The organism is Corynebacterium meitnerae, from assembly GCF_027570075.1.
Taxonomy (GTDB): domain Bacteria; phylum Actinomycetota; class Actinomycetes; order Mycobacteriales; family Mycobacteriaceae; genus Corynebacterium; species Corynebacterium meitnerae.
The window spans coordinates 57250-114718 of the sequence record NZ_JAKMUS010000003.1; the positions used below are offsets into that span (position 1 = coordinate 57250).

53 protein-coding genes (2 of these 53 running past the window's edge) are annotated in these 57469 nt (G+C 61.2%); 17 read left to right on the top strand and 36 right to left on the bottom strand.

Features of this window, described 5'->3' with window-relative positions; translation table 11 throughout:
* Window positions 1-198 carry the end of a phosphotransferase gene (locus L8U60_RS02870; protein ID WP_269964892.1) on the top strand. The gene continues 885 nt to the left of window position 1, outside the view, so 198 of the gene's 1083 nt are visible here — the last part of the coding sequence; its start codon lies off the left edge, out of view; the stop codon is at window positions 196-198.
* A 92-nt stretch (window positions 199-290) separates the two neighbouring features.
* Entirely contained in the window at window positions 291-1691 is a 1401-nt protein-coding gene (brnQ, locus tag L8U60_RS02875; RefSeq protein WP_269964893.1) for a branched-chain amino acid transport system II carrier protein, read from the top strand.
* 160 nt (window positions 1692-1851) lie between these two features.
* Here brnQ and L8U60_RS02880 read toward each other — a convergent pair whose 3' ends face one another.
* A complete protein-coding gene (locus L8U60_RS02880; protein ID WP_269964894.1) occupies window positions 1852-2940 on the bottom strand; it encodes an HNH endonuclease signature motif containing protein in 1089 nt (362 codons plus the stop codon).
* A 233-nt stretch (window positions 2941-3173) separates the two neighbouring features.
* On the opposite strand from L8U60_RS02880, the gene L8U60_RS02885 reads away from it, so the two are divergent.
* From L8U60_RS02885 to L8U60_RS02910, 6 genes are all read left to right on the top strand, one after another.
* The gene (locus tag L8U60_RS02885) at window positions 3174-4154 is read left to right on the top strand and encodes an LLM class flavin-dependent oxidoreductase (protein WP_269965000.1); all 981 of its coding nucleotides are present in this window, start codon (window positions 3174-3176) and stop codon (window positions 4152-4154) included.
* Between the two features lie 91 nt (window positions 4155-4245).
* Window positions 4246-5028 (top strand): GntR family transcriptional regulator, encoded by a 783-nt coding sequence (locus L8U60_RS02890; protein WP_269964895.1) that lies wholly within the window; start codon window positions 4246-4248, stop codon window positions 5026-5028.
* 39 nt (window positions 5029-5067) lie between these two features.
* On the top strand, window positions 5068-6558 hold the full coding sequence (locus L8U60_RS02895) for an ABC transporter substrate-binding protein (protein WP_269964896.1): 1491 nt from the start codon (window positions 5068-5070) through the stop codon (window positions 6556-6558).
* Window positions 6555-7505, top strand: coding sequence for an ABC transporter permease (locus L8U60_RS02900; protein ID WP_269964897.1), 951 nt, complete (start codon window positions 6555-6557; stop codon window positions 7503-7505). Before L8U60_RS02895 ends, L8U60_RS02900 begins: the two co-directional genes overlap by 4 nt.
* Window positions 7502-8320: an ABC transporter permease gene (locus L8U60_RS02905; RefSeq protein ID WP_269964898.1), complete on the top strand. Its 819-nt coding sequence runs from the start codon at window positions 7502-7504 to the stop codon at window positions 8318-8320. Before L8U60_RS02900 ends, L8U60_RS02905 begins: the two co-directional genes overlap by 4 nt.
* Entirely contained in the window at window positions 8317-9699 is a 1383-nt protein-coding gene (locus L8U60_RS02910; protein WP_269964899.1) for an ATP-binding cassette domain-containing protein, read from the top strand. Before L8U60_RS02905 ends, L8U60_RS02910 begins: the two co-directional genes overlap by 4 nt.
* 6 nt (window positions 9700-9705) lie before the next feature.
* Here L8U60_RS02910 and L8U60_RS02915 read toward each other — a convergent pair whose 3' ends face one another.
* Entirely contained in the window at window positions 9706-10974 is a 1269-nt protein-coding gene (locus tag L8U60_RS02915; RefSeq protein WP_269964900.1) for an acid phosphatase, read from the bottom strand.
* Window positions 10975-11055: 81 nt separating this feature from the next.
* Here L8U60_RS02915 and L8U60_RS02920 point away from each other — a divergent pair, with 81 nt between their 5' ends.
* Entirely contained in the window at window positions 11056-11940 is an 885-nt protein-coding gene (locus L8U60_RS02920) for a ribokinase (protein ID WP_269964901.1), read from the top strand.
* A 7-nt stretch (window positions 11941-11947) separates the two neighbouring features.
* Here L8U60_RS02920 and L8U60_RS02925 read toward each other — a convergent pair whose 3' ends face one another.
* The 3 genes from L8U60_RS02925 to lepA are packed head-to-tail and all read right to left on the bottom strand — an operon-like array spanning window position 11948 to window position 15321.
* The gene (locus tag L8U60_RS02925; RefSeq protein WP_269964902.1) at window positions 11948-12094 is read right to left on the bottom strand and encodes a hypothetical protein; all 147 of its coding nucleotides are present in this window, start codon (window positions 12092-12094) and stop codon (window positions 11948-11950) included.
* Window positions 12095-12105: 11 nt separating this feature from the next.
* Complete coding sequence (locus L8U60_RS02930) at window positions 12106-13392, bottom strand: alpha/beta fold hydrolase (RefSeq protein ID WP_269964903.1); 1287 nt, start codon at window positions 13390-13392, stop codon at window positions 12106-12108.
* 57 nt (window positions 13393-13449) lie between these two features.
* Window positions 13450-15321, bottom strand: a complete 1872-nt coding sequence (gene lepA / locus L8U60_RS02935; RefSeq protein WP_269964904.1) for a translation elongation factor 4 — start codon at window positions 15319-15321, stop codon at window positions 13450-13452.
* Between the two features lie 141 nt (window positions 15322-15462).
* On the opposite strand from lepA, the gene L8U60_RS02940 reads away from it, so the two are divergent.
* The 3 genes from L8U60_RS02940 (at window position 15463) to L8U60_RS02950 (ending at window position 17465) form a co-directional block, all read left to right on the top strand.
* Window positions 15463-15981 (top strand): type II toxin-antitoxin system PemK/MazF family toxin, encoded by a 519-nt coding sequence (locus L8U60_RS02940; RefSeq protein WP_269964905.1) that lies wholly within the window; start codon window positions 15463-15465, stop codon window positions 15979-15981.
* 178 nt (window positions 15982-16159) lie between these two features.
* The gene (rpsT, locus tag L8U60_RS02945) at window positions 16160-16426 is read left to right on the top strand and encodes a 30S ribosomal protein S20 (RefSeq protein ID WP_269964906.1); all 267 of its coding nucleotides are present in this window, start codon (window positions 16160-16162) and stop codon (window positions 16424-16426) included.
* A gap of 103 nt (window positions 16427-16529) precedes the next feature.
* Window positions 16530-17465 carry a CE1 family esterase gene (locus tag L8U60_RS02950; RefSeq protein WP_269964907.1) on the top strand — a complete coding sequence of 312 codons (936 nt, stop codon included), beginning with the start codon at window positions 16530-16532 and terminating at the stop codon, window positions 17463-17465.
* A 5-nt stretch (window positions 17466-17470) separates the two neighbouring features.
* Here L8U60_RS02950 and L8U60_RS02955 read toward each other — a convergent pair whose 3' ends face one another.
* From L8U60_RS02955 to L8U60_RS03050, 20 genes are all read right to left on the bottom strand, one after another.
* Window positions 17471-18118, bottom strand: coding sequence for a LysE family translocator (locus tag L8U60_RS02955; RefSeq protein WP_269964908.1), 648 nt, complete (start codon window positions 18116-18118; stop codon window positions 17471-17473).
* A complete protein-coding gene (locus L8U60_RS02960) occupies window positions 18115-18504 on the bottom strand; it encodes an ankyrin repeat domain-containing protein (protein ID WP_338026466.1) in 390 nt (129 codons plus the stop codon). Before L8U60_RS02960 ends, L8U60_RS02955 begins: the two co-directional genes overlap by 4 nt.
* A gap of 44 nt (window positions 18505-18548) precedes the next feature.
* The gene (gene holA, locus L8U60_RS02965; RefSeq protein WP_269964909.1) at window positions 18549-19493 is read right to left on the bottom strand and encodes a DNA polymerase III subunit delta; all 945 of its coding nucleotides are present in this window, start codon (window positions 19491-19493) and stop codon (window positions 18549-18551) included.
* Complete coding sequence (locus L8U60_RS02970) at window positions 19490-20857, bottom strand: ComEC/Rec2 family competence protein (protein WP_269964910.1); 1368 nt, start codon at window positions 20855-20857, stop codon at window positions 19490-19492. The genes holA and L8U60_RS02970 overlap by 4 nt, the downstream gene beginning before the upstream one ends.
* Window positions 20857-21543 (bottom strand): ComEA family DNA-binding protein, encoded by a 687-nt coding sequence (locus tag L8U60_RS02975; RefSeq protein ID WP_269964911.1) that lies wholly within the window; start codon window positions 21541-21543, stop codon window positions 20857-20859. Before L8U60_RS02975 ends, L8U60_RS02970 begins: the two co-directional genes overlap by 1 nt.
* Window positions 21544-21691: 148 nt before the next feature.
* Entirely contained in the window at window positions 21692-22516 is an 825-nt protein-coding gene (locus L8U60_RS02980; RefSeq protein WP_269964912.1) for a DegV family protein, read from the bottom strand.
* A complete protein-coding gene (locus L8U60_RS02985) occupies window positions 22513-23154 on the bottom strand; it encodes a histidine phosphatase family protein (RefSeq protein WP_269964913.1) in 642 nt (213 codons plus the stop codon). Before L8U60_RS02985 ends, L8U60_RS02980 begins: the two co-directional genes overlap by 4 nt.
* 26 nt (window positions 23155-23180) lie before the next feature.
* Window positions 23181-23660, bottom strand: a complete 480-nt coding sequence (rsfS, locus tag L8U60_RS02990; protein ID WP_269964914.1) for a ribosome silencing factor — start codon at window positions 23658-23660, stop codon at window positions 23181-23183.
* Window positions 23661-23744: 84 nt separating this feature from the next.
* Window positions 23745-24377: a nicotinate-nucleotide adenylyltransferase gene (nadD, locus tag L8U60_RS02995; protein ID WP_269964915.1), complete on the bottom strand. Its 633-nt coding sequence runs from the start codon at window positions 24375-24377 to the stop codon at window positions 23745-23747.
* A 14-nt stretch (window positions 24378-24391) separates the two neighbouring features.
* Complete coding sequence (locus L8U60_RS03000) at window positions 24392-24868, bottom strand: hypothetical protein (RefSeq protein WP_269964916.1); 477 nt, start codon at window positions 24866-24868, stop codon at window positions 24392-24394.
* A 170-nt stretch (window positions 24869-25038) separates the two neighbouring features.
* The gene (locus L8U60_RS03005) at window positions 25039-26331 is read right to left on the bottom strand and encodes a glutamate-5-semialdehyde dehydrogenase (RefSeq protein ID WP_269964917.1); all 1293 of its coding nucleotides are present in this window, start codon (window positions 26329-26331) and stop codon (window positions 25039-25041) included.
* 18 nt (window positions 26332-26349) lie between these two features.
* Complete coding sequence (locus L8U60_RS03010; RefSeq protein WP_269964918.1) at window positions 26350-27270, bottom strand: D-isomer specific 2-hydroxyacid dehydrogenase family protein; 921 nt, start codon at window positions 27268-27270, stop codon at window positions 26350-26352.
* A gap of 3 nt (window positions 27271-27273) precedes the next feature.
* Window positions 27274-28386, bottom strand: coding sequence for a glutamate 5-kinase (gene proB / locus L8U60_RS03015; RefSeq protein WP_269964919.1), 1113 nt, complete (start codon window positions 28384-28386; stop codon window positions 27274-27276).
* Between the two features lie 3 nt (window positions 28387-28389).
* Window positions 28390-29904 carry a GTPase ObgE gene (gene obgE, locus L8U60_RS03020; RefSeq protein ID WP_269964920.1) on the bottom strand — a complete coding sequence of 505 codons (1515 nt, stop codon included), beginning with the start codon at window positions 29902-29904 and terminating at the stop codon, window positions 28390-28392.
* Window positions 29905-30195: 291 nt separating this feature from the next.
* A complete protein-coding gene (rpmA, locus tag L8U60_RS03025) occupies window positions 30196-30540 on the bottom strand; it encodes a 50S ribosomal protein L27 (RefSeq protein ID WP_102723117.1) in 345 nt (114 codons plus the stop codon).
* 29 nt (window positions 30541-30569) lie between these two features.
* On the bottom strand, window positions 30570-30875 hold the full coding sequence (gene rplU / locus L8U60_RS03030) for a 50S ribosomal protein L21 (RefSeq protein WP_269964921.1): 306 nt from the start codon (window positions 30873-30875) through the stop codon (window positions 30570-30572).
* 212 nt (window positions 30876-31087) lie between these two features.
* On the bottom strand, window positions 31088-33808 hold the full coding sequence (locus L8U60_RS03035; protein ID WP_269965002.1) for a translation initiation factor IF-2 N-terminal domain-containing protein: 2721 nt from the start codon (window positions 33806-33808) through the stop codon (window positions 31088-31090).
* Between the two features lie 298 nt (window positions 33809-34106).
* Entirely contained in the window at window positions 34107-35801 is a 1695-nt protein-coding gene (locus L8U60_RS03040; RefSeq protein ID WP_269964922.1) for an alkaline phosphatase D family protein, read from the bottom strand.
* A 192-nt stretch (window positions 35802-35993) separates the two neighbouring features.
* On the bottom strand, window positions 35994-36404 hold the full coding sequence (gene ndk, locus L8U60_RS03045; protein WP_015381795.1) for a nucleoside-diphosphate kinase: 411 nt from the start codon (window positions 36402-36404) through the stop codon (window positions 35994-35996).
* A gap of 20 nt (window positions 36405-36424) precedes the next feature.
* Window positions 36425-36742, bottom strand: a complete 318-nt coding sequence (locus L8U60_RS03050; RefSeq protein WP_269964923.1) for a hypothetical protein — start codon at window positions 36740-36742, stop codon at window positions 36425-36427.
* A gap of 148 nt (window positions 36743-36890) precedes the next feature.
* Here L8U60_RS03050 and L8U60_RS03055 point away from each other — a divergent pair, with 148 nt between their 5' ends.
* From L8U60_RS03055 to L8U60_RS03065, 3 genes are all read left to right on the top strand, one after another.
* Window positions 36891-38405 carry an AMP-binding protein gene (locus L8U60_RS03055; protein WP_269964924.1) on the top strand — a complete coding sequence of 505 codons (1515 nt, stop codon included), beginning with the start codon at window positions 36891-36893 and terminating at the stop codon, window positions 38403-38405.
* 179 nt (window positions 38406-38584) lie between these two features.
* Window positions 38585-39778 (top strand): acyl-CoA dehydrogenase family protein, encoded by a 1194-nt coding sequence (locus L8U60_RS03060; protein ID WP_269964925.1) that lies wholly within the window; start codon window positions 38585-38587, stop codon window positions 39776-39778.
* A gap of 5 nt (window positions 39779-39783) precedes the next feature.
* On the top strand, window positions 39784-40986 hold the full coding sequence (locus tag L8U60_RS03065) for an acyl-CoA dehydrogenase family protein (RefSeq protein WP_269964926.1): 1203 nt from the start codon (window positions 39784-39786) through the stop codon (window positions 40984-40986).
* A 206-nt stretch (window positions 40987-41192) separates the two neighbouring features.
* Here L8U60_RS03065 and L8U60_RS03070 read toward each other — a convergent pair whose 3' ends face one another.
* The 6 genes from L8U60_RS03070 to L8U60_RS03095 form a co-directional block, all read right to left on the bottom strand.
* Complete coding sequence (locus tag L8U60_RS03070) at window positions 41193-43400, bottom strand: 3-hydroxyacyl-CoA dehydrogenase/enoyl-CoA hydratase family protein (protein ID WP_269964927.1); 2208 nt, start codon at window positions 43398-43400, stop codon at window positions 41193-41195.
* Window positions 43401-43402: 2 nt separating this feature from the next.
* On the bottom strand, window positions 43403-44554 hold the full coding sequence (locus L8U60_RS03075; RefSeq protein ID WP_269964928.1) for an acetyl-CoA C-acyltransferase: 1152 nt from the start codon (window positions 44552-44554) through the stop codon (window positions 43403-43405).
* Window positions 44555-44725: 171 nt separating this feature from the next.
* On the bottom strand, window positions 44726-45193 hold the full coding sequence (locus tag L8U60_RS03080) for a DUF4233 domain-containing protein (RefSeq protein WP_269964929.1): 468 nt from the start codon (window positions 45191-45193) through the stop codon (window positions 44726-44728).
* Entirely contained in the window at window positions 45193-46638 is a 1446-nt protein-coding gene (gene folC / locus L8U60_RS03085; RefSeq protein ID WP_269965003.1) for a bifunctional tetrahydrofolate synthase/dihydrofolate synthase, read from the bottom strand. The genes L8U60_RS03080 and folC overlap by 1 nt, the downstream gene beginning before the upstream one ends.
* A 37-nt stretch (window positions 46639-46675) precedes the next feature.
* Window positions 46676-49447 (bottom strand): valine--tRNA ligase, encoded by a 2772-nt coding sequence (locus tag L8U60_RS03090; RefSeq protein WP_269964930.1) that lies wholly within the window; start codon window positions 49445-49447, stop codon window positions 46676-46678.
* Between the two features lie 56 nt (window positions 49448-49503).
* The gene (locus L8U60_RS03095) at window positions 49504-50487 is read right to left on the bottom strand and encodes a malate dehydrogenase (RefSeq protein WP_269964931.1); all 984 of its coding nucleotides are present in this window, start codon (window positions 50485-50487) and stop codon (window positions 49504-49506) included.
* 247 nt (window positions 50488-50734) lie between these two features.
* On the opposite strand from L8U60_RS03095, the gene L8U60_RS03100 reads away from it, so the two are divergent.
* Entirely contained in the window at window positions 50735-51589 is an 855-nt protein-coding gene (locus L8U60_RS03100) for a TetR/AcrR family transcriptional regulator (RefSeq protein WP_269964932.1), read from the top strand.
* A 379-nt stretch (window positions 51590-51968) separates the two neighbouring features.
* Here the strand turns inward: L8U60_RS03100 and L8U60_RS03105 are convergent, their stop codons facing one another.
* Window positions 51969-52835 carry a hypothetical protein gene (locus L8U60_RS03105; protein ID WP_269964933.1) on the bottom strand — a complete coding sequence of 289 codons (867 nt, stop codon included), beginning with the start codon at window positions 52833-52835 and terminating at the stop codon, window positions 51969-51971.
* 113 nt (window positions 52836-52948) lie between these two features.
* Complete coding sequence (gene clpX, locus L8U60_RS03110) at window positions 52949-54220, bottom strand: ATP-dependent Clp protease ATP-binding subunit ClpX (protein WP_269964934.1); 1272 nt, start codon at window positions 54218-54220, stop codon at window positions 52949-52951.
* Window positions 54221-54414: 194 nt separating this feature from the next.
* On the opposite strand from clpX, the gene L8U60_RS03115 reads away from it, so the two are divergent.
* Window positions 54415-54882 carry a hypothetical protein gene (locus tag L8U60_RS03115; RefSeq protein ID WP_269964935.1) on the top strand — a complete coding sequence of 156 codons (468 nt, stop codon included), beginning with the start codon at window positions 54415-54417 and terminating at the stop codon, window positions 54880-54882.
* 75 nt (window positions 54883-54957) lie between these two features.
* Here the strand turns inward: L8U60_RS03115 and L8U60_RS03120 are convergent, their stop codons facing one another.
* The 3 genes from L8U60_RS03120 to tig all read right to left on the bottom strand — a co-directional run.
* Window positions 54958-55578 carry an ATP-dependent Clp protease proteolytic subunit gene (locus tag L8U60_RS03120; protein ID WP_269964936.1) on the bottom strand — a complete coding sequence of 207 codons (621 nt, stop codon included), beginning with the start codon at window positions 55576-55578 and terminating at the stop codon, window positions 54958-54960.
* Between the two features lie 30 nt (window positions 55579-55608).
* Window positions 55609-56190, bottom strand: coding sequence for an ATP-dependent Clp protease proteolytic subunit (locus L8U60_RS03125; protein ID WP_269964937.1), 582 nt, complete (start codon window positions 56188-56190; stop codon window positions 55609-55611).
* Window positions 56191-56404: 214 nt separating this feature from the next.
* Window positions 56405-57469, bottom strand: the 3' portion of a protein-coding gene (gene tig, locus L8U60_RS03130; protein WP_269964938.1) for a trigger factor. Its footprint extends 294 nt past the window's final position; the window shows 1065 of its 1359 coding nt (coding positions 295-1359); its start codon lies beyond the right edge, outside the window; the stop codon is at window positions 56405-56407.

Below are 57469 nucleotides of genomic sequence, written 5' to 3' on the forward strand. Positions count from 1 at the left end.
GGCTATGCGCAAGCAATGGGTGGAAGCGCCGATGCCCAGGCCCTTCTTGCTGGTTACGGCACCGGCGAGGACCCGATCCTCAACGCCTTGATCGCCGATAAAGCCGCCTACGAAGTGGTGTACGAAGCGAATAATCGGCCTGATTGGTTGGAGATCCCCTTGGGGGCGCTGAGGGAGCTCATGGGGGAGCTTTCCTAAATTTTCATTCAATAAGATATTGATCTCACCAAATGAGATGATAGGGTGACACCTACTATTTGTTCGACCCCCGTCATTTCCCTGGAGGAACGATGTCTACAGCGACTCAAGGCACTGGCAAGGGGAACCCGAGGACCGCAATCCTGTTCACAGGTCTCGCACTGTTCTCGATGTTCTTCGGCGCCGGCAACCTCATCTTCCCGCCCATGCTGGCCGTACAGGCCGGCGACAACTTCTGGCCCGCAATCCTGGGCTTCCTGACCACGGGCGCGCTCCTGCCGGTGCTCGCCGTGATCGCCATCGCACTGTCCGGCTCCAACGTCCGCGACCTTGCCCAGCGCGCGGGAACCATCTTCGGCGTGATCTTCCCGATCTTGGCCTACCTGTCCATCGGCGCCTTCTACGCACTGCCGCGTACCGGTGCTGTGTCCTTCGAAGTTGCTATGACCCCGGTCTTCGGCTGGGAAGGCATCGTGCCGGCCGCGATCTTCAACATCGTCTTCTTCGGCATCGCCCTCGCGCTGTCCTGGAACCCGACCACCATCACTGACACCCTGGGCAAGTTCCTCACCCCGACGCTCGTCGTGCTGCTGGTCATCATGATCACCCTGGCAGTGTTCACCCTGACTAACCAGGGCTACACCCCGACGGAAACCTACGCGACCAACGCGTACCCCGCTGGCGTCCTTGAGGGCTACCTCACCATGGACTCCATCGCCGCTCTGGCGTTCTCCATCGTGGTCATTTCCTCCCTGCGCTTCAAGGGCGTTGGCGAAGGCAAGCCGCTGGTTCGCTCCACCATGCTCTCTGGCCTCGGCGCCGGCATCATGCTCGCCCTCATCTACGTTGGCCTGGGCCTCATCGGCCGCTCCATGCCGGGTGCTGACCAGTACGAGTCCGGCGCACCACTGCTTGCCGACGCTGCCCTCAACATGATGGGCAAACCCGGCCAGATCATCTTCGCCCTGATCGTCCTCCTCGCCTGCCTGACCACCGCGATCGGACTGATCACCGCCACCGCGGAGTACTTCTCTGAGCAGTTCGCTGGTTCCTACCACACTTGGGCCGTGATCTTCGCTGTCGCTTCCGCGATCATGGCAACGCAGGGCCTGTCCTTCGTCATGGCTATCGCCGCTCCGGTCATCGTCTTCCTGTACCCGCCGGCTATCGCCCTGATCTTCGTTACCATCGTCGAGCCGCTCTTCCGCAGCCGCACCCGCATGCGTTGGGGCTTCTTCCTGCCTATCTGGGTTGCTGTCGTGTGGTCCGCAATTGGCACCTTCATCTCCCTGGGCTGGGGCGCAGATGCACTGAGCCCGCTGGTGAACTGGTCCCCGATGGAGGCAGAGGGCCTGGGTTGGCTGCTGCCGACCGGTGTCGCCTTCATCATCGGTGTAGTCATTGACCTCATCCGCCCGGCCGCACCGCTGGAGATTGGTACCCAGCGCACGGTCGAGGGTGAAGACCTTGAAACCGCTGAGGCGAAGCTCTAAACGCTGACTCACCACACATCTCGGGCCCCATTTTTGGGGCCCGTTTTTTGTGCGCAGGAATGCCGGACTAATGGGTAAGCAACACAAGCACGTCTAGTCCAGCCTTGTTTAAGGCATGCCAAATAGCCAGCTTTCGCCGGCTTTTCGGTGAGGTGGTGGGCTATCTGCCGTACAGGAGCGTCATCGCTCCGTAGGGGTGGACGGTGTTGGGTACGAGGTATCCGTTCGGTGATCTCCACATTGGTGTGCCTCTGATGTTTTCCACTCGGCCGTGGTGGGGTTTGGTGGGGTCATCGTCGTTGGTGCGGTTGTGGTACCGGCACAACATGGCCAGGTTATCCATGTTTGTCAGCCCACCCTTGGACCATGCTTTGATGTGGTGGACCTCGCAGTTATCTGCCGCGTGCCTGCAGTCCGGCACAGGACACGTCGGCATGGTCGCCCTAGCCAGATCACGCTGTTTCTGGTTAGCGAAGCGTTGCGTGTCGTACAGGTTGACGGGGCCTTCCTGGGGGTGGAACATCGCCACCTCCAACACGTCCCCAAAATTCTGCTGAAGGAATTCCGCACCGGTCATGGTGGTGCCATCGGTGAGCCCCAGGATGACGTCGTCCCCGTCGCCTTTCATAATTGTGATGTGCTCGTCCAGTGGGATCAGCACCAAGGGGCGGGGCACTGCCGGGGCAATGCCGGAAGGAGTGTCATCCTCGGAAGGGCGCAGGCCAAGGATGGCCATGAGCTTCTCGTACATCTGCGGGCCGGCAGGACCATCCCCTAGGTTTTGGCGTGTGGCGAATTCAATAGCTGCCGCGTCTTTTTCCAAGGCCATGATGGTCACCGGGCGCCTCTTCTTGTTCGAGCGGCCATACCGAACTGTTGGTTCCGGTGCTGGTTTGTCCACCTCCGGTACGATGTCCTTGGAACGGCGCTTCAGCGTGTCGTAATTGCCCGGAACAGACAACAGGGCAAGCCGTAAGTCCCACTTCTCTTTCGGGTCGGTGAAAGGTGCTACTCGGGATTCGATGTAGACGAGTTGATCCATCGACTTCTGAGTCGAGCGCGCGATCTTGATCGCGTTGGCTTGCTTACGGGTGAACTTGGTTTTGCCGTAGTAGGCCGTGTGGACTTTTACTAATTCGCGAACACGGGCAGGGCTGCAGCCAGCATCGAGGAGTACCTGGGCATCAAAGTCTGCCAGGGCCTCGATCGGGTTGGTTAAACCCGCCACCAGTGATCCGAATGCGTTCATGCCATGCACGCTAAACCGAAACGCAAGAAAGCGAAAGGATCAGCCAAAACGGCCTGTGGATAACCTAAAACTATCCACAGGCCGCGTGCGGTGAAGTGTGTGGCAGGGCACGTGAAGAGGGCACGTAACCAGCGAGAACAGAGCGGTTCCCACGAAACCCAAAAAAGTTACATGCACTGGAAACGGAATGTCTGCGACGCAAAAACGTTGTAGGGGGTATGGCTTCTACTTTTATGTCTCGCACCCCTTTGTCCATGTTGGATTTCTGCCTTGTCCGCAAAGGCGAATCCCCCGGGCAATCCATGGAGCGCTCTGTGGAGCTGGCTCAGCATGCGGAGCGTCTGGGCTACGACCGGATCTGGTACTCCGAGCACCACAACATGTCCACCATCGCGTCGTCTTCCCCCGCAGTGCTGATCGCCCATATCGGCGCAAAGACGGAGAAGATCAAACTCGGTGCTGGTGGCGTGATGTTGCCCAACCACTCTCCCTACGTCATTGCGGAACAGTTCGGCACGTTGGAAGAGCTCTACCCGGGCCGCATCGACCTTGGGCTCGGCCGCGCCCCGGGCACGGATCAGCAGACGTTGGGCCGGGCACTGCGCCGGGATCCGCGTTCGGCGGAGAATTTCCCCAACGACGTGTTGGAGCTTCAGGCTTACCTCGCCGGTGACCCGATCATTCCGGGCGTAAAAGCAGTTCCGGGTGCTGGGACGAATGTGCCGCTCTACATTTTGGGCTCATCCCTCTTCGGCGCTTCCCTGGCGGCGAAGCTGGGGCTGCCCTACTCATTTGCCTCCCACTTTGCCCCCACGCACTTGAAGGAAGCCACGGCATACTACCGGGCCAACTTCCAGCCTTCGCAGTACTGCGAGGAGCCCTATGTCATCGCTGCGGTGAACGTCACCGCGTCTGATTCCGCGGAAGACGCCCAGCGCCAGACGGAGCTCGTCCACCGCCAGCGCGTGCGCGCGTTCCTTGGCCAGCGGGGTCGGCAGATCTCCGATGAGCAGCTGGACACGATCGTCAACGCCCCACAAGGCCGCCAGATCACCGACATGTTGCGCTACACCGCTCAGGGCGAAGGGCCGGAGGTCGTGGCATACCTTGAGCAGTTCAAGGAGCGGGCGCAGGCCGATGAGCTCATGATCTCTTTCCAGGCACCCACTCATGAGGAAGTTCTGCGTTCTATGGAAATTCTGGCTAATGCCTAGCAACTATCCCCATGTGACCGCACTCCCGTACTTAATAGGAAGGTTCGTGTTACCCTCTCACCGGAACACAACATAAAACAAGCCTTGAGGAGTGCTCGAAATTCCACAGTCACGGTCCCGCCAGCAGCATGTTGAAATTGCGGAATTCCTGCAAGGTTTGATCCAATCCGGCGAACTTGCTCCTGGTGATCAGCTCCCGTCTGAAGCGGAGCTATGCGCACAGTTCGGCTCCTCGCGGGGCCCTGTCCGCCAAGCCGTGGCTACGTTGCGCTCCGAGGGGCTCGTGTCTTCTGGCCGTGGGCGACGGTCGACGGTGTTGGACACGCAGACGTCGAATAGCTTCGAAGCTTTGCTGTCTGCGACGACGTTCATCGAAGAAGAAGGCCACACTGCGGGCAAACAGATTCTTCATGTGGGGCAAGGCGCAGCGTCGGACACTGTCGCTGATGCTTTCGGCATCGAGCACGGAGAGCAGGTCGTTGAAATCAGGAGCATCCGCACCGCCGACGGTGTGCCGGTGATGTTGGAGACACTCTTCTTCCCCATCAGGATCGGCGAAAAACTGTTGAACCTGACGTCAGAGAGTAAACCTGTTCACCAGCAGCTCCTCGACATGGGCGTTGAGGTGGATAATATGGTGCGCAAAGCTCACATCTCTCAGGCCGACACGGATAAAGCTGGGCTGCTCCACATCAGCGAGGGCGCTCCCCTGTTCAACGTTCAGCTGCGCGCCTCCACCTACCAAGGTGAGACCGTGGAGTATGCGGAATATTCGGTGCGCGGTGATGTGATCACGCTCAGCCAATCCCACGTGCGTGGCGGCTCCGTCCCCGTGAAGCTGAGCCTGAACAGCGCACATATTAAGCACTCATAATTGGGTCATGCCCAGCCACAACGGCTAGCCTAAGTGCCCATGAAACTCTTCGGCGCAATGTGCAGCATCCTCAGCGCTGCCCTGTTGGTGGGCTGTTCAGCTGGCAGCACATCCACGAACATCGGCCGAATTGCACCGGGCAGTGTCATCGTCGCAACGACGGGTGCACCCGCATCGCTGGACTTCACCACCACCTCCGGTGCCGCGATTCCGCAGGCGCTCATGGGCAATGTGTACGAAACGCTCGTGCGTATCGACGACTCCGGCCAGCCCCAACCCTTCCTCGCCAACAGCTGGGACGTCAGCCAGGACCGCTTGGAGTACACATTCCACCTCAAAGACGGTGTGACGTTCTCCAACGGCGATGCGTTCACGGCGGAGACCGCCGCTTTTTCCATCCAGTACGTGCAGGACTCCTGGACGAATGGCCTGGCTAAGCAGATGGCGCCGGTGGAGCACGTGGAAGTCCTGGACCCGCTGACGTTGAGGGTGCGGCTGAAGGCGCCGTCGAATAGCTGGCTGTGGTCGATGGGCACGCTGACGGGCGCAATGATGACGCCAAGCGGGATTGAATCGCTCGCCACCGATCCTGTGGGCACGGGCCCGTTCACCGTGAAGCATTTCGCCGTGGGTGAGTCCGTTTCCTTCGACGCGCGTGCGGATTACTGGGATACGCCAGCACGCCAGGATGCTGCGATCCGCTATTTCGCGGATGCGGTGTCGTCCGTCAATGCGCTGCGCGTGGGTGATGTGGACATGGTGTGGGCCCTCCAGGCACCGGAGCTGCTGCGTACGCTGCCGGACGCGTTTGATGTGCAAGTGGGCACCACGAACGGCGAGGTCTTGCTCAGCTTGAACAACAAGCGCGCGCCTTTCGACGACCCCACGGTGCGCCAAGCCGTCGCCTACGCCATCGACCGCCATGCGCTTGACGACGTCGTCTGGTCCGGCCTCGCCACCGACACCGGCGGTGCGCCCGTCCCGCCAACCGATCCGTGGGCGCAGGACAAGGACTACTACCCCTTCGACCCCGATACCGCCCGCGAGTTGCTCGCCGGCCGGGAACCGGAGATCACCCTCACTATCCCATCGCTCCCCTACGCCCAGGACGCCGCGGAGCTCATCTACTCCCAGCTCAAAGACGTTGGCTTCAAGGTGAAACTGGAAACGGTGGAATTCCCCGCCGTGTGGTTGAGCCAGGTGCTCAAACAGGGTGACTACCAGGCCTCCCTCATCGCGCACGTGGAACCGCGGGACATGCAAACGTTGTTCGGCAACCCCGATTACTACTTGGGCTATGACTCCGCACGGGTCCGGGAGGACTTCGCTCGTGCTGATGAAGGAACCCCCGAAGAGCAGGTGGCGCGCATGCGTGATGCCGTGGACACCATCATGGCGGATGCCGGTGCGCTGACCTTGGTGAATATGCCTAACATCGTTGTCACCGCGCCTGGTGTGAGCGGTGTTGACCCGAACGTGATTACCGATGGACTTGTGCTTTCCGGTGTCCGGAAAGAAGGCACCTCATGACCCTTGCGAATATTGCGCGGTCGCTCCTCCGCTTCGTCGTGATGCTGGGTGTGGCCAGCATTCTCATCTTCATGTTGCTGCGCGCTGTCCCTGGCGACCCGGCGCGGATCGCCCTGGGTGTGACGGCGTCTGAGGAAGATGTGGCCAAGCTGGCAGCACAGCTGGGCACGGACCGTCCCCTGGTCGTGCAGTACCTCGATTGGATGCGGGGGCTGCTCACCGGTGATTTCGGTGTTTCTTTGGCTAGCAAGCAGGACATCACGCCACTGGTGTGGGACCGCGTGCAGGTGTCCCTCATTCTGACGGTCTGCGCCATGATCCTCTCGTTGCTCATCGCCATTCCTGTGGGCACGTATTTGGCGCGGCGCCACCGGAAAGTGGATGCGGCGGTGGTTTCTGCCCTGACGCAGGTGGGTATCGCTGTCCCCAGCTTCCTCGTGGGCATTCTCGCGGTGGCCGTGTTTTCTGTGTGGTTGGGGTGGCTCCCGGCTAATGGCTGGGTGCCGCCGAATGCGGACTTCGGTGGGTTTATTTCCCACCTGATCTTGCCGGTGGTGGCGCTCACTTTGGTGCAGGCAGCCATTCTGACCCGGTACGTGCGCTCAGCGCTGCTGGAGGAGATGGGCAAGGACTACGTGCGCACTGCCCGCGCGGTGGGCCTGTCCACCCGCAAGGTGCTCTACCGCCACGCTTTTCGTAACGCTGCCCTACCGGTGCTGACGGTGACTGGGTTGCAGCTGACCTCCCTCATCGTGGGTGCCGTGGTGATTGAGCGGGTGTTTGCTATCCCGGGGATCGGCTCGATGCTTCTCGACGCCGTGGCCACGCGCGACCTCACCACGGTGCAAACGCTCATGATGTTGCTGGTGGTCTTCACCTTGGCGGTGACACTGCTCGTGGATGTGCTGTACCGCATCATTGACCCGCGTTTGAGGAGGCAGGCATGAAAAAGGCTCGGCTACAGGCGCAATTAGGTGTTGGTGCGGTACTCGTTGGCCTCGTTGCCCTCATGGCGATAGTCGCCTTCGTGTGGACACCCTATGACCCCGTCCACGCCATACCGGAGCACCGCCTCCAAGGCATGAGCGCCCAGCATTGGTTGGGCGCGGACCAGTACGGGCGCGACATGTTGAGCCGCATCATGGACGGCGCACGCATCTCCATGCTGGTGGCCGTGGCCTCAGTCGCGTTGTCCGCCATCATTGGTGTGCCGCTGGGTATCTGGGCTGGCATGTCACGCGGCTGGGTGGATCAGGTGATTATGCGCAGCAATGACCTCTTGCTGGCATTCCCGGCGCTGCTGCTGGCCATCGTGTTCACTGCTGTCTTTGGCGCATCCATGTGGATCGTGGTCCTGGCTATCGGCATCGCTGGAATCCCTGGCTTTGCCCGCGTGGCCCGAGTAGGGGCTATGCAGGTGATGTCGCAGGACTACATCTTGTCCGCGCGGGTCTCCCAAGTTCCGGGCCCAGTGATCGCGTGGCGGCACGTGCTGCCCAACATCACGGCCACCCTCACTGTCCAGGTCTCCGTGGCACTCGCCTTGGCCATCCTCGCGGAAGCTGGCTTGTCCTTCCTGGGTCTCGGCACGCCCGCACCCTACGCGTCCTGGGGCAGGATGCTGCAGTCCTCCCAGGCCTACTTGGCCACCGCCCCTCAGCTGGCACTGTGGCCTGGGCTCGCTATCGCTGCCGCGGTCCTAGGCTTCAACCTGCTCGGAGATGCCCTGCGTGATGCACTCAATCCAAGGAGGGCACGATGAGCCAGCTCGTCACCGTGGAACACCTGACCATCCCCGGCATCCTCAACGACATCAGCTTCCACATCGCCCCCGGTGAGCGCGTGGGGCTCATCGGAGAATCCGGTTCCGGCAAATCCATGACGGCCATGACCATCATGGGGCTCCTCCACCCCTCGTTGGAGGCGCAAGGCACCGTCGAAGTCAAGGGCCAGGAGCCGTCCCGCGCACTGCGGGGCAATACCGTCGCCATGGTGTTCCAGGAGCCGATGACGGCGTTGGATCCGCTGATGAGCGTCGAAAAGCAAGTGGCTGAAGCGTGCGACCTGGCACGTGCGCGGGAGCTACTCAAGGAAGTTGGCATTGAGCGTACTGGGGCTTATCCGCACGAGCTGTCCGGCGGCCAGCGGCAACGCGTACTCATCGCGCTGGCGATCGCGGGCGACCCTGATCTACTCATCTGTGATGAGCCCACGACCGCCCTCGACGTGACGGTGCAGCGGCAGATTCTGGAGCTACTCGACCGCCTCGTGCGCGAGCGCGGCATGGCGTTGCTGTTTATCACCCATGATCTCGGCGTGATCCGGCAGATGACGGACCGCATCCTGGTGCTGCGCGACGGCGCGATCGTCGACCCGGATGCGAGCCTCGATGCCCCCGCGACGGAGTACACCGCGCAGCTTGTCGCTGCCTCGCGGCCCGGCGCGCCTGCCGCCGTCCGGCCGGTTGGGGAGCCCGTTATTCAGCTCAAAAACGTCACCTGGCAGCGCGGCGATACGGTGGCGCTCGATGATGTGTCCTTGACCGTCCATCGTGGCCAGCGCATCGGCATCGTCGGCGGTTCCGGCTCCGGCAAGACGTCCATGTTGCGTCTCATCGCGGGGCTCAATGAGCCTGATTCGGGCACCGTCACGGTCGACGGCGGGATTCAAATGGTGTTCCAGGACCCGTACTCTTCCCTGAACCCGCGCCGCCGCGTGCGCGATTCCATCCGGGAAGCAGGCGTGTCACGCACCCGCGCGAATGAGGCGCTCGCCCAGGTGGGTCTCGACGGCGTGGGCGCGCGTTTCCCGCACGAATTCTCCGGCGGTCAGCGTCAACGCATCTCCATCGCACGCGCCGCCGCACCACGGCCGGAGATTCTCATCGCGGATGAGCCGGTCTCCGCACTCGACGTCTCCGTGCGCGCGCAGGTGCTCGAGCTTATCGACGACCTCGTCGTCCACGACTCCCTCACCCTCCTCTTCGTCTCCCACGACCTCTCCGTGGTGCGGCAGGTGTGCCCCACCATCGCGGTCCTGCATGAAGGGCGCGTGGTAGAAACCGGCCCGACGGAAGAGGTGTGGGCGAACCCGCAGCACGAGTACACCCGCTCGCTGCTGCGTGCTATACCCCAGCTGTGAGTGCGGCTACTTCAGAACGGTGACGTTGCCGTCCTCTGCAACGCGGATCTTCGCCGCGGAGGCTGCCGCCAGGTTGACGCGCTGCCAAGACCCACCGGGGCCCTGCCAATCCAGCGGATTACCCGCTGCGGAAGCGGTCTGAGCGATGATCTGCGCGCGCTGGTGGTGGTTGAGCTCCGGGAAGGAACCCGCGATCAGCGTTGGTGCTGCCTGCGGCACGATCATCGGTGCATCGCGGTGGTAGATCGGCGCGAAGTCGTAGTTGTTCCACGCGGTTGCCTGCGACACCGCGGTGGGGGTGGGAACGAATGGCTTGTCCGAGGCCACGAGATCCCTGATGGGCTTGCCCGCGCGCCACTCGATCTCCGCGCGCAGTTCAGCAGCGGCCTGGTTCAAAGCGTCGCGCATCTTCGGGTCGTTGAGACGATCCGCCGCCGCAGCCTGACCAGACATGCGACCACCAATGACATCCAGCGGGTAGTGCACGCCCAGCACAACACGGCTGTTGCCCGCCAGTGCGCCACGGTAGTGCAGTTGCGGGGCAACCTCAGGAACCATGTATGCCAGCAGTGACGTCATCAACGTCGCCTGGTTGGTGTGGCCGGATGGGAAGGACTTGGACGTCAGGTAGAGCTCTTTGCCCGGCGGGTTGTAGCGCTTGATCTTGTCCGGCATCGCCATGTGCGGGCGGGGGTACTTGAAGATCTCCTTCTCCACAAAGGTGGAACTAGCAAGACCACCAGTGCGGGCCAGGTAGCCATTGCCCAGCAGGAACTGTGTCTTAGGCAGACGCCCCTCCGTCAGCGCGGTGCGGAAGTACGTGCCAAATTGCTCACCGAGGCCTTCCGACAGAGCGAACAGCAGCTCCTCGGAGGAAGCAGATGCGTCGATCTGCGCGCTGCGGATACGCGCCGGATCCGACTCAGCAGCATTATTGATGGCCACCACCTGAGCGCGGTTGGAGTCCATCACATCCGGGCGCCTGTCACGCAGCTCCGGGAACAAGCGGTTGACCTCCGCATAAATGCCGTGCTCGTAGGCCGAACGATCGGAGATGTAGCCCACCAGATAATCCGGGCTAAATGGGACTGGCACTGGCGCACCGTCAATGTGCGTGGGCACCTGACCGCTGTACCACCCGGTAGCCGGGTCACGCAGCTGCGGGATAGTAAAGGGCAGGTCCTGTGCCGATGCAGCCGGAGCGGTTGTAACACCGAACAGGGCGCTCGTCACAGTGGTGGTAGCAAGGACGGCAGCGAGAAAAGGGCGCTTCATTAGGGGAGCTCCAAAAAGTACAGACGGGAAAATTCCCGCTCAGACTAACCCGGTTACGCAGACCCCGCTACTCTTAAGCGCATGATCGTGGTTGCCGGATCCATTAACGCTGATCTCACCGTCAATGTTGCACGTCATCCGCTTCCCGGGGAGACCCTGCTGGGCACCGGCGGCGGCATCACCCCTGGCGGTAAAGGCGCCAACCAAGCGGTGGCGGCTGCCCGTTTGGGCTCCCCCGTCGCACTCATCGGTGCGGTGGGCAAGGATGCAAATGCGGCGCCGGCGACCCAATTACTCGCCGATGCGGGCGTGGATCTGTGCGCCGTGGAAACTCTCGACGACGTCACCGGGCTCGCCGTCATCACCGTCGCCGAAGACGGGGAGAACACCGTGATGGTGATTCCGGGGGCGAATGCGGGGGTGACCGTCGATAAGCATGCAGAGCTTATTGAGCGCGCGGAGATCCTCCTGCTGCAGGGCGAAATTCCGGCGAAGAGCTGCGAGCGCGCAGTGGCGATTGCGCAGGCAGCGGGCGTGCGCGTGGTGGTCAATCTTGCCCCGGTGATCCCCGTGGACCCCGCGGTGCTCTTCGCGGCGAATCCGCTGGTGCTCAACGAGCATGAGGCCACGCTTGTTGCAGGTCAGCTAGGCCTTGAGGCGCCGGTCACCGCATCTGATCTTGTCCGCGCCGGCGTGCCCTCGGTGGTGATCACGTACGGCGCTGACGGCGCAACCATCGCGGATGCACAGGGCTCGACTCACATCCCCGCGGCCTCGGTGAAACCCGTCGACACAGTCGGCGCCGGCGATGCGTTTACCGGCGCGCTGTGCCACATGCTGCACGAGAGAGCATTGCTTATCGACGCCGCCCGGTACGCCTCCCGCGTCGGCGCCTTCGCCGTCACCCGCCCCGGCGCGCAGCCCTCCTACCCGTGGCCGGAAGACGAACTGCCGGAGCTGGACTAAGCGCGCTCTAGCGCGTGATGTACAGCATCAACGCCGGGTCGAGCACGTGCTCCTCGTGGCGCTCAAAAATCTCGGTGAGACCCTCAAACACTTCGAGTTCAGCCACGCTCAGCTGAACCTGCTCATGGGGGAACGCATCCATAGGCATGATCATAAGCCTCTGCCCTACCTGACGCTGCGCGCCGTGTCGAAGACCCCCTGAAAGAGCTCCTTGCCGTGCAGATAGATCGCGTCATGGTCCCACGTGGGGTGCGACCACACGGTCATCTCACCGATCTGCTTCGCGACGTTCACCGCCCGCTCATAGTGAATAAACATGTCGTGCTCGAAGAGGGCGACAACGGCTGGGACGGTGTTTTCCCGCAGCTGCTCCTCGTTGAACACGCGCGACCAGTCCGTCTTCTCGTGCATCTCGTGCACCACATCGCGGAAGGGGCGCAACGCCGGATCTTCATCAAAGTGGTGTTGGAAGAAGTGGTTGCCCAGCAGGTAGAACGGTTCACTCTCATCCGTCGGATCTGCATCAAGCGCGAACCCGGCGCGGCCCTCAACCGCACGGTGCGCCGCCCAATTCGTGCTCACCCCCGGGGCCCCGAAGAGCGTTTCGTGCAGCACAGCCCACAGCGGGTTGCCCTGGAGGCCGACGTACTGGCTCATCCACCCCAGGAAGTCCCCACGCAAGTGCTTCTCCCCGCCGCGGCGGATGAAGGGTTCTTCCAACAACACGGCGAGGTTGTGGAAACCAGGCTCCTCCCCCAGCGCCACACCGATGAAGCGGAACCGCTGCGAACTCAGGCGCTCCCCCGTGGGCAGGATCTCTTCCGTGTTGTCTAGGTGGTGGCAGATCTCACGCACGGTCTGCTCCGCATACGGCACCGTTTTGTAGAACTCCTGCACGCGCTTTTCCAGCAGGTCCAGGGTGATCGTGTTGTACTCCAGCGGAGTCCACCCGATCTGGGGCACAGCACCGGTCAAGTACGCCTGCCTAATCGAGTCCGGGTAGTAGGACAGGTAGCTGGCAGTGCACAGCGCCCCGAAGGAATTACCCAGCACGTCCCACTTTTCAAAGCCCAAGTGCTCACGCAGATCCTCCGCATCCGCCACAACATCCGGGCAGCGCAGCTTGGAGATGATGTCCGAACGGATCAGTTCCGGTGTCGTCCGGTCAATCTTCCCGGAACGGCCCGTGCCACGCTCATCGAGGAGATACACCGTGTAGTGCTTCAGCGCCTCCGGGATCCACCCCTGCATCACGCGTGGCGCCGGGTTGCCAGGGCCACCTTGCAGGAACAGCAGCGGTGGTTTCTTCCGGCCCCTTTCATCACCTTCAGGTGACGAAAGCTCACGAGCGAAGAGTTCAAACGTGCCTAGCTCGGGTTTTTCGCGGTCCCACGGCACATCCAGAACATGTTCAGTGACAGTAACTCCGGGTGGAATGATCGTAGACAGCATGCCCACGAGCATAGCGTCACGGGTTGGCCCCCTAGGCGAGGCAACTTTTTGCCTCGCCTACTCCTCGTCGGTGGACAGCGCCGCCACGAATGCTTCCTGTGGAACGGTGACCGAACCGATGGATTTCATGCGCTTCTTACCGGCCTTCTGCTTCTCCAGCAGCTTGCGCTTACGGGAGATATCGCCGCCGTAGCACTTGGACAGAACGTCCTTGCGCAGGGCGCGAATGTTTTCACGCGCGATGATCTTCGAACCGATCGCTGCCTGGACGGGCACCTCGAACTGCTGGCGTGGGATGAGCTCCTTGAGCTTCTTGGTCATCTTGTTGCCGTACCACTGCGCAGAGTCACGGTGCACGATCGCGGAGAACGCATCCACCGGCTCACCCTGGAGGAGGATGTCCACCTTGACCAGGTCCGCTTCCTGCTCGCCCGCCTCCTCGTAGTTGAGGGAGGCATAGCCCTTGGTGCGGGACTTCAGCATGTCAAAGAAGTCGAAAATGATCTCACCGAGCGGCATGATGTAGCGCAACTCCACGCGGTCCTCGGAGAGGTACTCCATGTTCTTCATCTGGCCACGCTTGGACTGGCACAGCTCCATCGTCGTGCCCACGAATTCCTGCGGGACGATGATGGTCATGTTCACCGTCGGCTCATAGACCTCAGGGATCTTGCCGCTCGGCCAGTCAGACGGGTTGTGCACCATCGACTCCGTGCCATCCTCCGCAATCACACGGTAGGTCACGCTCGGCGCGGTCGAGATCAGATCCAGGTCGAACTCACGCTCCAGGCGGTCGCGGGTGATCTCCATGTGCAGCAGGCCAAGGAAGCCGCAGCGGAAACCGAAGCCCAGGGCGACGGAGGTTTCGGGCTCCCAGGTGAGGGAGGCGTCGTTAAGCTGCAGCTTTTCCAAGCTCTCGCGCAGCGCCGGGAAGTCCTCCTGGGACACAGGGAACAGGCCCGAATAGACCATCGGCTTGACTTCCTCGAAGCCCGCGAGCGCCTCTTCCGCACCCTTCGACGCCCACGTGACCGTATCGCCCACACGCGTCTCACGGACATCCTTCACGCCGGTGATGAGGTAGCCCACCTCACCCGGGCCGAGGCCCTTGGTCTTCTGCATCGTCGGGGAGACAATGCCGATTTCGAGGATCTCGTGGGTCACGCCCGTGTTCATCATCTGAACCTTTTGGCCGGACTCAAGCTTGCCGTCCATCATGCGGATGTACGTGACCACGCCGCGGTAGGTGTCATAGACCGAGTCAAAGACCAGCGCACGCGCCGGAAGATCAGCACCAACGCTGCCTTCAGACGCACCCGGTGAAGACGGTGCCGGAATAAGCTCCACCACGCGGTCCAGCAGCTCCGGCACACCCTGGCCAGTCTTACCGGAGACACGCAGCACCTCATCGACTTCACAGCCAATGATGTGCGCGATTTCCTCGGCGTACTTATCCGGGTCAGCCGCCGGCAAGTCAATCTTGTTCAGAACCGGGATGATCTCCAGGTCATTCTCCATGGCCATGTACAGGTTGGCCAGGGTTTGGGCTTCGATGCCCTGAGCAGCGTCGACAAGAAGAATCGCACCCTCACACGCATCGAGCGAACGTGACACCTCGTAGGAGAAGTCCACGTGCCCCGGCGTATCGATCATCTGCAGGACCATCTCTTCGCCCGCATGCGCGCCAGTCTTTGGCACCCACGGCAGACGCACGTTCTGCGCCTTAATCGTGATGCCGCGCTCACGCTCAATGTCCATGCTGTCGAGGTACTGGTCGCGCATATCGCGCTCCTCCACAACATTGGACAGCTGCAAAATGCGGTCTGCCAGCGTCGACTTACCGTGATCAATGTGAGCAATGATGCAGAAATTACGGATCCTCGCCGGATCCGTAAACGTCTGCAATGCAAAATTGGTGTTCTTGGCCATCGCGCCTCACTCTACCGTGGCCTGCGCACAAGCAAGCAATTGCTTATACGCGCCCCGCCGCGGGTGCCCCCAACCCCACAGCCCTCAAACATTTCCCCCGTTAACTGTCGCTCAATCGACGAACGTTCTAGGCTAGGAAACATGGCACTGTGGCGGCGCCCAAAATGGGCAGGAAAAGGCAAACTCCGGCGGGACTCATCCCCGCTGGATGAAGGCCTCAAGCTGCTCAGCGAACGCCTAGGCAACTCCCCTACCAGGCACCATCGCCGCCCCGCACGCACCAAGGTGTTCCCCACCGCCGAGATTCCGCGCAGCATCTTCTATGCCCCGGACATGGACGGCCAAGCCGAGCCCGGCGAGGTGGTGTGGTTCTACGTCCCCGCCACCCCACCGCGCGAGCGTTCCATGCTGGTGGTAGGCCGTGACCGCCAAGATGTCCTTGGCCTTCTTATCTCCTCCAACGACAACCACGCTGACGATGACGCGTGGTTGCCCATCGGCACCGGCGAGTGGAAAACCACCGGCGAGCCTTGCTGGGTCCGCTTGGACAAAACGCTGGCCATCCCCGAAACGGACCTGCGCCGCCGTGGCGCACTCTTCCCGCCCCACCGCTTTGACCGCGTTGCGGATTATCTACGGAAGCACTTTGACTGGGCGTAGCGTTTTGGCCTGCTTGGGCGCCACCTGCTAGGGTTTACCCGTTATTCGCTCTGGCATTCGTGCCATTGCATCACACGCCATAGGCAGGACCTTGGGTTTGTGGCCACTCACAAGTTGTGGTGTTTGAACGAGTGGATGCAGTAATTTTTCGAACTTCAGATACGTCAAGAGGTACATCATGGCAAACATCAAGCAGCAGAAGAAGCGCGTTATCACCAACGAGAAGCGCCGCATGCGCAACAAGAGCATCCGCTCCGCAGTGCGCACCGAGATCCGCAAGTTCAACGCAGCCATCGAGGCTGGCGACGCTTCCGCAGCAGAGGCACAGCTGCGCGTTGCTTCCCGCAAGCTGGACAAGGCCGTGAGCAAGGGCGTCTTCCACCGCAACAACGCGGCTAACAAGAAGTCCAACATGGCTAAGGCCTTCAACAAGCTGGGCAAGTAAGTCAGCGTAGGGCACCGTAAGGCTCTGCTCTTATCCACCCTGTTCCGCACTGCGGAGCAGGGTTTTGTTGTTCCATCCCACCGGTGCGCTTAAGATTTCGCGCATGCAAAAATTCCGCCGCGGTGCCCTAGCCGCTCTTACTGCCGCTGCCCTCACCGCCGGCGTTTGTCTTCCCCACACCGCCGCGCAAGCTCAGGCGCAAGACTTTTCCTCCATGTCCTCCAAGGCCGGCCGCGAATTCATGGAGATGTCTTCTGCTTTCTTGCAGCAGTTTCCCTCCATTGCTTCCGCTCCCGGCGGGGTGAAGCGCTACGTCACCGCTGGTGGCATGAACCGCGAGTACACGCTGGTCCTGCCGGGTAACTATGATCCGGCGCGCTCCTACCCGGTGATCATCGGCTTCGGTGGCTGGCAGCACAATGCTGCGCAGACCCAGTCCTATGAGCGCCTGGAGCAGGCTGCGCAGGGGCGGGCGATCGTCGTGTACGCCCAGGGTGTTAACAACGCGTGGGGTGGTGCCCCGTATGCAGATACGTCCCTTCAGTCGGATATCGCGTATGTCCGCGCCATCATCAATGACCTCAACGCATCCCACAACATCAACCGTGGTCGTGTGTACGCGGCTGGTCTGTCCAACGGTGGTGGCATGGCCACGGCGCTGGCGTGTCATGCCCCGGACCTGGTCGCAGCCGTCGCAAGCGTGGCCGGCGCCTACTACAACCCCACGGTGTCCGGCTGCGCTAACGGTTCCGTGCGCACCTTGCTCATGCACGCGGACAATGATGACGTTGTCCACTACGACGGCGGCAACCGCCACGGTGCCCCCTACAAGTCCGTCCGCACCGTGTTCTATGACCAGGGTGTGCGCAATGGCTGCACCATGAATGCGGTGACCCCGCGCAAGCAGGGCAACGCCACCGCTTTCACCCCGAACCACTGCCGCACGCACACAGAAATTGTGAAGATCCATGGCGGCGGCCACACGTGGTTCACCAGCCCCAGCGCGACGAACTGGGTGGTTAAGTTCTTCCTTGGCTAGAGGGCCTAACCAACCAAACCAAGGAGGCCCCGGACGATGAGCAGGGTGCCGGCGACGATGAAGAATGCGCCGGCACCCATGTCAATGTAGGGCCCCGCGCTGAAGAGTTTGCGGCGCACGCGCTCGGTGGACACGAGCATGCAATAAGCCATAAACAGCACGAACGAGGACAGCCACAGCGCGGCAATCACGATGAGAGCGGTGCCCACCGTCGGGGACGTGGGCAGTAGTGGCGCGACCAGTGCCGCGAGGAAGAGCACGATCTTAGGGTTGGATAGGTTCGTGGCTACACCCGTCGTGAAGGCTGAGCGCACCGAACCAAGACGCTGCACGGCCTCCTCCAGGTCCAGCGGCGGGTCGAGGCGATCACGCCAGCCCTGCCGCACGCTGGAAATACCCATGTAGAGAATCCAGCTGCCGCCGAGCACCTGGATCAGTTCCAGCAGCCACGGGAACGCAGTCAGCAGCGCGGCAGCCCCGAACACCGTCAGGGATGTCCACATGAGCACGCCGACATGGATGCCCACGGCAGCGGCCAACGCGTGCTTACGCGAGCGCGTGGCCATGCGGGTAAGTAGCACCACGTCCGGTCCGGGGGATGCGGCACCCGCCACGTTGACGGCGACAATCGCCGCAAGGTCGACGGGGTTCACTGCTGCATCTTCTCTACAAGGTCCGCGCGGTCAAACATTTGCGCCGTCGCAATCGCATCAGGCGTGCCCGCGTGCGGGTCCGCGCCCGCCGCCAAAAGAATGTCCACGATGGCGTCCTCTTTCTTGAACACCACCCCAGCCAAAGGCGTCTGTCCACGCGCATTTTGCTTATCGACGTCCGCTCCACGCCCCACCAGTCCCCGCACCAACTCCTCCTGGCCGGCATACGCCGCGAGCATGAGGAACGTGTTGCCGTCTTGGTTGGACAGGTTTACGTCCACGCCATGGTCGATGTAATCGAGCAGCGTGAGATCACCTTCGCGCGCCATGGTGAAAAGGCGCGTGGCAAATTCCTGGACGTCTTCGGGGATATCGGGGTCAATCACGTTGAGGCACCTTATCACGTGGTCAACGCACGTTATGCGCGCGGCTAGCGCGCAAGCATGGCGATGCGACGCACTGCATCCTCCACCGCGAAGTCCGGGTCACCGCCCTGCCCTTTGACCTCCGCGTCGAGGCGGGCAACGATGATCACGGCACGGCTCACCGCATCACCCGACCAGTTCCGAGCGATCTGCATTGTCTTCTTGGCTACAAAGGGGTGCATGCCAATCTCGCGTGCAATCTGGTCTGGGTTACCGCGGGTTTGGTACAGCTTCGCGATATCCCCAATCTTGTTCGCCAATGCCGCCGTGATTGCCACCGGGCTAATGCCCAACTGCAGTGCCCGGCGCGTGCTGGCCAAAGCCCGGTCGACGCGGCCGGTCACGGCCTGGTCCGCAATATCAAAGCCGGAGACTTCCGCCACGCCCGTGTAGTAGGCGCGGACGTCTGAGACGGTGAGGTCGCCAGAGGTGTCGTCGATAAGCTGCTCGATCGCAGACGCTAACTCGCGCAAATCCGAGCCGACGGATTCCAACAATGCTCCGACAACATCCGGCGTGGGGCGCACCCCACGGCGGCGGAACTCGTTTTGCACCCACGACTGGCGCTCACGCTGATTGAGCGAACCTGCCTCGTGCACCTGCGCTGCCTTACGGAACTTCGGCACATACGCCTTGTTCCGGCCCTTGCCGCTGTGCACGATCACCAGCGTCATCCCCGGAGCGGGATCGACCGCTGCCTGGAGCAACAACTCCGTGGGCTCCTTGCCGGCGAGATCCGTATCTTTGATCACCACCACGCGCTCCTGCGCGAACAGTGATGGGCTGGTGGCCTGCAGCAACTCGCCTTCAGTCACATCCCCGGCGCGCAGTACGGTGACCTCCGCCGCGGGGCTTGCTTGGTCGATGATGGCTTGCGTTGCACGTTCGGCGAGAAACTCGTCCTCACCAACCACCAAATGCACGGGACTGTGGCTGGACATGCGGGTCATTCTATTCTCCGAATTCTCCCGCGTGCAACGATGAAACCGGCGAGGATCCAGCCGTAACACACCACGACCAGCGCGGGACCTACTTCTACCGTGGCATGCGGTGCGCGGGCAATAGCTTCTGCCACCGTGCGCACCCACCCACCCAAAGGCCCGACCACCCACAACACCGGCGCGGCGAGGACATGGCTGATCTGCGCCAGAATCGCTGCGGCCATGCCCAGAACCGTGACTATTCCGGTAACGGGACTGACCAAGACATTCGCCACCACCGATGCCACCGGGATGCGCCCCACCATCGCCGCGATGAGCGGTGCAGTGGCCATATCCGCCGCGATGGCCACGGACAGTACGCGAACGAATATGTCCGGCCAGCCCGTACGCCCTAAGGCCTGGTAGATAAGCGGCGATAACGCGACGATGCTGCCGGTGGCCACCACTGATAAAGCGAAGGCGTAGTTCACCGCCAGGTCCGAATCGACCAGGATGAGCCCGATGATGGACAGACACAACGCGTGGATCGGCTCCGCGCGGCTGGAACTGATCACCGCCACTAATCCCACGAGCCCTGACACGGTGGCCCGCAACACACTGGGCTCAGGCCCGATGAGGCCCGCGTACACCACCAAGGCCACCCCGGCTGCTGCCAGTTGGGCGCGGAGCCCGCCACGCGCCAGCCGCGCGAGGATGAGCGCTGCTGTGGCCACGTACATGCAATTGGCGCCACTGACCGCACTGAGGTGGCTCAACCCCGTATCGATGTACGCCTGCTGCTCCTCCCCCGTCTGAAACGACACATCGCCCAACACCATCCCCGGAATGATGCCCTGGGCATGTGGCCCAACGTGTTCCACCACCGCGGCAGCAAACCGCTCCCGCACCCCAGCTGCGAATGCGGCAAAACCCTCGGGCGGGCGCAACACCTCCACATCGCCGTTGATGACAAAAGCGCCAACCCCCGGGCGCGTGGGGTCTTTCACCTGACCAGTAGCCGCAACCATCGCCCCCGGCACCGCCCCTTGCGGCAACGCACTGCTAAACACCGGCACGGCCGCCGGATATCCGTCCACCTGTAGGCGGAGGAGCCAGCTGCCGGAATCGAGTTCCTTGGGCATCCCGCTGATCATGCCCGTGATTCCCTGGTGCGCATTGAAGCCCTGCGCTACCGCGACACGCCACCATGCCAACGCCACAGAGCACGCACCGATCCCGCCGGTGAATATGGCTTGCCCCGGTTCGCGCCACAGAAGAAGCGCCAGCATCACGGCAGCGACGAGACCCAGCGCTGCCCATGGCCCCACCACGATCACCGCGATCGCTGCACCCCATACGCACAGCGCGGCCGGAACGAGGCGGAGTTCACGCATCAGAGGGTGACCAGATCTTTCATTGCTTCGAACTTGGCCGGACCAATCCCCTTCACATCCATGAGCTGCTCTACTGCGGTAAACGGCCCTGCGGATTCCCGGTGCGCCACAATCGCAGCCGCGGTGGCATCCCCCACCCCGGGCAGCACGGTGAGGTCAGCTGCCGTCGCGGAGTTCAGGGAGATGAGTCCCTGGCCCGGCTGCCCTGCCTCCTGGCCTGCCCCCGGCGCCTGCCCCTGGGCAAGGACGTGGATCTGCTGGCCATCCGCCACCACCTGGGCCAGGTTCACGCTAACCAGGTCCGCCTCTGGCAGCGGGCGCGCTTTCTCCAGTGCATCTGCCACGCGCGCACCATTTTCCAGAGTAACCAAGCCTGGCTGTTCCACCGCCCCCACCACCGCGACGATGACCTGCTCGGGTATGTCGCTTGATTCCGCAGCGGTGCTCCACAGCGGGGCTGCATCCCCTGCGGCCGGGTCAGGACTGCGCAGGCTTGACCACCCAACAGCAGCAAGACACACGGCAACAACACACCCAACTGCGGCCGCTGCCGTCCGCGGCGCAATGCGTAGACGCGGCGTCGGGTAATTCACCCGCATGAGCTCTTCTTCACCCGTCGGGCGGGTTAGTTCTTTGAGCCGGTCGAGTGCGCTCGAGGCCGTCGATGCGTTGGTGGATGCTGCCATGACCGTCACGCTAATGCGCGAGATCAATGGCGAAAAGGGCTCAACTCGCGGGCTGTGGATAACCGTAGTGACACGTCATCGAATCCGCGTTTTATCCACAGAAACACGAAAAAGTGCCCACTCAAGTGGGCACGCTGCAGCTCATCGGCTATTCCACCGTCGGGGTGGCAAAGAACACGGACAGTCCCAGGGCGCCCTCACCCGTGTGTACCATGATGACCTCATCCAGCGGATAGACCTCCACGGTGGAGCCTTCTGGCAGGGCTTCGCTGAGAAGCTCCTTGAGCGTCTCAGCGCTGTCTTTATCGCCCGCGTATTGAATAGCGGCGTAGCCCGGCATTCCATCCGCGCGCGCGACGACATGGTCAACGAGCCTGCTGAACGCCTTCTTCTGCGTGCGGGTCTTAATGGCCAGTTCCAACTTGCCGTCGTGCACCCGCAGAATCGGCTTCGTGGCCAGCAGCGCCGCGGACAGCATCGCGGTGGTCGCGGAGATACGGCCAGATTTGCGGATGTCATCGAGCTGGGAGAGGTACAACCAGGTCTCCGACAGAGCGAGTGCCCCCTTCGCAGCGGCAACGCAACCATCAAGGTCTGCACCAGCGCGTGCGAACGAAGCCGCAACAATCGCGGCGAAGCCCAAGGACATGCCGGCGGCGTCGGTGTCTATGACGCGCACGGTGTCGTCGAAAACTGCTGACGCACTCACGGCAGCCGACCACGTAGAGGACAACCGTTTGGATAGGTGCAGAGCAACCAGGCCCTCATCCCCGCCGCGCTCAAGCTGACGCGCATAGGCTGCGGCGAGTTCCAGGGAGCTTAGGCCCGAGGTCCCCTGAACCTCGCCCTTTTCGTCATCCTTGTCCGCGCTTTCTTCGCGCGTGATGTGCAAATCCAGGACGGTGATGTCCAGCTCGTCAGCGATGTGCGGCGGGATTCCCGCGGAACTGTCAGTGACAATACGAATGGTCATGGCGTACCCAGCCCCTGATTCCAGGCCTCCAAGTACCACTGCGTCTTGCCAGGCGTGCCGTCGAAGGCGGGCCGCGCCAGAAGCTGCGAAGTATTCGTGTTGTGCAGCCCCTTGAGCAGCGGGTACTGCGACTCATCCAAGTCCAACAAGTTCGAGGTCAGCGCCGAAATCGTGCCGCCGTGCGCAACGAAGAGCACGGTGTTGTCATCCCATTCGTCGAAATCTTGCATGAGCTTATCCACGACAGGCCGCGCCCTCTTCGCCACATCCAACCGTGATTCCCCACCCGGAGGCGCCCACGCGGGACTGTGACGCCATGCAGCGCGCGCACCCGGGTAGTCAGTGTCCACCTGCTGGTGCGTCATCCCCTGCCAGCTACCCAAGTGGGTTTCGCGCAGGCGCGGATCAAGTTCCACGTCCAAGCGCAGTTCCTCAGCGATAATCTCCGCCGTGCGACGCGCACGCCCCAGGTCAGAGGAGATGATCCGAATGATCCCAAAGTCCTTCGCCCACTGCGCAGCAGCGCGTGCTTGAGCGACACCGGTCTCCGACAGCTCTGTATCCAGCTGTCCCTGCATACGACGGCCAGCGTTGTACGTGGTCTGGCCGTGGCGCAGCATGATCAGTCGTCGCGTCATAGTCGTGGATTCTGGTGGTCGTAGGTTTAGTACTCGTCGTCGTTGCCAGGGCCTTCACCGGCCAGGGGCAGATCCTCGATGTTGTCGAGTGCACGGACGCTGGCGCCATCCTCACTCGTCGAAAATTGACCCGGGCGAACGTACGGCTCCACGCCGTCTACCTCAATGAGCGGGCAGTCAGCGTACAGGCGATCAAGGCCGTAGAACTCACGCTCAGCTTCACGCTGAATGTGCACGACGAACAGGCCGTAGTCCAAGAGGACCCAACGGAATTCACGGTTGCCTTCACGGCGCTTGGGTTCAGCACCAGCCTTGGTCAGCTGGTCCTCGACCTCCTCAACGATGGAGGCCACCTGGCGCTCATTATCGGCGGAGACAACCACGAAGATGTCAGTAATAGCCATGACGTCAGACACGTCAATCACAGCGATGTTGCTGCCGAGCTTTTCATCGGCGGCCTTCGCGGCGATGACGGCGAGGTCACGGGCGGTGTCCGAAGCAGTCAAGCTGGAACAATCCTTTTCTTCAAAGCTTAAAATTTCAGGGGTTCAATCGCCCTATACTCCCATGAAACACAGGGAATATGCCACTTATTGCCGGTACATGTCGTTTTTCGCGATGTACTGGACCACCCCGTCGGGCACGAGGTACCACACCGGGCGGCCAGAGGCGGCGCGCTCACGGCAGTTGGTGGAGGAGATTGCCATCGCCGGAATCTCAATCAAGTGGGTGCGTTCTTGGTGCTCTAGCGGCAGCATGTCCTCGGCCAGCTCATACCCCGGGCGGGTCACACCAACGAACTCGGCGAGCTCAAACATGGCCTCCCAGTCATGCCAGGACATGATGGATGCCAACGCGTCCGCACCAGTGATGAAGAACAACTCATCCTTCGGGTACTTCTCACGCATGTCACGCAAGGTGTCCACCGTGTAGGTCGCACCCGGGCGGTCAATATCCACGCGGGAGACGTTGAAGCGGGGGTTGGAGGCGGTGGCAATCACCGTCATCAAATAGCGGTGTTCCGCATCCGAGACATTCTTGCCTGCCTTCTGCCACGGCTGACCCGTGGGGACGAAGATGACCTCGTCCAACTCAAACACATCAGCCACTTCACTCGCTGCAACGAGGTGACCGTTGTGGATGGGATCGAAAGTGCCGCCCATGATGCCAATGCGCCGCGGCACATAAGAATCATGGGCGGAAGGTACAAGCTGCTCGGGCATAAAGGGCCTCTGCTTTAGCCGAAGGTGCGTCCCAGCTGATCACCCGGCTGGAAGTAGAGCATGAAGCGGCCGGTAGGGAACTGCGAGCGGAAGACCGCAATAACAGTGCCCACCACAGCAGGAATGATCAGCAGCGGCGCCAGCCAAGCAGCGATATTGCTCCCCTGTGTGGAGGAGGATCCCTTGCCATTCGGAGCAGTATCCGGAGTCTTACCGTCCGGTTCGGAGGTATTCGGGTCCTTTTCACCGCGACTGATGGACGGATCGAGGCTCTGCAGCAATGCTTCATCGGCGCGGACATACGTGCCGTTCACCAAAGCGTAGAGCACACCACCAATGGTGACTACTGGCGGAATATCCGTGGGGGCAGATGGACCAGCTGTGTAGGGCTGACGTTCAATCTGTGCATCAGCAACAGGAGCGACAGGCGTGACCGCGAGAGAGGTCGCCAAAGCTACCGTTGCGATAGCAACCTTCTTAGCAGAGCGCATGGGCAGTTCCTTCATGTTTGAGCTGGCAATTCATGCTCCCCACAACCCTGGCAGGTTGTGGACGGTGAAACTATTTCTTCAACCAGTAATAATCATACTCGATCGGTTCAGTATGTAGCACATCGACGACCTACCTGGCCAACTCCCCCGCTCAACGCGGAGAAAAGCAGCTACGGGCGCGTCTGCCCCGTGCCTTCGAGGATCCACTTCGTACTGGTCAGCTCCGGTAGCGCCATCGGACCACGCGCGTGCAGTTTCTGGGTGGAAATGCCGATCTCCGCGCCCATCCCATACTGCTCGCCGTCCGTAAACGCCGTCGACGCATTGAGCATCACCGCCGCTGCATCCACGTGGTCCGCGAAAGCCTGCAGGGTGTACGCGTTCAACGAGGCAATGCCCTCCGTGTGCCCGGACGAGTAGCGCGCAATGTGTTCAATCGCCCCGTCCACACCATCAACGATGTCCACGGCGATGTCCATGGAGAGGTACTCATCAGCCCAGTCAGCCTCGGTTGCGGCCTCCACGTTGTGCGCGCCAATCGCAGCAAGCTTGTCGACGTCCCCGTGCACCCTCACACCAGCCCCCTGCAGCGCCTCCACCACACGGAGCTGATCCGCGACATCCAGTCCAGCATCGATAAGCGCTGTCTCCGTCGCATTGCACACGGAGCAGCGGCGAGTCTTGCCGTTGAGCAGCATCTCAATCGCGGAATCCAGCTCCGCATCCCGGTCAATGTAGAAGTGGCAATTGCCCGTGCCGGTTTCGATGGCGGGGACGGTGGCGCCAGTCACGACCGCGTCAATAAGCCGTGCAGAACCACGAGGAATGACCACGTCGACGAGACCGCGCGCAGTGATGAGGTCCTGCACGGAATCATGCGTCTCACACGGCAGCAGCTGGACAATCTCGCGCGGCAGACCGTGTGTGGCGGCAACATCCTGGAGGATCTCCACGAGCTGCGCGTTCGAGTGGCGCGCGGACTTGGAGCCGCGCAACAGCGCCACGTTGCCGGACTTGAGAGCAAGGCCGAACGCATCAACCGTGACATTCGGGCGCGCCTCATAGACCATGCCCATCACGCCCAAAGGCACGCGGACCTGCTTCATCTTGATGCCATTCGGCATCACCGAACCACGTAGCACCTCCCCCACTGGGTCCTCCAGTGACGCCACCTGGCGCAGCCCCCCAGCGATGCCCTCCACACGATCCGCGTCGAGCGCCAAACGGTCGATGAGGGAGTCCGTGAGCCCTGCCTCACGCCCGGCTTCAATATCGCGTTGGTTCGCCGCGATGATCTCCTCTGTGCGAGCGACCAGCTCCTTGGCGGCAGCGAGCAGCACCTCATTCTTCGCCGACGTTGGCAGCGTGCCCACGACCGGAGCCACATCCTTGGCTGCGCGCGCCTTGGACAGAACCTCAGCGCGTTCTTCTTCACGGTTAACGGCACGTGTTACGTCAGTCATGCAGACCGATCCTAGCGCCTAATACCCCTGCTCCACATCAACTTCGGTGGGCATCTTCTCCCCGCGCTGTAGAGCCTCCCAGTTACGCAGCGTCAGATCGGCGATGCGCTGCTTGCCAAAGCGTGGGGTGCTGGCCGTGTGCGGTGTCATCAAACAGCGGTCACAGTCCCACAACGGATGATCCGCCGGCAGTGGCTCTGGGTCGGTGACATCCAGCGCGGCTCCCGCAATCGTGCCGTTGTTAAGGGCCTCCACCAGATCATCCGTGACCACCAAGGGCCCGCGGGCCACATTGACCAGAACCGCAGTCTCTTTCATCTGCGCCAGCACATCCGCGTTGACCAAGCCGCGGGTGGATTCCGTCAACGGCGCCAACAGCACCACCACGTCCGCGCGACCCCAGACGTTCTTGGAGTCAATGTCAGCCATCGGGACTGTCTCATCGGCGCCCTCCACCGGGCGGCCAGAGCGGTTCACCGCAATCGTGTTCACACCAAACGGTGCCAGATAAGACAACAGTTTCTTCCCGATGCCCCCTGCTCCCACAATCGCCACCGTCTTATCCTCGACCAGGTACTGGGTCTCATGCGCAATATCCCGCGTCGTCGACCCATCCCGCGTCACGCGCCGGTACTGGTGCAAAGCGCCCAGGATGAGGGCGAGGGTGGATTCGGCCACGTTATCGCGGTAAAGCCCCGCAGCATTCGCCCACCGCAAACCCGAACGCTTGAGAATCCCGGCTTCATCCAGCGCATCAATGCCCGCCCAGGCAAACTGAACAAACTGCACTGACTCCGGAATCTCCTCCGGGAAATCCGCAGCGCCACCGTGATAGATGAGTACATCTGGATTCTCATCCACGCTCACATGCGCGTGCCCCTCCGCTTCCAGTTCGGCGACGGTCTGGGTCCAGGGCTTAGGCAAAATGGAAAACTTCATGCCCTAGAGCCTAGAGGCGTAGTTGGACAAGTAGTCCGCATGCACCACTGAGCGGCGCTGATGTTCAGGCAATTCATGCGTGTGTTTGCCCAGCATGCCCGCCAATTCAGCCGACCCGTAGGCCGTTTCACCGCGACCAATCGCTTCCCCATCAGGTCCGAGGATCTCCACGATATCGCCGGCATGGAAGTCCCCTTCCGTGTCCGTGATGCCCACGGCCAGAAGCGATGTACCACCACGCGTCACGGCCTGCACCGCACCTTCGTCGAGGTACAGCGTGCCTTCCGCATCCGCCGCATACAGCGCCCAGAACTTCCAGGCAGACAGCTTCGACTCCGGTCGCGTATGAAAGACGGTGCCCACCTGGGCATCCCCGAGTGCTTCTTCGATCTTCTCTGCCGAGGTCAGCAACACCGGTACGCCGCCGCGCGTAGCCAGACGCGCCGCCGACACCTTCGAAGCCATGCCACCGGTACCGAAGCGCCCGCCATCACCTGCAGCGACGCCCTCCAGGTCCTTGCCGCTGCGCACCTCATCCACGAAGCGCGCCGCCGGGTCAGCCGGGTTGCGGTCATACAGTCCATCAACATCGGACAGCAGAATCAGGGCATCCGCCGAAATAAGCGTGGCGACGATCGCCGACAACCTATCGTTATCCCCAAAACGCATCTCCGTGGTGGCCACCGTGTCATTCTCATTGACAATCGGCACCGAGCCCATCTGCCGCAAGCGGTCAATGGTGCGCTGCGCATTGCGGGCGCGCTCCCGCACACCCGCATCAGACTGGGTCAACAGCACCTGACCAATCGCGCGGTTATAGCGGGCAAAAGACTGCCCCCAAGACTGCGCCAGGTGGATCTGGCCGACGGCGGCGGCTGCCTGCTTCGTCGCCAAATCCTTCGGCCTAGCCTTCAGCCCCAGCGGCGCCATACCCGCCGCGATAGCACCGGAGGACACCACGATGACGTCACTGCCGCGACCCATCCGCGCCTCCAGCGCATCCACGATGCGGTCAATCTTGTCCTGCGATACCGCCGAGGACTCATCCACCAGCGAACTCGTGCCCAGCTTGACCACGATCCGCTTCGCGCCAGCAATCTGTTCCCGGAGATCCATGCACTACCCCTGCCAGCGCTCGCGGTCGGCTTCGGTGCGGTTCAGGAGGTCGTCGCCGAAGTCGTACTCGTCGATAAGCCCCCTGCGAGCTTGCGACGCACGCTTACGCTCCGCAGCAGACATACGATCCGTGCCACCCAGGCGCGCGTCCTGGCCGCGACCCGCCATCGTGGGATCGCCGCCGATCGACGGCTCCCAATCGAAGGAGATCTCCCCAATCGTCACCGTGTCGCCCTCACGTGCACCCAGCTTGCGCAGCTGATCCTCCACGCCGGCCTTATTCAGGCGATCGGAGAGGTAACCAACCGCCTCATCATTTTCAAAGTCCGTCTGGCGGATCCAACGCTCCGCCTTCTCCCCCACGACCATCCAGCCGCCGGGGTACTCTGGATCCGGGATGACGCGAATATCATCCCCGCGATCCACAGCCTTCGGGCGAATCACCTGGCGCTCCGTCTGCTCTGCGATCTTCGGGCGAGCCTTGCGTGCCTTCTTCACCACATCCCACAATGCCCACTTCAGCTCATCCAAGCCTGCGCGCGTTGCGGTGGAGATCGTGAAAATCGGCCAGCCGAAACGCTCTTCCAGATCCTCCTGCAGGAACTCTGCGAGCTCCTTTGCCTCAGGGATATCCACCTTGTTCAGAACAATGATCCGCGGACGTTCACGCAGATCACCCAAACCGGTCTCATCCGCCTCAAGCTGTTCCGCGTAGGAATCCAGCTCCGCCTCCAGGGCCTCAATGTCCGACTGCGGGTCACGGCCCGGCTCCATGGTGGCGCAATCCACCACGTGCACCAGCACCGCGGTGCGCTCAATATGGCGCAAAAAGTCCAGGCCGAGGCCCTTGCCCTGGCTCGCACCCGGAATCAGACCCGGGACATCCGCGATAGTGAACGTGTCATTGCCCACATCCACCACGCCCAGATTCGGCTGCAGAGTGGTGAACGGGTAGTCCGCGATCTTCGGCTTCGCCGCCGACAGCACGGAGATCAACGAGGACTTGCCCGCCGACGGGAAGCCCACGAGCCCCACGTCTGCCATGGACTTGAGTTCCAGGATCAGGTCATGTGCCTGACCTGCCTCACCCTTCAACGCAAAGCCTGGTGCCTTGCGCTTTGCCGTTGCCAGGGCCGCGTTGCCCAAGCCTCCGAAGCCACCTTCTGCGGCGATGAAACGGGTGCCAGGAGTGACCAGGTCTGCCAGGATCTCCCCATCCGCGCTGCGCACCACCGTACCCACGGGGACCTCCACGACGAGGTCCTCACCGCGCGCACCATTCCGGTGGTCACCCTCACCATTGCCGCCGCGCTTCGCCTTCAAGTGCGGGCGGTACTGGAAATCCAGGAGAGTGTGCACCTGTGGCGACACCACCAGGATGATGTCCCCGCCATGCCCACCGTTGCCGCCATCAGGGCCACCCAATGGTTTGAACTTCTCACGGTGCACAGACACGCAGCCGTGGCCACCATCACCGGCCTGCAAATGCAGGACAGCCTGATCGACGAACTGAGCCATCGTGGGTCTCCTCTCCTAGGGGCATGCTCGAAATGGCGTGCTTGACTATTGAAACTACCGGCGCCTGTGTAAAAAATGACACCCCGCCCGCGGGCCGAAAATAAACCTGCTGGTCAGGGATTTCTGTCTCGGGGTAGTTACCAAAGCAATGTAAAATTTTACACAGCTTCCGGCTGGCCACCCAGCGATCTCACCTCCGGGCAGCCATAAAAAAACGCGCCTACAACCCCCACCCGGGGATCGCGGCGCGTCATAATAGCGTGGCCGTGGGGCTCATCGCCCCACACTGGCTTACGCGGTAGCGGTCTTCTCCTCGACCACTGCGTCATCGACCAGGCCAGCCTCGTTGGCTGCCTCGATGACCTCAGAAGCGACGCCCTCACCGTCAGCGGGGACGATGTTGACGATGCGACGCTTCTTCTTAATGCCGAACTGGACGGAGCCAGCTGCGAGCGCGAACAGGGTGTCGTCGCCGCCGCGGCCGACGTTGTCGCCCGGGTGGAACTTGGTGCCGCGCTGGCGAACGAGAATCTCGCCTGCCTTGACCTGCTGGCCGCCGAAGCGCTTCACACCGAGGCGCTTGGACTCAGAGTCGCGGCCGTTCGAGGTGCTGGATGCACCCTTCTTGGTTGCCATTGTGGTTCCCTCTTCCTAAACGTCTCGGGTTACTTGATACCGGTGATCTTCACGGTGGTCAGCTGCTGACGGTGGCCCTGACGCTTCTTGTAACCGGTCTTGTTCTTGTACTTCATGATGTCGATCTTCGGACCCTTGCCGTGCTCAACGATCTCAGCGGAGACCTTGACCTTGGCCAGGTCGTCGGAGGTGGCGGTCACCTTGGCGCCGTCGACAAGGAGAACTGGGGTGAGTGCCACAGAATCGCCAGCTTCACCCTCGATCTTCTCGACCCGAACGAGGTCGCCTTCGGCAACCTTGTACTGCTTTCCGCCGGTCTTGACGATTGCGTACATAGCGGGTTACCCCTTTCTTCTTCTCGCACAGCGCCGGCATGCCACGGCACCATTCTCTACATTCTTGCTTGTGTTTCGGGGTTTCTAATCAGCAGCCTCGCACGCATGCATAATCACGAAAGGCGCGCCCCAAAACAGCGACTGTCAAAGACTACACCGGCTCCCCACTAAAGACCAAACTGCTCTTTCGCGCGTGGGGTGCCGGTCGCCTTTTAGGATGTGCGCCTACGCGTCGCCCGACGCCGTCCCCGCGTTGGGGTGCGCGGTGCGGCTTCCTTCACCTCACGCTTTTGCGTGGATTCAGGTGCCTTTTGCACACTTGTCGACGTCCTCCTCGTCGCACGCCTCCTCCCCCGGCTACCAGTAGTCCTGGCGACTACTGGCTTCTGCTCCGGAGCGGACTCAGCCGGTTCTGGCTTCGCGGCCGGCTCCGGCTGTTGGGCCGGCTCCGGCTTCTCAAAGTCCTCCCGGCGCGGGCGGTGGTCAGACTTGGAGTTGCCACGGGTCTGGCGCTTGCGGCGTGGGGAGTTCTCGAATTCTTGCACCGCTTCCTCGTAGGTCTGAGAAGAGCTCTCCTCCGGCTGCTTCTGTTCTTGAGCCTCGCTACGGCCACGCCCGCGGCCACTTCCGCGGCGTCCGCGACGGCGGGAGGAGCGACGCTTGGGCTGCCCCTCCTTCTCCGTAGCGTTATCGGCAGCTTCGTCGGTGGACGGCGTGGAGACCACGGCGTCAGCGAGCTCCTCCAGCTTGGACTCATCCCTGGACTCATCCTTTGGCTCATCCTTGGATTCGTCGCGGGAGTTCATCGCTACAGCAGCCGGGTGGTTGCTCGGATCCTGGGCCGGCTTACGGCGGCGGGAACGGCGGTTGCTGTGGCTGTGGTTATCGGCGTCGTCGGGGTTGGTGGTGTCGGTGACGGGATCGTCGGTAAGCACGATGCCCCGGCCTTCGCAGTGCTCGCATGTGGTGGAGAACGTCTCCACCAGCCCGGTGCCCAAACGCTTACGCGTGAGCTGAACAAGGCCGAGCGACGTGACCTCGGAGACCTGGTGGCGCGTGCGATCGCGGCCGAGAGCCTCCTTCAGGCGACGCAGGACGAGCTCCTGGTTTTCGGGGAGGATCATGTCGATGAAGTCGATGATGATCATGCCGCCAATGTCGCGCAGGCGCAGCTGACGGACGATTTCTTCCGCGGCCTCCATGTTGTTGGAGGTCACGGTCTCCTCCAGCGAGCCGCCGGAGCCGGTGAACTTACCGGTGTTGACGTCGATGACAGTCATGGCCTCCGTGCGGTCAATGACCAAGGTGCCACCCGACGGCAGCCAGACTGTGCGGGACAGAGCCTTCTGAATCTGCTCGTCCACGCGGTACACCTCGAAGGCGTCCTTGCCGTCATGCTCGTTGCGGTCGAATTTCTCGAGCCTATCCAGCAGATCCGGTGCGACAGACTGGACGTAGTTGTGCACAACGTTCCAGGATTTCTTACCGTCTACGACGAGGGCGTCGAAGTCCTCGTTGAACAGGTCACGCACGACCTTGACCAAAAGCTTCGGCTCTTCGTACAGCGTGACGGGCTTTGCACCCGGGGAGTTCTTTTCCTTCTCCGCCTGTTCCTGGATGGCCTCCCACTGGGAGTGCAGGCGCGCAACGTCGGCGCCGATCGCTTCTTCGGATGCACCTTCGGCAGCAGTGCGGATGATGGAACCGCCCTTGCCCGGCACGACCTTGCTCAGAATCTCCTTGAGGCGCTTACGCTCCGGGGCAGGCAGCTTGCGGGAAATACCAGCGCTGCGGCCACCTGGCACGTACACCAGGAAACGACCCGCGAGGGAAATCTGAGTGGTCAGGCGGGCCCCCTTGTGCCCCACCGGGTCCTTGGTTACCTGCACCAGAACCTGGTCGCCGGACTTCAGTGCCTGCTCAATGCGGCGGGAACGACCGCCGAGGCCGGCAGACTTCCAATCCACTTCACCGGCGTAGAGCACACCGTTGCGGCCCTGACCGATGTCAATGAAGGCGGCCTCCATACTCGGCAGCACGTTCTGCACGCGGCCGAGATAGATGTTGCCGATCATCGAGGCACTCTCATCCGAGTCCACGAAGTGCTCAACCAGCAGGCCATCCTCCAGAACACCAATCTGGGTCAGCTTGCCCGGACCATCATGGCGCGGGCGCTCACGCACAACCATGGTGCGCTCCACAGACTCACGCCGCGCCAGGAACTCGGCCTGCGACACCACGCGGGAACGCTTACGCTCCTCCTCACGCCGCTCGCTGCGTCGACGACGCTGCGCCTCCAAGCGCGAGGACCCCTTGATCGCCTTCGGTTCCTGAATCGGCTCCTCATCAGGCTCTTGGGTCTCTTGAGGCTCGTGCTTTTCGACGTTCCTCTTCGCCGCCCCTCCCGACCGCTGCGCGCGCCTGCGGGATGTGCTCGGCGCCTTGAAGATCGGTGCGTAGACCTCAGTGGCTTCCTCCACCTCAGCGGCCTGCGCTTCAGCTTCGGCCTGCTCCTCGGCGGAGATTTCCTCGACGAGATCCTCAACGTCAATGGGGTCGTCCTCAGCTCCCTGTGGAGACGTCTCTGTCTCCACAGACTCTGCAGCCAGCGCCTGCTCGAGGTCAGCCTCGACCTTCTCGGTGATCTGGTTGATCTCGTTTTCTACGTCCTTGCGCACGCGGTGGCGAATCTTTTCATCCGCCTCATCAGCAGTGCTCTTCGCGTCGGCGCTGTCCTGCGTAGACGGCTTAGCTGCCGGGGCCTGCTCCAATGCGTCCAGGAGCTGCTCCGTCTCAGCACGCGTCAGCGTGGATGCCGCAACCTTAACCAAGCCAAGATCGCTCAGCGCGATGATCAGTTCCTTGGACTGCATGCCCAAGGCCTTAGCCAACGCGAAGACACGGGTCTTGTCCTGAATCTGGGAACGGTCCATCAACTGCTGCGGAGCAGTCGACTGCTTCAAGGCCTTCTTGGTCGTCTTCTTTGTTGTTGCCCGGCGACGTGGCTTGTCGGGGGTTGCAATGTCGTCCTTTTCCGACACGGAAATCTCCTATTCAATTGACCGCGCAGGAGAGAACCACGTTGCCCAGCCGGGCGCTGGTGATTAGAAAGCCACCGCCGCCGCACAGCTGCGTGCTCACGCCCGCACGGTGATACGGGTGTTAAAAGCTTGTCCCCTATTGTGGCACAGCTTGTGGGGCGACGGTGGGAACGTCGATAAGCGAGAGTGCTTAAGCCTGGAAACCTTGGCCAGCGACCCACGTGCGCGATACGGCGTGGCGGGTCGGCGCTGCGGGATCCTCCACATTCGACACACGGAAGAAGTCCATGATCACGCGGTCCTTGCGCACGCGTGCGATGCCGAAACCATGGGAATCGAAGTCCACGTGATTGACCCACGGGTTGGCGGAGTACATGACGCCCTCGACGAGGTGCGTGATCGGGTTGTCCTCCGGGGTGTAGGTCTTGGTGTAGGTGGTCACAATCTCATCCACATTCGGCGCAGTGATGGACGTGCACACCATCTCCGCACCAATCTCACGGCCGTTGTGCTGGACGGAGTGGGCCCACTCGGAGTGAATGTCACCGGTGACAAACAGGGTGTGCGGCTTGGTGTCCTTGAGCAGCTCGAAGAGGCAGGCACGCTCGGAGCGGTAGCCATCCCACTGATCCGTGTTCACGGCCAAGCCGGCGCTGTGCGTGAAGTCATCGAGAACCTGGTTCGCGGTGCGGTTCTGCGAACTGGTCGGCGGCAGGTGGCCGATCTCCATCGGCGAAACCATGACCGAATTACCCAGAACATTCCACGCGGTGACAGCGGATTCCACCTGCCCCTTGAGCCACGTGAACTGCTCCGAACCCAACATGGAGCGATCAGCGGCATCGATGCCAGGGCTGAATACCTTTTCCTGCTTGTCACGGTAGGTACGCAGGTCCATCATGGTCAGCTGGATGAGCTTGCCAAAACGGTAGGAACGGTAGATGTGGCCGCCTTCCGACGGGCGCACACCGCGCACCGGAAGCCACTCGAAGTAGGCCTGGTGTGCCGCGCTCTCACGGACATCCCAGGTGCCTTCCGCACCTTCAGTGTGGTTTTCAGCGCCACCATCCCACGAGTCATTCGCGGACTCATGGTCATCCCACACCACAACCCACGGCGCGGCAGCGTGCGCGCGCTGCAGATTCTCATCCGTGCGGTAACGGCCGTAGCGGGTGCGGTAATCAGTGAGCGTGGTGATCTCATGCGCCGGGTGGTGCGGGCGAGACACACCGCTCTTACCGGCGTACTCCCCCGTTGGGTACTCATAGATGTAATCGCCGAGGAAGACCACGAGGTCAATGTCGCCGGCTTCTGCCCGCTCAGCCATGCCACGGTAGGCGGAGAAGTAGCCACACTCGTAGTTGGCGCAGGAGGCGATGGCCAGGTTGTACTGCTCCAGATCAGCCTCAAACGCCGGCGCGGTGTGGGTGGCGCCAACCGGGGAGGTCTGCCCGTTGAAATGGAAGCGGAAGAAGTAATTTGTGCCCGGATGCAGGCCATTCGGATCAACCTTGACCGTGTGGTCCGTGTTCGCGGAGGCGCGCTGCGTGCCGGAGCGGACAACGTTGGTGAACTCGCGGTCGGTGGCAATCTCCCAGCGCACATCCACATCCGCGCCAACCCCGGAACCCGGAACCGCGTCCGGGGACACCGTGACGCGGGTCCAGATGATCACCGAGTTCGGAATCGGATCACCGGAGGCAACACCGTGCATAAACGCCGCGTACGGTGCCGGCGCGGACTCCTTAGGCAGGCGCGCTGAGGACAGCGCGGATGAGGACGAAGACAGCTGTGCCTGCGCCGGAACGGCCTGGGAAATAGCAGCGCCCGCAGCAACCGCGGCGGAACCGGTGAGAAAACGACGACGAGGGAGATTCTTAGACATGCCCGTTAGCGTCGAACCGGCCAAGCACGCCTGCAACCGGTAGAAGCCCTCCAGCGCAAAAGTTCCCCTATTTTTCACGCACGCGTAACCAAGGCGCTCCCCTGCCGTCGTTTTGGAGTTGATTCGGCATAAAGAAAGTCCCCACCACACGGCGGGGACTGAAGTGTTGCTGCGGGCCTTTCAGGCGCGCACTTAGAGGTTAGGGAACCAGATAGCGATCTCGCGCTCAGCGGACTCCGGAGAGTCAGAGCCGTGAACCACGTTCTCACCGACGGTCAGAGCGAAGTCACCACGGATGGTGCCCGGCGTAGCAGCCTCAACCGGGTGGGTGCCACCGGCCAGCTGACGCCATGCAGCGATAGCGGACTCGCCCTCGACGATGCCAGCAACCAGCGGTGCGGAGGTGATGAAGTCAACGAGCTCGCCGAAGAACGGCTTGTCCTTGTGCTCCTCGTAGTGCTTCTCAGCGGTAGCGCGGTCTGCGGTACGCAGGTCCATCTCAACGAGCTTCAGGCCCTTGCGCTCAATGCGGGAGATAATCTCTCCCACGTGGCCGTTCTTGACGCCGTCCGGCTTAATCAGAATCAGTGTGCGTTCAGTCATGGCCTCAACCCTACCGCCTGCTAATCAATGTCGCGCACAACAGCTGCCGCCTCGTCGTAGCTCGTGTTCCGAAACCACAACTGCACCTGCCGGATCGCCGAATCCTCACGCCCCTCCGCCTTCAGGCGGGAGATGGTGTCGCGCTGTTCATCGTCGAGCTCGATCGGCGTACTCTCCCGGGCACTGTACGCGCGATATTTGTCGCGCAGCCCGATGAACAGGAACACGCCAGCAGCCACCACCAGCAACAACGCGATCCAGCGGGGAAGGTCTACGAACACGAGGACGATCGCGGCCAACGACAAGGCGGCGGCGAGAGCGAGGGAACCAGCTTTCATGAGCCACAGAATACCCGGAATCAATTATGAAAAATATTGGCTTTTTTAGTGCGGAATTGTGCGATGGCCGTCACAATGGGCAGAACATTTTGCAAAACTAACATTTTCCTTTTGTGAAATGCCTGTCCGCAATACCGAAAGGATCATCATGATCTTCACCAGCCCGTACCCAGACATCGAGCTTTTCGACGGGTCCGTCTATGACCTCATCTTCCACGATCTACGCCCCGAAGATTCCGAACGTATTGCACTCACGGAACTAACCACAGGCAACACCGTCACCTATGGCGAGCTGAAGAACAGAGCCGATGCCGTGGCTGGTTATCTCGCCTCGCGTGACATTGGGCCAGGCAGCGTTGTCTCCCTACAGATCCCCAATTCCATCAACTTTGCCGTCGCACTCTTTGGTATTTTGCGCGCCGGCGCGACTGTCAACCCGATCGGCGTCCTAATGAACCCCGAGGACGTTGAGAAAGTCGCGGACATGGCCGGCGCAGATCTCTTCATCGGAGTGTCCGATATCGGGCGTGGAGAGCATGTGTGGGACTACGAGCTAGAAGAGATCGTCGATAAGCAATTGCTCGCTCCTGATGTCCACGTTGATGGTAATACCCTGGCATCGGTACCTTTCTCCTCCGGCACGACCGGCTTACCGAAGGGCGTCATGCTCACGCACAGCAACCTCACCTCCAACGTGCTGCAGGCGCGCTACATGCTAGAGAAGAACGACATTGGGTTGCACACGAAGACCCTGTCTCCCCTCCCCTTCTCTCACATTTACGGCATGACGGCACTGCTTCTCACCCCCATGTTGCAGCGCGCGCACATTTACACAATGCCGAAGTTCGACCTTGATGTGTTCCTGCATGCCCACGGCGAGCATGGCATTGAGATGACATTCATTGCCCCACCGATGGCCGTCGCATTGGCCAAGCACCCAGCTGTCACCGCCGAAGGCTTCGCCGCAAACCGACTCATGTTCTCCGGCGCTGCCCCACTGGATGAGGAAGTCGCGCGCGCGGTCGAACGCCGCATCGATACCGATTGCGTGCAGGGGTACGGGATGACAGAAACGTCACCCGCCGTGAATATCGGCATTAAAGGGCAGAACAACCCAGGCTCCATTGGACTGCCCGTCCCCAACACGGAGTGTCGCATCGTGGACATCGACACCCTTGAAGACGTCCCCCAGGGTGAGGCCGGCGAGCTACTTGTCCGCGGCCCGCAAGTCATGCAGGGCTACCTGAATGACAAAGAAGCCACCAGTGAAGCATTCGTTGATGGTGGCTGGCTCCGCACCGGAGATGTTGCACGCGTGGACGAGGACGGGTTCTTCTACATCGTCGACCGCGCGAAAGAAGTGATCAAATACAAGGGCTACCAAGTCGCCCCCGCCGAACTCGAAGCACTGCTGCTCACTCACGAAGCGATTGCGGACGCGGGTGTGGTCGGCGTTGACCGTGACGGCCTTGAAATTCCGCGTGCATTCGTCGTTCTGCAGGAGGGCGCCGAACTCACGGAGGACGAACTCATGGACTGGGTCGCGGAGCGCGTCACCCCCTATAAGAAGGTGCGTGCCGTGACATTCCTCGACCAGATTCCCAAGAACCCGACCGGCAAGATTCTGCGCAAAGACCTGCGCCTTATTCCTTTGGAGGCCTAGCCGAAGCTCTCACTTTCATCCGGACGACGCATTCGTGACAATGAGTGCGAGAAATCCCACAAAAATTGCCTCGAATTCATTTGTAAACATCTGCGACATAAGTCACAATTGAAGGCGTTATGGTTTTGCTCCACATTCACGGGGCGAAACCTCCCCCGGAATCGAAGAAAGAGGAACTCATGGCTGACAACCCAGTCCACGAACTGCTCGACCCGAAGACTGACTACTACCAGGTATTCGCCGATATTGATGGTGAGGACCTTGAGTGGTGGAAGAAGGCCCGCGAGTTCGGCGAGTTCGCCCGCCCCTACATCAATGAGGGGTGGGAAAAGGCCGAGTACCAGATCCCTGTCGTCGCTGAAGCCGGTAAGCGTGGCCTGTTCCGCGACGCTATTGAGATCGAAGGCGAGCCGCACATGTCCGTGCGCGCTGCCCGCCTGATGGCGTTTGAGTTCGCGCGTGTCGACGCATCCTTGGGCACCGCTTTCGGCGTCCAGGCCGGCCTGGCAATGCAGTCCATCGCCATGTGCGGCTCTGAGGAGCAGAAGGCTAAGTACCTGAAGCCGATGTGCCACCTGGAGATCCGCGGTGCATTCGCACTGACCGAGCCGGATCACGGCTCCGACTCCATTGCTCTGGAGACCACCGCTGAGAAGGATGGTGACGAGTGGGTCATCAACGGCGAGAAGAAGTGGATCGGCCACGGCTCCGTCGGCCACATCGCCATCGTCTGGGCACGCGACACCGCCGATGGTCAGGTCAAGGGCTTCATCGTGGACCAGGACCAGGAGGGCTACGAGGCGGAGACGATCGTCGGTAAGGCATCGCTGCGCGGCATCCCGCAGGCACACATCAAGCTGAACAACGTGCGCGTTTCCGATGACCGCCGTCTGCCGGGCGCGAACTCCTTCCGCGACTGCGCGAAGGTCCTGGCCGGCACGCGCGTGTCCGTCGCATGGGCATCGCTTGGTCTTGCCACCGACTGCTACGAGAAGGCGCTCGACTACGCACAGCGCCGCGTCCAGTTCGGCCGCCCGCTGGTGAAGAACCAGATCATCCAGCAGCGTCTCGCTGACATGCTGCAGGACCTGACCTCCATCTTCCTGTACTGCCGTCGCCTCCTCGAGCTTGAGGAGTCCGGCCAGCTCACCGAGCAGCAGGCAGCCCTGGCGAAGGTTCACTGCACCCGTGCCGCACGCAAGATCTCCGCTGACGCACGCGACATGTTCGGCGGCGTGGGCATCCTGCTCGAGAACGACGTGGCACGCCACCACGCCGACATCGAGGCTCTGCACACCTACGAGGGCACCGACACCATGCAGTCCCTCATCGTGGGCAAGTCCATCACCGGCGTCGGCGCATTCGCAGGTTAATCGCCATGGCAGATCAGAATGTAAACGAGGTCGCAGCACTGCTGGACCCGAAGACGGACTACTACCAGGTCTTCGCCGATGTTGATGGCGAGGATCTGGAGTGGTGGAAGAAAGCCCGCGAATTTATGGAATTCGCCCGCCCCTCCATCAATGAGGCGTGGGAGAAGGCCGAGTACAACATCCCCGGTGTTGAGGAAGCGGCACGCCGCGGCCTTGTCACCGATGGCATCTCCATCGACGGCAAGCCGGGGATTTCCATCCGTGCGAACCGCCTGATCCAGATGGAATTCGCGCGTACGGACGCATCGACGGCCACCGCGCACATCGTGCAGTCCGGTCTGGCCATGCGCTCGATCGACATGTGTGGTTCCGAGGAGCAGAAGGCCAAGTACCTGGGCCCGATGTCCCGCATGGAGATCCGCGGTGCCTTCGCGCTGACCGAGCCTGATCACGGTTCCGACTCCATCGGTTTGGAAACCTCGGCTCGCCGCGAGGGCGACGAGTGGGTCATCAACGGTGAGAAGAAGTGGATCGGCCACGGTTCCGTCGGCCACATCACCATCGTGTGGGCACGCGATGAGGAAGACGGTGAGGTCAAGGGCTTCATCGTGGACCAGGACCAGGATGGGTATGAGGCGGAAACCATCGTGGGCAAGGCCTCCCTGCGCGGTATCCCGCAGGCACACATCAAGCTGAACAACGTGCGTGTTTCGGATGACCGCCGTCTGCCGAACTCCCACTCCTTCCGCGACACCGCGAAGGTGCTCACCGGTACCCGCATCGCTGTCGCATGGGTGGCGCTCGGCATGGCGATTGACTGCTACGAGAAGGCGCTTGACTACGCCCAGCGCCGCGTCCAGTTCGGCCGCCCGCTGGTGAAGAACCAGATCATCCAGCAGCGCCTCGCTGACATGCTGCAGGAAGTCACCTCTATGGCGCTGTACTGCCGTCGCCTTCTCGAACTTGAGGAAGCCGGCGAACTCAACGAGAAGCAGGCAGCCCTAGCCAAGGTGCACAACACCCGCGGTGCCCGCAAGGTGTCCGCCGACGCACGCGACATGTTCGGTGGCGTAGGCATCCTGCTGGAGAACGATGTGGCACGACACCACGCTGACATCGAGTCTCTGCACACCTACGAGGGCACTGACACAATGCAGTCCCTCATCGTGGGCAAGTCGATCACCGGCGTGAGCGCGTACCGCTCATAACGGTTCCTACGGCGCACAATGCCCCTGGACTTTGAATAGGCCAGGGGCATTTCCGTAGGGTCCCGTTCGATATTTCTGACGAATTGGAATTTTTCACCCTCGATTCCCCCAGCTCGCCATTCCTGCAATGCGAGATTTCTCGAACCAGAGGAAGTAAAAAGGCCGGCTCCCGAAGAAAACTCGGGGCCGGCCTGAGGCGTTGAACGTTAGTTGTTCAGCGGGCGACGCGTGGTGGCCATAGCCACTGCGCGGTCGTGGTTTTCCTGACGCGCCAGGACCTTGGCTGCAGCCTCAACCTGACGGCGGCCAAGCTCGTCCTCGTCCGCAGTGCCTTCACCGGCGTAGACGGAAGCGAGGGCCTCGCCGATCGCCTTGTCGGTGTCAGAACCTTCGGTGTACTCGAGGGTCTCAGTGGTCAGCGGGAGCTGTGCCTCAGCCGGGGCGGAGTAGCCCTCGGCGAGCTTCTTCACCAGGGCCAGTGCGCCTTCAACAACGTGGTCCGGGGACTGGATGAGCTGGTCATCCTTGCGCCAGAAGTCGATGTTGATGGCAGGAACCGGCTTGACGGTGCCCAGCAGTGCGTCGAACGCAACCTTGTGCGGGTTCGGCACACCCAGGTCCACCAGGCGCTCCAACAGACGCACCGGGCCCGACCATGCCGGGAACAGGCCGACGTTGCGCTCCGGGAAGCCAACGCGGGTCTCTGCGTGGATGACGGAAGCGTCGGTGTGCAGGAGAATCTCCATGCCGCCGCCGAGGGCAACGCCACGGACAGCGCCAACCACCGGGTACGGGGCACCGCGCAGTGCGCGGAAGCCGTCAATACCCTGCTTGATGGTGCGGGCCAGCTCCTCATTGTCGCCCTCCGGGCCGGAGAGCTTAGCCAGGGTGCCCAGGTCAGCGCCAGCGGAGAAGGCACGCTCCTCATCGTTGGCAATGACCAGGCCCTTGATGTCCCACTCACCAGCGTGGGTAAGCAGCTCCGTGACATTGTTGGAGTTGGAGTTCATCGGGGTCTTGTACACGAAGACACCGAAGCCTGCGTAATCACCATCGGTGAGCTTGTACACAGACGCATCGGCGTTGCCAGCGATCTCCTCAGCACCAGCGACCAGGTCAGCCACGCGGATGACACCTTCGCGGGCCGGCAGGTCGGTCAGGGTGCCGTTGGTGCCCAGCACCTTGCCGTCAGCGTAGAAACCACCAGCGGTCTTGGCGGCGGCGAGGAGGGACGGGACATCGTCGAAAAGCGATGCAACATAGTCCAGCCCGATGGAATCCGCGAGCTGGAATGGGCCCTGCTTCCAGCCGTAGCCGAGCTGCATGGCAATGTCGATCTGGTCGACAGAATCCGCGATTTCCGGCGCAGTGTCGCAGCAATACTTGATGAAGACCTTAAAGACTTCCTTAGCGTAGTTGCCCTCAGGAGTGCCGGATTCCATGAGCTCCTTGGCATCCTTGGGAACCTCGAAGGACTCCTTCGGGCGGTAATCGCCGGCGGCGAAGTCGTAGACCTCATCGCGGCCGCGGAAGAAGCCGGACTCGGCCGTGCGGCCAGTAAAGCCCTTGTCCAGCAAGGTCTTGAACTCGTCGCGCTCCACGATGTTGTAGTCGTGGTACGCATCCGACTGTGGCAGCGCCTTCAGCAGGGAGCCCCAAATACCGGGGACGAGCTGGATACCCACGTAGTCGAACAGGCCGAAGATGCCGGTGCGCGGAACGCCAAACGGACGGCCAAATGCGACGTCTGCCTGCTCCGGCTTAATACCCTGGTCGAAAGCGGTTTTGGCACCAGCTGCCATCCAGAAGTTACCAATTCGGTTGGCAATGAAGCCCGGGGTATCGCGGCAATCCACCACGACCTTGCCCATCTGACGCTCCAGCACGTGGTGCATCTGCTCGTTGACCTCAGCGGAGGTGTCCGGGCCTTCGACGTACTCCACAAGGCGCATCACGCGCGGCGGGTTGAAGAAGTGGGTGATGGAGAAGTCACGCTTGAACTCATCCGATGCCTCGCCGAGCAGAACCTCGAGCGGGATGGTGGACGTGTTGGACGACACCGGGGTGCCCGGCTTACGGTGCGCGTCGACCTTGGCGAAGGTGTCGCGCTTGACGTTGATGTCCTCGAAGACAGCCTCAACGATCCAGTCAACCTCACCGAGACGGTCCAGGTGGTCCTCGGTGTTACCCGGGGTGACCAGCTTGGCGTACTCCGGGCGCTGGAAGCCGTAGCGCTTGATCTGGGTATCAATGCCGTTCTGGGCGCGAGCGTTGCGCTCATCGCCTTCAGCACCTTCGACCGGCAGGTCGAGGAGGTGAACCTTGATGCCAGCGTTAGCCATGTGTGCGGCGATACCAGCACCCATGGAGCCAGCGCCGAGAACAGCTGCGGTCTTGATGTCATTCACTGCCATATTTAAACCTCCAGTACGAGTGCGATGCCCTGGCCGCCACCGATGCAAGCGGTGACGAGGCCGTAGCCGCCACCAGCGTTCTTCAGCTGGTGGATGAGCTTGGTGGTCAGAATGACGCCGGTGGCGCCGATCGGGTGGCCAAGTGCGATAGCGCCACCCTGGACGTTGGTCTTCTCATTGTCGAAGCCAAGCTGGTCAGCAACAGCGATGCACTGCGCAGCGAATGCCTCGTTGGACTCGATGAACTTGATGTCCTTCAGATCCAGGCCAGCCTTGGCCAGTGTCTTCGGAACAGCGCCGACCGGACCGAGGCCCATCGTTGCCGGGTCGCAGCCAGCGAGACCCCAGGACACAACCTTGGCCAGCGGCTCGAGACCGAATTCCTTGAGGCCGGTCTCGGTGGTCATGACGGTGGCCGCCGCAGCGTCATTAATGCCGGACGCGTTACCAGCGGTGACGGTGCCGTCCTTCTTGAAGGTCGGGCGCAGGCCGGCGAGCTTCTCCAGCGTGGTCTGACGCGGGTGCTCGTCAGTGGTGAACTCACCAACCGGAACGATCTGGTCCACGAACTCGCCGTTGGCAATAGCAGCGGCTGCGCGCTCCTGGGACTGCAGTGCGTACTCGTCCTGGCGCTCGCGGGAGATGCCGAACTTCTCAGCGATGTTCTCCGCGGTGATGCCCATGCCACCGTTGCCCATCGGGTCCGTCAGCGCGCCGGTCAGCCAGTCAATCAGACGACCATCGCCCATCTTGCGGCCCTGACGCATACCGTCAACGGAGTACGGCGCCTGGGACATGACCTCCACACCACCGGCGATGGAGAGCTTCGCATCACCCGTGATCAGCTGCTGTGCAGCGGAGATGATGGCCTGGACACCGGAGCCACACAGACGGTTCACGCCGTATGCGTGGGAGCTCTGCGGCATGCCAGCCTCCAGCGACACTGCGCGGGAGGTGTAGTTGTCGCGCGGGATGGTGGTGACAACGTTGGCCCACACAGCGGAATCGAACTGGTCCGCCGAAACACCGGAAGATTCAATGAGGGCCTTGGCAAGGTGGGTGCCAAGATCGATGGTGGCCATCCGGGACAGGGAACCACCGAAGGTGCCAATCGGGGTGCGCTTGGCCTGGGTGATGTAAATCGGCTCAGTCATGGATCTCCTTTATTAATTGTGTTGGATTACACATCTTCACAAGTATAGGGAAGATCACACAGGAGTACCGAACCTAGATCACTTTTTTAGGGCTACGTATCCCCGATCACATTTTTTGGGTGCCCCCGCCACCCAAAAAAGACATTTAAAAGGCCACTACAAGACCTCTCACTACGTACCCAAGTGCTGGGTAACAAGCAGGCCACGGCGCTGGCGCTCCAAAATATCAGCGCGCATTTTCACGATGAGGAACCAGACGATACCGAACATCACGCCCACCGCGCCGACGGACCAGTGAATGAAAAAACCGGGGATGATCAGTGGGACCTGCAGCGCAATATCAAGCCACAGTGCCCACGGGCGACGCTGGATGAAAGCAACAAAGAAGTGCACCAGCCCCATCACGGTGATAAAGACCCAGTTGAATGTTGTCCACAGTTCACCGTCGTTGATCTTCAGAATGACTGTGAGGCACAGCAGGATGGTTATGGACTCCATGATCAGGGTGCCGGACAACACCCCGGACAACCCCTTGATCGGGTCCTTGACCGGCTCGGATCCGGGGCCAAGCGGTCCGTATTCTGCCGGGCCGTTCTTATCGGTCTTATCGGTCTTATCGGTGCGGAACGTGCGGGCCATTACTCAGGGTCCTTTCCAAACATTGCGCGGGCTTCACCGGCAGTGACAACCGAGCCGGTGATGATCACACCGGAGCCGGATTGCACGCCAACAGCTTCGAGCGCCTCTTCAGCTAATTCCACAGCCAGCGTATATGCGGATGGGAGATGTTCCTCCACGTGGACGCGTTCTTCACCAAAGACGTCGCGGGCGATTTCCGCCAGTTCATAGGCATCCGTCGCGCGTGGGGAGGAGTTTTGGGTGATCACCACTTCACTCAACACCGGCTCCAGTGCCTGCAGCACGCCCAGGGCATCCTTGTCCCCAAGGATGCCTAAGACGCCGATCAGGCGAGCGAAATCGAAGTCATTGGCCAACGCAGCGGCCAACGCCTGTGCCCCGTGGGGGTTGTGGGTGGCATCAATGAACGTCGTGGGCGTGGACCGCACGCGCTCCAAACGGCCAGGCGAGATCGCGTTAGCAAACCCGGCGCGCACGATCTCCGCGTCGAGCTGGCGTCCACTGCCCGCACCGAAGAATGCTTCCACTGCGGCCAAAGCCACAGCGGCATTGCGTGCCTGGTGTGGGCCGGACAGCGGCAGGAAAATCTCCTCAAACGTGCCAGAAAGTCCACGCAGCGTCACGGTTTGACCGCCAACGGCAACGGCCGCGGATTCCACGCCGAATTCCTGATCAAGGCGTGCGACAGCAGTGCCCATTTCCACGGTGCGTTCCAAGATCACGCGCATTGCTTCGGGGTCCTGGTTAGCCACCACGGTGATGGATTCGGGGTTGGTGATGATCCCGGCTTTCTCCCCAGCAATCTCCGCCAAGGTGTCGCCAAGATAATCCGTGTGGTCCAGCCCAACGGGAGTGATCACATCCACGTCCGCGCGCACCACATTCGTCGCATCCCAGCGGCCACCCATTCCTACTTCGACGACGGCGATGTCCACGGGGGCGTCGGCAAAAGCAGCCAGCGCAATGGCCACGGTGACCTCGAAATAGGACATTGGGTGATCGCTTTGCGCGTCCACCATCTCCACGAACGGTTTGATCTCGTCGTAGATGCGCACGAAATCTGCCGGGTGGATCGGCTCACCATCAATGCCCACGCGTTCTGTGATGGATTGCAGGTGCGGGCTCGTCGTCCGCCCCACGCGCGCACCGAAAGCACGCAGCAGCGATTCAATCATCCGCACCGTGGAGGTTTTGCCGTTCGTGCCCGCCACATGGATGACTTTGTAGGTCTGCTCGGGGTGCCCCAGCAGGTCCATGAGCAGCTCAATGCGCTCCAGACTCGGATCAATCTTCGTCTCCGGCCAGCGCGCGAGCAGCTCCGCCTCAACGCGAGCAAGCTCAGCTAGGTCGCCGTCGGCCACGGGGCGTTCGATGGCGTCTTCGCTTGTCGACGCCCCCGCGTCCTCTCCCCCACCCAAGTCCAGGACGAAGCCATCTTCGTCCATCCGGACCTCGTAGTTCGCGTCCTCGTCGTGGGCCACGCTACTTCGCTCCTTGAGCTGGCAAAGACTCCAGGCGTGCGGTGAGGCGGGCCGACTCTTCCTGCGCGATCTGCTGGCGGGCCTTGATCTTCTCCACAACCTCAGCCGGCGCATTAGCTAGGAAGTTCTCGTTGCCCAGCTGCTTGCCGGTGGTGTCCAGCTCCTTCTGAGCTGCCGCGAGTTCCTTCTCCAGGCGCTTGCGCTCCGCCGCAATATCGACGGTGCCAGAGGTATCCAGCGCCACGTCCAGGGTGACGGTGCTCAAACGCATTTCGACGCTCGCAGACGACGTGAAACCATCCCCCGGCGCCTCCACCTTCGCGATGGAGCGAACCATGTCCTCCTGGCCAGCCAGGTCAGCCGCAGCGAAATCAATCTGGGCCGGAACCTTCTGAGAGGGCTTCACACCCTGGTCAGAACGGAAGCGGCGCAGCTCGGTGATGAGCTTCACGGCATCCTCAATACGACGCTGTGCGGTCTCATCGACCTCTGCCCCACCATTGGTGTCCTCCGCGGTCGGCCACGGCGCCAGGCACAGGGAGTCCTTCTCCGTCAGCGCCTTCCACAGCACCTCGGTAACAAACGGCATCGTCGGGTGCAGCAGGCGCAGCACCACGTCGAGGACGCGGCCAAGCACGATCTGGGTGGTGCGGCCACGCTCCTGCTCCGCAGGTGTCGCCTCAGCGGCATCTCGCGGGATCTGGGTCTTGGCAATCTCCAAGTACCAGTCACACAGCTCATCCCATGCGAAGTGGTAGAGCTCTTCGTTGGCCTTGGAGAACTGGTAGTCGTCGAGAAGCTTATCCACGTCACCGCGCACGGTCTCGAGGCGATCCAGAATCCACCGGTCTGCGTCCGTCAGTTCACTTCGCTCGGGCAACGCCCCGAGTGCAGCGCCGTTCATGAGCGCGAACTTGGTGGCGTTGTAGAGCTTGGTGGCGAAGTTACGGGCCGATGCCGCGTTGTCATCGCCAATCGGCAGGTCAATGCCCGGGTTAGCGCCGCGTGCAAGGGCGAAGCGCAGCGCGTCCGCACCATAATCGCGCACCCAGTCCATCGGGTCGATGCCGTTGCCCAAGGACTTGGACATCTTCCGGCCCTTCTCATCGCGGACGAGGCCGTGGAGGAAGATATTATCGAATGGAACTTGGGGCCTACGCTCCGCTCCGACCCCAAGGATTTCAGGGGTTTCGATACCGGCGAAGGTGCCGAACATCATCATGCGGGCAACCCAGAAGAAGAGAATGTCGTAAGCGGTGACCAGCACCGTCGTTGGGTAGAACTTCTCCAGCTCCGGGGTCTTGTCCGGCCAACCCATCGTGGAGAACGGCCACAGCGCAGACGAGAACCAGGTATCCAGAACGTCTGGGTCCTGCTCGTAGCCTTCTGGCGCCTCTTCATCCGGGCCGAGGCAGATGATGTCGCGCTCACCGTTTTCATCTTCCGGGCCGTACCAGATCGGGATGCGGTGGCCCCACCACAGCTGGCGTGAAATGGTCCAGTCGTGCATGTTGTCCACCCAGTCGAAGTAGCGCTTCTCCAGGGACTGCGGGTGGATAACAGTGTCGCCCTCACGGACAGCCTCACCCGACATGCGGGCGAGCTCGTCCACCTTGACGAACCACTGCAGGGACAGGCGTGGCTCAATCGGCTCACCGGTGCGCTCAGAGTGGCCGACGGAGTGGACGTACGGTCGCACTTCCTTGACAATGCGACCTTGCTCCGCCAACGCCTCACGAACTCGCACGCGGGCTTCGAAGCGATCCATGCCATCGAACTGGGTCCCGGTGTTCGCAATGTGACCGGTCTTGTCCATGATGATCGGCATGTCCAAGTTGTGGCGCAGGCCCATTTCGTAGTCATTCGGATCGTGCGCCGGAGTGATCTTCACCGCACCGGTACCCAGCTCCATGTCCACGTAATCATCAGCGATGACCTCAATGGTCAGATCATCACGGAATGGGTGCGGGAATTTCTCACCGACGAGGTGCTGGTAGCGCTCATCATCCGGGTGGACGGCGATAGCCACGTCACCCAGCATCGTTTCCACACGGGTGGTGGCAACGATGAGGTGCGGCTCATCGTCATTCAGCGAGCCGTAGCGGATGGAGACGAATTCGCCCTCGACATCCTTGTACACGACCTCGATGTCCGAGACCGCGGTCTCCAGCACCGGCGACCAGTTGACCAGGCGGTAATCGCGGTAGATCATGCCCGCGTCGTAAAGCTGCTTGAAGATGGTCACCACAGCGCGGTTCAGGCCCTCATCGAGCGTGAAGCGCTCACGCGACCAATCGACGGAATCGCCGATCGCGCGCATCTGCGACGTGATGGTGCCGCCGTATTTTTCCTTCCACTCCCACACGCGCGAGATGAACTCCTCACGCCCGTAGTCGTAGCGGTCCTTGCCCTCGGTCTCCTTGAGCATGGCTTCGACCTTGGTCTGCGTAGCAATGCCCGCGTGGTCCATGCCCGGCAGCCACAGGACCTCATATCCCTGCATACGCTTACGGCGCACCAGGGAATCCATCAGGGTGTGGTCCAACGCGTGACCCATGTGCAGCTGACCCGTCACGTTCGGCGGGGGCAGCACAATCGAGTACGCAGGCTTCTCCGACGACGGATCCGCCGTGAAGTAGCCGCGCGCTACCCAATCATCGTAAATACCCTGTTCAAGCTCTTGCGGCTCCCAACTCTTGGGCAGGCTGTCTGCCCGGTTGACGCCGATAAGGCTCTCATTGAATGCGCTAAAAGTCCCGGAAGTGTCAGTCACGGTTAAATAGTTTAACGTGGGCTGGTTTTCCGGGACTCGTCGCTAAGCAAAGCCCCCTAGAACAGGCGGTCTGCGATCGCTGCTTCCTCGCGCAGAGCCTCCACATTCGCGTTGATGCGTGCGCGCTGAAAATCAGTCAGCTCAAGGCCCTCAACGACGGACCAGCGGCCATCACGCGCGATGGCCGGGAAGCCGAAGACCAGCCCCTCATCAACGCCGTAGCTGCCTGTCGACGGCACCGCCGTCGTCGCCCACTTCCCTTCCGTCCCAGCAACCCAATCACGCATGTGATCAACAGCTGCGGATGCGGCGGACGCAGCGGAAGAACGACCGCGGACCTCAATGATCTCCGCACCACGCTTAGCCACGCGCGGGATGAACTCATCGACGTACCAGGCCTCATCCACCAGATCCTTCACCGGCTGACCTTCCACCGTGGCATACGCAATATCCGGGAACTGGGTGTCCGAGTGGTTGCCCCACACCGCGATGTTCTCAAACTCGCTGGAGTGCTTACCCAGCTTCTGCGACAGCATCGAGATCGCACGGTTGTGGTCCAGGCGCATGAGCGCATTGAAGTGCTCCGCAGCAACATCCGGCGCTGCCTTGTTAGCGATGTACGCATTCGTATTCGCCGGGTTACCCACCACGAGGACACGCACATCATCTGCTGCATGGTCATTGATCGCACGACCCTGGCCGATGAAGATCTGGCCATTCGCCTGCAGCATGTCCGCACGCGACTCGCCCTTACCGCGCGGCTTCGCGCCGACGAGGAACGCCGCATTCGCACCATCAAAGGCCTTCGCCGCATCATCCGTCACCGTGATGTTGCCCACGCGCTCCAGCGCGGAATCGGACAGCTCCATGGCAACACCTTCCGCGTTGCCTACGTGGCCCGGCACCTCCAGCAGCGCTAGGTCCACGATCGTGTCGGGGCCGAAGACCTCGCCTGCCCCGATTCGCCACAGCAACGAGTACGCAATGTTGCCGGCAGCGCCGGTGACGGTGACTTTGACCTTCTTCGGTGTGGTGGTCATATCTCCTCCTAGGTGTTGGGCCGCTTGGGTACCGTGCATGGCCGCATACCCCCGAATAGGCGCATCCGGACCATCTACATGCCCCATGCTACCCCCGAAACTCTAGGGCTTTTCCCCAACCACTGCCCCACCTAGCGCGATGTAAGCGACAAAACCACCCGCTGTTAGGCACGATGAACAACAGTGACCTTTTCAACTAAATGTCACGGAACACAACTCGACAGAACTGGAAGTAAAGGACAACGACGTGACGGAACCCGGTGCCGGCGGTGCCCACCCGGATGGGATTGCATCCGCGGGCTCTGCTGCTCCTGAAGGGGCGGCAGAGGGCGCAAACAAAGCTGACCTCGACCGCGCCCTCACCGTCGCTATGTCCCACTTCGCGGCCGATGGTTATTCCGCGACGAAGCTAGATGCGATAGCCAAAGAAGTAGGCATGTCCAAGCGCATGCTCCACTACCACTTCGGGGATAAAAAGGAGCTGTACCGTCGCTGCCTCATCCGCGCTGCGTGGGGCTTCTCCCCGCCGCAGGATTTCTTAGAGCGTTCCTACGCCGCACCCGTGGAAGGCATTCGCCGTTTCGTTGATGCGCTGTACCACAGCATGGCGCAGAACCCTGAGGCCATTCGTTTGCTCCTGCGCGAGAACCTCGACCCGGTGCTCACCCCTGGCGAAGTCACGTCCATGCGCAGTGAATCCGAGGTGATCCTGCAGCTCGAACGTCTCCTGCTCATGGGGCAGGACGTTGGTGCTTTCCGCCCTGGCATCAGCGCTACCGATGTGGTGGTACTCATCGCCTCCCTGTGTTTCTTCCGCACGAGCAACCACACCACGCTCGAAGAATTCGGCGCCATCAACTTGCTCAGCCCCACCAATACCGAGGGCATGCGCCGCCTAACCATCGATGCTGTTCTGACTTTCCTCACATCCAACATCCCCGACTCGGGCTATGAGTCCTACCTCACCCACACCACCGCCACCCCTCACGCCATCCACTCTGATGACGACGGCTACACGAAGGACTACCTCTCCGGCACCTCCATCGCCGAACCGCTTATCGACGACATCTACGACGACGACCTCGAACCCTCCGGCGAATAAAACGGCTTAATTATTTAGCTCTGGGTCTTGTTTAGCTCTGGGTCTTTCCTTCGCCGGGCGTGTGTAAAATTTTACATCGCAAAAATCGGCTCGGATAAAGCCCCTGGTAGAAAATTTCTGCCGCTTGGTAGTTACCGGCGCAATGTAAAATTTTACACAGATGTACGTGAAGGCGAGCGCCCAGAGGCTGAGCGGGACAAATACGAAACGGGCCTGAATAAGGATGAACACCCTATCCAGACCCGATGTGCATGTGCTGGTCAGCTAACACCTAACAAGCCGAGGACCAGACACACTTTTTGCTACTTAACCCCACCCGAAGGTGCACACGGTGCACACCAAGGTGGCCGGTTAAAAGGCTTAAGCCTATTTCTTAAGCCTATTTGTTGCTCTCAACAACCTTCACCGGAAGCTTGTCAAAGAAGTCAGCCAGGGACGTCAGCCCCAACTTGCGCATCACGTCAGAGGCAAGCGCCTTGGAAAACTCCGCAGCGGTCTTACCTGCCTCCAGGTTCGGCGCCGGCTTCAGCTGGGTAGCGATAGCGACGTAGTGGTAGTTCTCGTCGTAGGCCGTGCGCATATCCCAGCGGATGTTCTTCAACCAGTCACCGCCCATGCCGGTCTCCGGATTAAAGAAATTGCCCTTGTACTCGTTGGCAAAGCCAAGATCAACACGGTAGAAGTAGACAACCGTCTTCTCATCAGCCTGGTACGCGAGCATATCCACGCCGTCGATATTGTTCGGCTTTACCGCCTTGCTGAAGTCCAGAGTGTCGCGAGCCTCCAGCTCCTGCTCCGCAATCTTCGGCAGGCCAGCGAAAGCCCAACGAACAGACTTATCTGGGATACCTCGTCCCGCAAGGTCAAGGTTGAAGCGCTGCGCCTTAGCGCCGATAGCTGCATCACTCAGGCCAAGCTCTTCCTGGCGGGACGGGCCGGACTGCTCCGTGGTGGTCGGGGCATCGGTCGTCGGACGCGGAGGCAGCGGCGGCTTCGGATCCTCAGTCGGCGTCGTCGGAGTCGTCGGAGTGGTTGGGGTCGTCGGCGTGGTCGGCGTCGTCGGGGCTGCAGGGGTGGTGGTCGTAGAAGAGCCATCACCGCTGCCGTTGTTGGAGGAGCCGTTACCGTCCTTCAGGCCCAGGGTGAGACCAAGGACGAGGGCAAGGATGGAAATAACGCCCAAGACTGCACCGGCGATCTGGTCAAGCCTGACCGCGCCGACACCAGGAATATTGATAGTTGGCATGAGAGTCCTTTCAGACACAGGAAATATTCAACGGAAAGTTACCACACACAAAATAATAAAAGAAGCGCGGAATTCAACCGCGCTTCTTAAAATTCAGTTCTGTATGGGTGAAGTTATGCCGATTTCTTCGTGTCGTGCAGAACATATTCCGGGTTTGCTCCCGAATCAATAACCGCCTTGCCGATGACAACCTCACGGACATCATCACGATCCGGCAGGTCGTACATGATCGGCACGAGTACCTCTTCCATGATGGCGCGCAGGCCACGGGCACCGGTGCCACGTTCAGCGGCCTTCTTCGCCACCGCATGCAGTGCCGCATCGGTGAAACGAAGCTCCGCACCATCCATCTCAAACAGGCGCTGGTACTGCTTGACCAACGAGTTCTTCGGCTCCGTGAGCACCTTCACCATGGAATCCTCATCCAGGTTCTCTACCGAAGCCAAGATAGGCAGACGACCAATGAACTCAGGGATCAGGCCGAACTTCACCAAATCCTCCGGCTGCACCTTGGACATCATATTGGCAGCTTCACGCTCCGAAGCGGAATCAATCTCCGCACCGAAGCCAATACCCTTCTTGCCCACGCGTTCCGCGATAACCTTGTCCAAGCCATCGAAAGCACCAGCCACCACGAACAAGATGTTGGTGGTGTCCAGCTGGATAAACTCCTGGTTCGGGTGCTTGCGTCCACCCTGCGGTGGAACAGAAGCGACAGTGCCCTCAAGGATCTTCAGCAGTGCCTGCTGAACACCCTCACCAGAAACATCACGGGTGATCGACGGGTTCTCCGACTTACGGGAGATCTTGTCCACCTCATCGACGTAGATGATGCCGTTCTGCGCACGGTTCACATCAAAATCAGCGGCCTGAAGCAGTTTGAGCAGGATGTTCTCCACATCCTCACCCACATAGCCGGCCTCCGTCAGCGAGGTCGCATCAGCAATTGCAAACGGGACGTTGAGCATGCGTGCCAGAGTTTGCGCAAGGTAGGTCTTACCGGAACCCGTGGGGCCCAGCAGGAGGATGTTGGACTTAGCAATCTCAACATCCTCGTCCTTCTTCCGCAAACTCCCAGTCTCCGTACGAACACGCTTGTAGTGGTTGTACACCGCCACAGCGAGCGTGCGCTTTGCCTGGTCCTGGCCAATCACATACTCGTCCAAAAACGCGGTGATTTCCGACGGACGGGGCAGCTTCGCATCGTCTTGCTGCTCCTGCGACTGGGTGCCAGCGAGCTCCTCTTCGATAATCTCGTTGCACAGCTCAATGCACTCATCACAGATGTACACACCGCCACCGGCGATGAGCTTACGCACTTGCTTCTGGCTCTTTCCGCAAAAGGAGCACTTGAGCAAATCGGAGCTATCCTGCGTCACTGCCATTGTGTGTTTCTTCAACCCTCGTTTAGTGGATTCTTGGACCTTTAAGGCTACCCCACCGGCGCACTATTCCTCGAAGTGACGAGTTGGCGGGGGGACGTCGATAAGCAAAAAGATGCTTTCCTCGCGGTCGCACATGCCACTGTATCCGCTATGGTGGGCGCCAACAGAAAACTCGCCGAATTCTAGGGAGCCCCATGACCTTGCGCCGTACGCTGAGCACCGCTGCACTCGCCGCTTCCCTCCCCTTCGCGCTGACGGCATGCTCTGAATCGGACGACATCTCCGAGCCCATCATGACCACGGAAGCAACGGCCAACACGAATTCCGAGAAGTCATCTACCACGGTGAGCACCATCGTGGAGACCGTCTCTGAGGAAGAATCCCCAGAACCTGAAACGCAGAGCAAGGGTCCGTGCGAGTGGATGCCAGTGGAACAAGGCCAACCCGGCGATCTTGTGGCCATGTACTGCGACGGTACGCACGCATCCATCGGTACCTATGCTTCGGACCACGTCGAATATCTCTCCTGGGACGGCAAGGACTGGGTGCGGTTCGAAAGGTCAGGCACCACCTACACCGGCTTCGCGTGCTACGACATCGCTCAAGCAGAAAGCCAGGGATTCCCCGCAGAGATCATTGATCGCATGATCCCGTGTGACTAGCTTCAAAACAAAGCCGTACGACAAAAGGCCAAGCTGGTTATTGCTTGGCCTTTTCTCTTGTGAAAGCTCGGGGACTTAAGCGTTGAGCTTGCGGTAATCAAACACCTGGTCAATGATGCCGTACTCGACTGCTTCCTCAGCGGTGAGGATCTTGTCACGGTCCGTGTCAATGCGGACCTGCTCAGGCGTGCGGCCGGAGTGACGCGCCAGGGTCTCCTCCATGAGGAGACGCATACGCTCAATCTCCTTCGCCTGGATCTCCAGATCGGAGACCTGGCCACGGGTACCCTCCGTTGCCGGCTGGTGAATGAGCACGCGGGAGTTCGGCAAAGCAGCGCGCTTGCCCGGCGCACCAGCAGCCAGAATCACAGCCGCTGCAGACGCTGCCTGGCCCAGGCACACGGTCTGCACATCCGGGCGAACGTACTGCATCGTGTCGTAGATAGCCATCAGCGAAGTGAAGGAACCACCCGGGGAGTTGATGTACATCGTGATGTCACGGTCCGGGTCCTGGGACTCAAGGACGAGGAGCTGCGCCATGATGTCATTCGCGGAAGTGTCATCCACCTGGGTACCCAGAAAGATAATGCGCTCCTCGAACAACTTGGAGTACGGGTTGGTTTCCTTCGTGCCGTACGAGGACTGCTCAATGAAGCTCGGCAGAACGTAACGGGAGTTAGGCATCTGGAAAGACATTAATTTCTCCTTCTTCTCTGTATCTGCCGGTTAGTTGCTGATGCTGCCCTGGGCGCTGGAGATCACGTGGTCGACGATGCCGTACTCGCGTGCCTCCTCCGCCGTGAACCAGCGGTCACGGTCAGAGTCCTTGGTGATCTGTTCGAAGGTCTGGCCCGTGTGCTCCGCAATGAGGCGCGCCATCTCTTCCTTCGTCTGCGCGAACTGCTCAGCCTGAATAGCAATATCAGCTGCGGTACCACCCACGCCTGCCGACGGCTGGTGCATCATAATCCGCGCATGTGGCAGCGCGAATCGCTTACCCTTCGTACCACCGGAGAGCAGGAACTGGCCCATCGATGCAGCCAGGCCCATGCCGTACGTAGCGATGTCGCACGGGGAGTACTTCATCGTGTCATAAATAGCCATACCCGCCGTGACAGAGCCGCCCGGAGAGTTGATGTACAGCGAGATATCGCGGGTTGGATCCTCCGCAGAAAGCAGCAGAATCTGGGCGCAAAGCTTGTTAGCAATCTCATCGTTGACTTCCTGCCCCAGGAAGATGATGCGCTCGCGCAGCAGGCGCTCGTAGACCGAATCACCCAAATTCATACCGGCTGCTGGCGTAGTCATGCGGTGTGCTCCTTATCGTCAGTGCTTATTGGTTTATTGCTTGTCTTTTAACAACGCCCCACCCTAGTCGCGGATTCCGCCGAGTGGCGCGTGTTCGCTGACAGCGTGCAGGTGCTCGTGGAAGACCGTAGGTACCTGTACTCAGCATTCGACCCCGGGGCTGGAGTTTCCTCCGACCAACCGGGGTCGTTACGTTTCACAAGCGCTATTGCGACTAGCTCTCGTCGGCTACCTCAGCGTTGTCGTCCTCTTCGATCTCACCGAAGTAATCGTTCGGGTCGACCTTGTTACCCTCATCATCCTTGACGGTGGTGCGGGAGATAGCGGCGGCCAGAGCCTTGCCACGGCGAACGTCAGCGAAGAGGTTAGCTACCTGGCCGGACTGCTGCAGCTGCATGATGAACTGGTTCGGGTCCATGCCGTAGGACTGCGCGGTGAACAGGATGTGGTCCGTCAGCTCCTGCTGGGAAACCTCCGGCTGCTCCTGGTCAGCAACTGCGTCGAGGAACAGCTGGGTACGAACAGAGTTCTCTGCGTTCTCGCGGGAGTCCTTCTCAAACTCCTCACGAGTGGTGCCCTGCGCCTCAAGCAGCTGGGCAAGAGCGGTCTCGTCGTGTGCCAGCTGGCCGAGAATCTGGTGGAGCTGGTTGTGCACCTGCTCGTCCACGACTGCCTGCGGCAGCTCGAACTTGGTCTTGTCCAGAGCAGCCTTGAGCACCTCGTCGCGGATGTCAGCAGCCTGCTGAGCCTTCTTGGACTCCTCCAGCTGAGTCTTAGTGGACTCGCGCAGCTCCTCGACGGTGTCGAACTCGGATGCCATCTGGACGAATTCCTCGTCCAGCTCCGGCAGCTTGCGCTCCTTGGTCTGCTGGACGAAGACCTTGATGGTAGCCTCTTCGCCCTTGTGCTCGCCGTACTGGATCTCAGAAGTGAACTCTGCTTCCTCACCGGTCTTCAGGCCCTTGATTGCCTTGTCCAGACCCTCAATCAGGTCGTCACGGCCAATCTCGTAGGAAATGCCCTCGGTGGAAGCCTCTTCAACCTTCTCGCCGTTGATGGTTGCCTCGATGTCGAGGATGGCGAAGTCACCCTTCTTCATCTTGCGACGGGTGTCCTTCAGCTCGCCGAAGCGTGCACGCAGGTTGTCAATCTCAGCATCCACTGCCTCGTCATCAACCTTGAGTGCCGGAACGGTGACCTTGATCTTGGAGAAGTCCGGAACCTCAATCTCCGGACGGATATCCACCTCAGCGGTGAACTCGACAACGTCGTTATCCTC

What these genes read in the sequence shown, in the direction of transcription:
- clpX (WP_269964934.1), bottom strand. Translation starts at nt 54,220, where the DNA reads ATGGCAGTGACGCAGGATAGCTCCGATTTGCTCAAGTGCTCCTTTTGC.
- L8U60_RS02925 (WP_269964902.1), bottom strand. Translation starts at nt 12,094, where the DNA reads ATGATCATGCCTATGGATGCGTTCCCCCATGAGCAGGTTCAGCTGAGC.
- L8U60_RS03125 (WP_269964937.1), bottom strand. Translation starts at nt 56,190, where the DNA reads ATGACTACGCCAGCAGCCGGTATGAATTTGGGTGATTCGGTCTACGAG.
- L8U60_RS03040 (WP_269964922.1), bottom strand. Translation starts at nt 35,801, where the DNA reads ATGTCTAAGAATCTCCCTCGTCGTCGTTTTCTCACCGGTTCCGCCGCG.
- brnQ (WP_269964893.1), top strand. Translation starts at nt 291, where the DNA reads ATGTCTACAGCGACTCAAGGCACTGGCAAGGGGAACCCGAGGACCGCA.
- folC (WP_269965003.1), bottom strand. Translation starts at nt 46,638, where the DNA reads ATGGACGAAGATGGCTTCGTCCTGGACTTGGGTGGGGGAGAGGACGCG.
- proB (WP_269964919.1), bottom strand. Translation starts at nt 28,386, where the DNA reads ATGGATCTCCGGGAACAGATTGCTGGCGCGAAGCGGATCGTGGTCAAG.
- holA (WP_269964909.1), bottom strand. Translation starts at nt 19,493, where the DNA reads ATGACCCGCATGTCCAGCCACAGTCCCGTGCATTTGGTGGTTGGTGAG.
- L8U60_RS02970 (WP_269964910.1), bottom strand. Translation starts at nt 20,857, where the DNA reads ATGCGTGAACTCCGCCTCGTTCCGGCCGCGCTGTGCGTATGGGGTGCA.
- L8U60_RS02905 (WP_269964898.1), top strand. Translation starts at nt 7,502, where the DNA reads ATGAAAAAGGCTCGGCTACAGGCGCAATTAGGTGTTGGTGCGGTACTC.
- ndk (WP_015381795.1), bottom strand. Translation starts at nt 36,404, where the DNA reads ATGACTGAACGCACACTGATTCTGATTAAGCCGGACGGCGTCAAGAAC.
- L8U60_RS03120 (WP_269964936.1), bottom strand. Translation starts at nt 55,578, where the DNA reads ATGTCTTTCCAGATGCCTAACTCCCGTTACGTTCTGCCGAGCTTCATT.
- L8U60_RS03115 (WP_269964935.1), top strand. Translation starts at nt 54,415, where the DNA reads ATGACCTTGCGCCGTACGCTGAGCACCGCTGCACTCGCCGCTTCCCTC.
- L8U60_RS02915 (WP_269964900.1), bottom strand. Translation starts at nt 10,974, where the DNA reads ATGAAGCGCCCTTTTCTCGCTGCCGTCCTTGCTACCACCACTGTGACG.
- rpmA (WP_102723117.1), bottom strand. Translation starts at nt 30,540, where the DNA reads ATGGCAACCAAGAAGGGTGCATCCAGCACCTCGAACGGCCGCGACTCT.
- obgE (WP_269964920.1), bottom strand. Translation starts at nt 29,904, where the DNA reads ATGGCTCAGTTCGTCGATCAGGCTGTCCTGCATTTGCAGGCCGGTGAT.
- L8U60_RS02985 (WP_269964913.1), bottom strand. Translation starts at nt 23,154, where the DNA reads ATGACGCGACGACTGATCATGCTGCGCCACGGCCAGACCACGTACAAC.
- L8U60_RS02950 (WP_269964907.1), top strand. Translation starts at nt 16,530, where the DNA reads ATGCAAAAATTCCGCCGCGGTGCCCTAGCCGCTCTTACTGCCGCTGCC.
- L8U60_RS02900 (WP_269964897.1), top strand. Translation starts at nt 6,555, where the DNA reads ATGACCCTTGCGAATATTGCGCGGTCGCTCCTCCGCTTCGTCGTGATG.
- L8U60_RS03010 (WP_269964918.1), bottom strand. Translation starts at nt 27,270, where the DNA reads ATGAAGTTTTCCATTTTGCCTAAGCCCTGGACCCAGACCGTCGCCGAA.
- L8U60_RS03095 (WP_269964931.1), bottom strand. Translation starts at nt 50,487, where the DNA reads ATGACCACCACACCGAAGAAGGTCAAAGTCACCGTCACCGGCGCTGCC.
- rpsT (WP_269964906.1), top strand. Translation starts at nt 16,160, where the DNA reads ATGGCAAACATCAAGCAGCAGAAGAAGCGCGTTATCACCAACGAGAAG.
- L8U60_RS02940 (WP_269964905.1), top strand. Translation starts at nt 15,463, where the DNA reads ATGGCACTGTGGCGGCGCCCAAAATGGGCAGGAAAAGGCAAACTCCGG.
- rplU (WP_269964921.1), bottom strand. Translation starts at nt 30,875, where the DNA reads ATGTACGCAATCGTCAAGACCGGCGGAAAGCAGTACAAGGTTGCCGAA.
- L8U60_RS03065 (WP_269964926.1), top strand. Translation starts at nt 39,784, where the DNA reads ATGGCAGATCAGAATGTAAACGAGGTCGCAGCACTGCTGGACCCGAAG.
- L8U60_RS02880 (WP_269964894.1), bottom strand. Translation starts at nt 2,940, where the DNA reads ATGAACGCATTCGGATCACTGGTGGCGGGTTTAACCAACCCGATCGAG.
- L8U60_RS02975 (WP_269964911.1), bottom strand. Translation starts at nt 21,543, where the DNA reads ATGGCAGCATCCACCAACGCATCGACGGCCTCGAGCGCACTCGACCGG.
- L8U60_RS03000 (WP_269964916.1), bottom strand. Translation starts at nt 24,868, where the DNA reads ATGCGCTCTGCTAAGAAGGTTGCTATCGCAACGGTAGCTTTGGCGACC.
- L8U60_RS02885 (WP_269965000.1), top strand. Translation starts at nt 3,174, where the DNA reads ATGTCTCGCACCCCTTTGTCCATGTTGGATTTCTGCCTTGTCCGCAAA.
- L8U60_RS03005 (WP_269964917.1), bottom strand. Translation starts at nt 26,331, where the DNA reads ATGACTGACGTAACACGTGCCGTTAACCGTGAAGAAGAACGCGCTGAG.
- L8U60_RS02910 (WP_269964899.1), top strand. Translation starts at nt 8,317, where the DNA reads ATGAGCCAGCTCGTCACCGTGGAACACCTGACCATCCCCGGCATCCTC.
- L8U60_RS03055 (WP_269964924.1), top strand. Translation starts at nt 36,891, where the DNA reads ATGATCTTCACCAGCCCGTACCCAGACATCGAGCTTTTCGACGGGTCC.
- L8U60_RS03070 (WP_269964927.1), bottom strand. Translation starts at nt 43,400, where the DNA reads ATGGCAGTGAATGACATCAAGACCGCAGCTGTTCTCGGCGCTGGCTCC.
- L8U60_RS02980 (WP_269964912.1), bottom strand. Translation starts at nt 22,516, where the DNA reads ATGACCATTCGTATTGTCACTGACAGTTCCGCGGGAATCCCGCCGCAC.
- L8U60_RS03035 (WP_269965002.1), bottom strand. Translation starts at nt 33,808, where the DNA reads ATGGACCGTTCCCAGATTCAGGACAAGACCCGTGTCTTCGCGTTGGCT.
- lepA (WP_269964904.1), bottom strand. Translation starts at nt 15,321, where the DNA reads ATGGCCAAGAACACCAATTTTGCATTGCAGACGTTTACGGATCCGGCG.
- nadD (WP_269964915.1), bottom strand. Translation starts at nt 24,377, where the DNA reads ATGCCCGAGCAGCTTGTACCTTCCGCCCATGATTCTTATGTGCCGCGG.
- L8U60_RS02895 (WP_269964896.1), top strand. Translation starts at nt 5,068, where the DNA reads ATGAAACTCTTCGGCGCAATGTGCAGCATCCTCAGCGCTGCCCTGTTG.
- L8U60_RS03075 (WP_269964928.1), bottom strand. Translation starts at nt 44,554, where the DNA reads ATGACTGAGCCGATTTACATCACCCAGGCCAAGCGCACCCCGATTGGC.
- L8U60_RS03105 (WP_269964933.1), bottom strand. Translation starts at nt 52,835, where the DNA reads ATGCCAACTATCAATATTCCTGGTGTCGGCGCGGTCAGGCTTGACCAG.
- L8U60_RS02920 (WP_269964901.1), top strand. Translation starts at nt 11,056, where the DNA reads ATGATCGTGGTTGCCGGATCCATTAACGCTGATCTCACCGTCAATGTT.
- L8U60_RS03060 (WP_269964925.1), top strand. Translation starts at nt 38,585, where the DNA reads ATGGCTGACAACCCAGTCCACGAACTGCTCGACCCGAAGACTGACTAC.
- L8U60_RS03080 (WP_269964929.1), bottom strand. Translation starts at nt 45,193, where the DNA reads ATGGCCCGCACGTTCCGCACCGATAAGACCGATAAGACCGATAAGAAC.
- L8U60_RS02930 (WP_269964903.1), bottom strand. Translation starts at nt 13,392, where the DNA reads ATGCTGTCTACGATCATTCCACCCGGAGTTACTGTCACTGAACATGTT.
- L8U60_RS03050 (WP_269964923.1), bottom strand. Translation starts at nt 36,742, where the DNA reads ATGAAAGCTGGTTCCCTCGCTCTCGCCGCCGCCTTGTCGTTGGCCGCG.